This window comes from Actinoplanes sp. NPDC051851 (genome assembly GCF_040681165.1).
Classification (GTDB): domain Bacteria; phylum Actinomycetota; class Actinomycetes; order Mycobacteriales; family Micromonosporaceae; genus Actinoplanes.
The window spans coordinates 57,672-114,871 of sequence record NZ_JBFAYF010000024.1 but is presented as its reverse complement, the minus strand read 5'-3'; the positions used below and the strand labels follow the sequence as shown (position 1 = coordinate 114,871).

The 57,200-nt window shown below is 71.0% G+C and carries 51 protein-coding genes and 1 pseudogene (2 of these 52 cut by a window edge); 28 read left to right on the top strand and 24 right to left on the bottom strand.

The window, feature by feature from the left end; translation table 11 throughout:
- The 3 genes in view from AB0M08_RS23215 to AB0M08_RS23205 are tightly spaced (each overlapping or abutting the next) and all read right to left on the bottom strand, a layout consistent with a single transcriptional unit that may run on beyond the window.
- Positions 1–1,741 carry the 5' portion of an aerobic carbon-monoxide dehydrogenase large subunit gene (locus AB0M08_RS23215; protein WP_364496749.1) on the bottom strand. 617 nt of this gene lie to the left of the window's left edge, so only the first 1,741 of its 2,358 coding nucleotides appear in the window; its start codon is at positions 1,739–1,741; its stop codon lies off the left edge, out of view.
- On the bottom strand, positions 1,738–2,208 hold the full coding sequence (locus AB0M08_RS23210) for a (2Fe-2S)-binding protein (RefSeq protein ID WP_364496746.1): 471 nt from the start codon (positions 2,206–2,208) through the stop codon (positions 1,738–1,740). The genes AB0M08_RS23215 and AB0M08_RS23210 overlap by 4 nt, the downstream gene beginning before the upstream one ends.
- Positions 2,208–3,080 (bottom strand): xanthine dehydrogenase family protein subunit M, encoded by an 873-nt coding sequence (locus AB0M08_RS23205; protein ID WP_364496743.1) that lies wholly within the window; start codon positions 3,078–3,080, stop codon positions 2,208–2,210. Before AB0M08_RS23205 ends, AB0M08_RS23210 begins: the two co-directional genes overlap by 1 nt.
- Positions 3,081–3,171: 91 nt before the next feature.
- Here AB0M08_RS23205 and AB0M08_RS23200 point away from each other — a divergent pair, with 91 nt between their 5' ends.
- The 4 genes from AB0M08_RS23200 (at position 3,172) to AB0M08_RS23185 (ending at position 7,803) form a co-directional block, all read left to right on the top strand.
- Positions 3,172–4,251 carry an XdhC/CoxI family protein gene (locus AB0M08_RS23200; RefSeq protein ID WP_364496740.1) on the top strand — a complete coding sequence of 360 codons (1,080 nt, stop codon included), beginning with the start codon at positions 3,172–3,174 and terminating at the stop codon, positions 4,249–4,251.
- A 123-nt stretch (positions 4,252–4,374) separates the two neighbouring features.
- Positions 4,375–4,587: a heavy-metal-associated domain-containing protein gene (locus AB0M08_RS23195; RefSeq protein ID WP_364496813.1), complete on the top strand. Its 213-nt coding sequence runs from the start codon at positions 4,375–4,377 to the stop codon at positions 4,585–4,587.
- Positions 4,584–5,453, top strand: coding sequence for a hypothetical protein (locus AB0M08_RS23190; protein ID WP_364496738.1), 870 nt, complete (start codon positions 4,584–4,586; stop codon positions 5,451–5,453). Before AB0M08_RS23195 ends, AB0M08_RS23190 begins: the two co-directional genes overlap by 4 nt.
- A 13-nt stretch (positions 5,454–5,466) precedes the next feature.
- A complete protein-coding gene (locus AB0M08_RS23185; protein WP_364496735.1) occupies positions 5,467–7,803 on the top strand; it encodes a heavy metal translocating P-type ATPase in 2,337 nt (778 codons plus the stop codon).
- Between the two features lie 240 nt (positions 7,804–8,043).
- Here the strand turns inward: AB0M08_RS23185 and AB0M08_RS23180 are convergent, their stop codons facing one another.
- The gene (locus AB0M08_RS23180; RefSeq protein ID WP_364496732.1) at positions 8,044–10,842 is read right to left on the bottom strand and encodes a M36 family metallopeptidase; all 2,799 of its coding nucleotides are present in this window, start codon (positions 10,840–10,842) and stop codon (positions 8,044–8,046) included.
- A gap of 169 nt (positions 10,843–11,011) precedes the next feature.
- Between AB0M08_RS23180 and AB0M08_RS23175 the strand changes: the two genes are divergently transcribed.
- Positions 11,012–12,175, top strand: coding sequence for a beta-1,3-glucanase family protein (locus AB0M08_RS23175; RefSeq protein ID WP_364496729.1), 1,164 nt, complete (start codon positions 11,012–11,014; stop codon positions 12,173–12,175).
- 27 nt (positions 12,176–12,202) lie between these two features.
- Here AB0M08_RS23175 and AB0M08_RS23170 read toward each other — a convergent pair whose 3' ends face one another.
- The 3 genes from AB0M08_RS23170 to AB0M08_RS23160 all read right to left on the bottom strand — a co-directional run bounded on the left by AB0M08_RS23170 (position 12,203) and on the right by AB0M08_RS23160 (position 14,765).
- Positions 12,203–12,775 carry an exonuclease gene (locus AB0M08_RS23170; RefSeq protein WP_364496726.1) on the bottom strand — a complete coding sequence of 191 codons (573 nt, stop codon included), beginning with the start codon at positions 12,773–12,775 and terminating at the stop codon, positions 12,203–12,205.
- 10 nt (positions 12,776–12,785) lie between these two features.
- Positions 12,786–13,772: an NAD-dependent epimerase/dehydratase family protein gene (locus AB0M08_RS23165; protein ID WP_364496723.1), complete on the bottom strand. Its 987-nt coding sequence runs from the start codon at positions 13,770–13,772 to the stop codon at positions 12,786–12,788.
- Between the two features lie 78 nt (positions 13,773–13,850).
- Positions 13,851–14,765 carry a hypothetical protein gene (locus tag AB0M08_RS23160; protein ID WP_364496721.1) on the bottom strand — a complete coding sequence of 305 codons (915 nt, stop codon included), beginning with the start codon at positions 14,763–14,765 and terminating at the stop codon, positions 13,851–13,853.
- A gap of 102 nt (positions 14,766–14,867) precedes the next feature.
- Between AB0M08_RS23160 and AB0M08_RS23155 the strand changes: the two are divergent.
- Positions 14,868–15,209: pseudogene (locus AB0M08_RS23155) on the top strand (transposase); the annotation flags it as partial.
- Positions 15,210–15,457: 248 nt separating this feature from the next.
- Here the strand turns inward: AB0M08_RS23155 and tuf are convergent.
- Entirely contained in the window at positions 15,458–16,648 is a 1,191-nt protein-coding gene (gene tuf / locus AB0M08_RS23150; RefSeq protein ID WP_364496718.1) for an elongation factor Tu, read from the bottom strand.
- 759 nt (positions 16,649–17,407) lie between these two features.
- On the opposite strand from tuf, the gene AB0M08_RS23145 reads away from it, so the two are divergent.
- Positions 17,408–17,542, top strand: a complete 135-nt coding sequence (locus AB0M08_RS23145; protein WP_364496715.1) for a hypothetical protein — start codon at positions 17,408–17,410, stop codon at positions 17,540–17,542.
- 76 nt (positions 17,543–17,618) lie between these two features.
- Positions 17,619–17,792 (top strand): hypothetical protein, encoded by a 174-nt coding sequence (locus tag AB0M08_RS23140; protein WP_364496712.1) that lies wholly within the window; start codon positions 17,619–17,621, stop codon positions 17,790–17,792.
- Positions 17,793–18,003: 211 nt separating this feature from the next.
- On the opposite strand, the gene AB0M08_RS23135 is transcribed toward AB0M08_RS23140, so the two are convergent.
- The 8 genes from AB0M08_RS23135 to AB0M08_RS23100 form a co-directional block, all read right to left on the bottom strand.
- Positions 18,004–18,309, bottom strand: a complete 306-nt coding sequence (locus tag AB0M08_RS23135; RefSeq protein WP_364496709.1) for a hypothetical protein — start codon at positions 18,307–18,309, stop codon at positions 18,004–18,006.
- Positions 18,310–18,326: 17 nt separating this feature from the next.
- A complete protein-coding gene (locus AB0M08_RS23130; RefSeq protein WP_364496707.1) occupies positions 18,327–18,449 on the bottom strand; it encodes a hypothetical protein in 123 nt (40 codons plus the stop codon).
- Between the two features lie 71 nt (positions 18,450–18,520).
- Positions 18,521–20,122: an ABC transporter ATP-binding protein gene (locus tag AB0M08_RS23125; RefSeq protein ID WP_364496704.1), complete on the bottom strand. Its 1,602-nt coding sequence runs from the start codon at positions 20,120–20,122 to the stop codon at positions 18,521–18,523.
- Positions 20,119–21,108: an ABC transporter permease gene (locus tag AB0M08_RS23120; RefSeq protein WP_364496701.1), complete on the bottom strand. Its 990-nt coding sequence runs from the start codon at positions 21,106–21,108 to the stop codon at positions 20,119–20,121. Before AB0M08_RS23120 ends, AB0M08_RS23125 begins: the two co-directional genes overlap by 4 nt.
- A complete protein-coding gene (locus AB0M08_RS23115) occupies positions 21,105–21,968 on the bottom strand; it encodes an ABC transporter permease (RefSeq protein ID WP_364496698.1) in 864 nt (287 codons plus the stop codon). Before AB0M08_RS23115 ends, AB0M08_RS23120 begins: the two co-directional genes overlap by 4 nt.
- Positions 21,965–23,620: an ABC transporter substrate-binding protein gene (locus AB0M08_RS23110; protein WP_364496695.1), complete on the bottom strand. Its 1,656-nt coding sequence runs from the start codon at positions 23,618–23,620 to the stop codon at positions 21,965–21,967. The genes AB0M08_RS23115 and AB0M08_RS23110 overlap by 4 nt, the downstream gene beginning before the upstream one ends.
- 98 nt (positions 23,621–23,718) lie before the next feature.
- Entirely contained in the window at positions 23,719–26,016 is a 2,298-nt protein-coding gene (locus AB0M08_RS23105; RefSeq protein WP_364496693.1) for a family 43 glycosylhydrolase, read from the bottom strand.
- Between the two features lie 58 nt (positions 26,017–26,074).
- A complete protein-coding gene (locus tag AB0M08_RS23100) occupies positions 26,075–26,419 on the bottom strand; it encodes a nuclear transport factor 2 family protein (protein WP_364496691.1) in 345 nt (114 codons plus the stop codon).
- A 262-nt stretch (positions 26,420–26,681) separates the two neighbouring features.
- On the opposite strand from AB0M08_RS23100, the gene AB0M08_RS23095 reads away from it, so the two are divergent.
- The 6 genes from AB0M08_RS23095 to AB0M08_RS23070 all read left to right on the top strand — a co-directional run bounded on the left by AB0M08_RS23095 (position 26,682) and on the right by AB0M08_RS23070 (position 33,657).
- Positions 26,682–27,326, top strand: coding sequence for a DUF4360 domain-containing protein (locus AB0M08_RS23095; protein ID WP_364496688.1), 645 nt, complete (start codon positions 26,682–26,684; stop codon positions 27,324–27,326).
- Positions 27,327–27,628: 302 nt separating this feature from the next.
- Positions 27,629–28,702 carry an endoglucanase gene (locus AB0M08_RS23090; RefSeq protein ID WP_364496686.1) on the top strand — a complete coding sequence of 358 codons (1,074 nt, stop codon included), beginning with the start codon at positions 27,629–27,631 and terminating at the stop codon, positions 28,700–28,702.
- Between the two features lie 110 nt (positions 28,703–28,812).
- A complete protein-coding gene (locus AB0M08_RS23085; protein WP_364496683.1) occupies positions 28,813–29,382 on the top strand; it encodes a copper resistance CopC family protein in 570 nt (189 codons plus the stop codon).
- Between the two features lie 46 nt (positions 29,383–29,428).
- Positions 29,429–30,169 (top strand): GntR family transcriptional regulator, encoded by a 741-nt coding sequence (locus AB0M08_RS23080; protein ID WP_364496680.1) that lies wholly within the window; start codon positions 29,429–29,431, stop codon positions 30,167–30,169.
- Positions 30,170–30,581: 412 nt separating this feature from the next.
- A complete protein-coding gene (locus tag AB0M08_RS23075) occupies positions 30,582–32,816 on the top strand; it encodes a carbohydrate-binding module family 20 domain-containing protein (RefSeq protein WP_364496677.1) in 2,235 nt (744 codons plus the stop codon).
- A 241-nt stretch (positions 32,817–33,057) separates the two neighbouring features.
- Positions 33,058–33,657: a helix-turn-helix domain-containing protein gene (locus AB0M08_RS23070; RefSeq protein WP_364496675.1), complete on the top strand. Its 600-nt coding sequence runs from the start codon at positions 33,058–33,060 to the stop codon at positions 33,655–33,657.
- Between the two features lie 65 nt (positions 33,658–33,722).
- On the opposite strand, the gene AB0M08_RS23065 is transcribed toward AB0M08_RS23070, so the two are convergent.
- Genes AB0M08_RS23065 through AB0M08_RS23055 form a run of 3 tightly spaced genes read right to left on the bottom strand, consistent with a single transcriptional unit; the run spans position 33,723 to position 37,754 of the window.
- Positions 33,723–35,420, bottom strand: a complete 1,698-nt coding sequence (locus tag AB0M08_RS23065) for a glycerol-3-phosphate dehydrogenase/oxidase (protein ID WP_364496673.1) — start codon at positions 35,418–35,420, stop codon at positions 33,723–33,725.
- Complete coding sequence (gene glpK, locus AB0M08_RS23060; protein WP_364496670.1) at positions 35,420–36,925, bottom strand: glycerol kinase GlpK; 1,506 nt, start codon at positions 36,923–36,925, stop codon at positions 35,420–35,422. The genes AB0M08_RS23065 and glpK (AB0M08_RS23060) overlap by 1 nt, the downstream gene beginning before the upstream one ends.
- On the bottom strand, positions 36,918–37,754 hold the full coding sequence (locus tag AB0M08_RS23055) for an MIP/aquaporin family protein (RefSeq protein WP_364496667.1): 837 nt from the start codon (positions 37,752–37,754) through the stop codon (positions 36,918–36,920). Before AB0M08_RS23055 ends, glpK (AB0M08_RS23060) begins: the two co-directional genes overlap by 8 nt.
- A 105-nt stretch (positions 37,755–37,859) precedes the next feature.
- On the opposite strand from AB0M08_RS23055, the gene AB0M08_RS23050 reads away from it, so the two are divergent.
- The 5 genes from AB0M08_RS23050 (at position 37,860) to AB0M08_RS23030 (ending at position 43,485) form a co-directional block, all read left to right on the top strand.
- A complete protein-coding gene (locus AB0M08_RS23050) occupies positions 37,860–38,618 on the top strand; it encodes an IclR family transcriptional regulator (protein ID WP_364496664.1) in 759 nt (252 codons plus the stop codon).
- The gene (gene glpK / locus AB0M08_RS23045) at positions 38,615–40,105 is read left to right on the top strand and encodes a glycerol kinase GlpK (RefSeq protein WP_364496661.1); all 1,491 of its coding nucleotides are present in this window, start codon (positions 38,615–38,617) and stop codon (positions 40,103–40,105) included. The genes AB0M08_RS23050 and glpK (AB0M08_RS23045) overlap by 4 nt, the downstream gene beginning before the upstream one ends.
- 141 nt (positions 40,106–40,246) lie before the next feature.
- The gene (locus AB0M08_RS23040) at positions 40,247–41,779 is read left to right on the top strand and encodes a Re/Si-specific NAD(P)(+) transhydrogenase subunit alpha (protein WP_364496658.1); all 1,533 of its coding nucleotides are present in this window, start codon (positions 40,247–40,249) and stop codon (positions 41,777–41,779) included.
- 2 nt (positions 41,780–41,781) lie between these two features.
- Positions 41,782–43,218: a Re/Si-specific NAD(P)(+) transhydrogenase subunit beta gene (pntB, locus tag AB0M08_RS23035; RefSeq protein WP_364496655.1), complete on the top strand. Its 1,437-nt coding sequence runs from the start codon at positions 41,782–41,784 to the stop codon at positions 43,216–43,218.
- 60 nt (positions 43,219–43,278) lie between these two features.
- Positions 43,279–43,485 carry a ribbon-helix-helix domain-containing protein gene (locus AB0M08_RS23030; protein WP_364496652.1) on the top strand — a complete coding sequence of 69 codons (207 nt, stop codon included), beginning with the start codon at positions 43,279–43,281 and terminating at the stop codon, positions 43,483–43,485.
- 76 nt (positions 43,486–43,561) lie between these two features.
- On the opposite strand, the gene AB0M08_RS23025 is transcribed toward AB0M08_RS23030, so the two are convergent.
- The 4 genes from AB0M08_RS23025 to AB0M08_RS23010 all read right to left on the bottom strand — a co-directional run bounded on the left by AB0M08_RS23025 (position 43,562) and on the right by AB0M08_RS23010 (position 46,074).
- Positions 43,562–44,107, bottom strand: coding sequence for a DUF998 domain-containing protein (locus AB0M08_RS23025; RefSeq protein WP_364496649.1), 546 nt, complete (start codon positions 44,105–44,107; stop codon positions 43,562–43,564).
- 48 nt (positions 44,108–44,155) lie between these two features.
- Complete coding sequence (locus tag AB0M08_RS23020; RefSeq protein WP_364496646.1) at positions 44,156–44,782, bottom strand: NACHT domain-containing protein; 627 nt, start codon at positions 44,780–44,782, stop codon at positions 44,156–44,158.
- 215 nt (positions 44,783–44,997) lie between these two features.
- Entirely contained in the window at positions 44,998–45,483 is a 486-nt protein-coding gene (locus AB0M08_RS23015; protein ID WP_364496643.1) for a hypothetical protein, read from the bottom strand.
- A gap of 87 nt (positions 45,484–45,570) precedes the next feature.
- Positions 45,571–46,074: a hypothetical protein gene (locus AB0M08_RS23010; protein WP_364496641.1), complete on the bottom strand. Its 504-nt coding sequence runs from the start codon at positions 46,072–46,074 to the stop codon at positions 45,571–45,573.
- A 65-nt stretch (positions 46,075–46,139) separates the two neighbouring features.
- On the opposite strand from AB0M08_RS23010, the gene AB0M08_RS23005 reads away from it, so the two are divergent.
- Positions 46,140–46,724, top strand: a complete 585-nt coding sequence (locus AB0M08_RS23005) for a lipoprotein (RefSeq protein WP_364496638.1) — start codon at positions 46,140–46,142, stop codon at positions 46,722–46,724.
- On the opposite strand, the gene AB0M08_RS23000 is transcribed toward AB0M08_RS23005, so the two are convergent.
- Positions 46,714–47,724, bottom strand: a complete 1,011-nt coding sequence (locus AB0M08_RS23000; RefSeq protein WP_364496635.1) for a GNAT family N-acetyltransferase — start codon at positions 47,722–47,724, stop codon at positions 46,714–46,716. The genes AB0M08_RS23005 and AB0M08_RS23000 overlap by 11 nt on opposite strands.
- A 162-nt stretch (positions 47,725–47,886) precedes the next feature.
- Between AB0M08_RS23000 and AB0M08_RS22995 the strand changes: the two genes are divergently transcribed.
- The 8 genes from AB0M08_RS22995 to AB0M08_RS22960 form a co-directional block, all read left to right on the top strand.
- Positions 47,887–48,657 carry a polysaccharide deacetylase family protein gene (locus tag AB0M08_RS22995; RefSeq protein WP_364496633.1) on the top strand — a complete coding sequence of 257 codons (771 nt, stop codon included), beginning with the start codon at positions 47,887–47,889 and terminating at the stop codon, positions 48,655–48,657.
- A complete protein-coding gene (locus AB0M08_RS22990) occupies positions 48,650–49,792 on the top strand; it encodes an aminotransferase class I/II-fold pyridoxal phosphate-dependent enzyme (RefSeq protein WP_364496630.1) in 1,143 nt (380 codons plus the stop codon). Before AB0M08_RS22995 ends, AB0M08_RS22990 begins: the two co-directional genes overlap by 8 nt.
- Before the next feature lie 6 nt (positions 49,793–49,798).
- Positions 49,799–51,034 carry a glycosyltransferase family 4 protein gene (locus tag AB0M08_RS22985; RefSeq protein ID WP_364496627.1) on the top strand — a complete coding sequence of 412 codons (1,236 nt, stop codon included), beginning with the start codon at positions 49,799–49,801 and terminating at the stop codon, positions 51,032–51,034.
- 74 nt (positions 51,035–51,108) lie between these two features.
- Positions 51,109–52,530, top strand: a complete 1,422-nt coding sequence (locus AB0M08_RS22980) for a protein kinase (RefSeq protein WP_364496624.1) — start codon at positions 51,109–51,111, stop codon at positions 52,528–52,530.
- Positions 52,523–53,815 carry an NAD(P)H-quinone oxidoreductase gene (locus tag AB0M08_RS22975; RefSeq protein WP_364496621.1) on the top strand — a complete coding sequence of 431 codons (1,293 nt, stop codon included), beginning with the start codon at positions 52,523–52,525 and terminating at the stop codon, positions 53,813–53,815. The genes AB0M08_RS22980 and AB0M08_RS22975 overlap by 8 nt, the downstream gene beginning before the upstream one ends.
- Positions 53,812–55,083: an O-antigen ligase family protein gene (locus tag AB0M08_RS22970; protein ID WP_364496618.1), complete on the top strand. Its 1,272-nt coding sequence runs from the start codon at positions 53,812–53,814 to the stop codon at positions 55,081–55,083. Before AB0M08_RS22975 ends, AB0M08_RS22970 begins: the two co-directional genes overlap by 4 nt.
- Entirely contained in the window at positions 55,080–56,255 is a 1,176-nt protein-coding gene (locus AB0M08_RS22965; protein WP_364496615.1) for a hypothetical protein, read from the top strand. The genes AB0M08_RS22970 and AB0M08_RS22965 overlap by 4 nt, the downstream gene beginning before the upstream one ends.
- A 108-nt stretch (positions 56,256–56,363) precedes the next feature.
- A protein-coding gene (locus tag AB0M08_RS22960) for a GNAT family N-acetyltransferase (protein ID WP_364496613.1) crosses the window boundary here: on the top strand, positions 56,364–57,200 show its 5' portion. The gene runs 186 nt beyond the window's last position; 837 of the gene's 1,023 nt are visible here — the first part of the coding sequence; the start codon lies at positions 56,364–56,366; the stop codon falls past the right edge of the window.

Sequence of the window (57,200 nt, the reverse complement as noted above, 5' to 3'; positions counted from 1 at the left end):
ACTCCAGGTCCGCGACGGTGACCTCGAGCATCGCCGAGGCGATCAGCTGCGCCTTGTCCCGGACCTTGCGGGCCACCAGCGCGGCGGCCGCGCCGGAGACCGGGGTGGAGCGGCTGCCGTACGTCCCCAGCCCGAACGGCGTGTTGTCGGTGTCGCCGTGCACCACGTCGATGTCGTCCGGCGGGATGCCCAGCTCCTCGGCGACGATCTGCGCGAACGTCGTCTCGTGCCCCTGGCCCTGGGTCTGCACCGAGAGCCGGACCACGGCCTTACCGGTCGGGTGGACGCGCAGCTCGCAGCCGTCGGCCATGCCCAGCCCGAGGATGTCCATGTCCTTGCGCGGACCGGCGCCGACCGCCTCGGTGAAGAACGAGATGCCGATGCCCATCAGCTCGCCGCGGGCCCGCTTCTCCGCCTGCTCGCGGCGCAGTTCGTCGTACCCGGCCATCTCCATGGCGAGGCGCATGGTGGGCTCGTAGTCGCCGGAGTCGTACACCCAGCCGGTCTTGGTCTCGTACGGGAACTGCTCGGGTTTGATGAAGTTCTTCAGCCGCAGCTCGGCCGGGTCCATCTCCAGCTGGTAGGCGAGCACGTCGACGATCCGCTCGACCAGGTAGACCGCCTCGGTGATCCGGAACGAGCAGGCGTACGCCACCCCGCCCGGCGCCTTGTTGGTGTAGACCGCAGTCATCTTGCAGTACGCGGCCTCCAGGTCGTAGCTCCCGGTGAAGACGCCGAAGAACCCGGCCGGGTACTTCACCGGCGCCGCGGTCCCGTTGAACGCACCGTGGTCGGCGAGCACGTTGGTACGGATCGCCAGGATCCTGCCCTCGCGGGTCGCCGCGATCTCCGCGCGCATGATGTAGTCCCGGGCGAAGCCGGTGCTGATCAGGTTCTCCGAGCGGTCCTCCATCCACTTCACCGGCTTCCCGGTGACGATGGAGCCGACGATGCTGAGCACGTAGCCCGGGTAGATCGGCACCTTGTTGCCGAAGCCGCCGCCGATGTCCGGCGAGATCACCTGGATCTTGTGCTCCGGGATGCCGGCCACGATCGCGTAGAGCGTCCGGTGCGCGTGCGGCGCCTGGGTGGTCGACCAGAGCTTGAGCTTCCCCTCGACCGGGTCGAAGTCGGCGACCGAGCCGCAGGTCTCCATCGGCGCCGGGTGCACGCGCGGGTAGACGATGTCCTCGGAGACGACCACGTCGGCCGCGGCGAAGACCCGCTCGGTCTCGGCCTCGTCGCCGGTCTCCCAGTCGAAGACGTGGTTGTTCGTCTTGCCCTGCAGGTCGTCGCGGATCAGCGGGGCGTCCGGGGCGAGCGCCTGACGGACGTCGATCACCGGGTCGAGGACGTCGTACTCCACGTCGATCAGTTCGAGCGCGTCGCGGGCCTGGTAGCGGTCCTCGGCGACGACGAACGCGACCTCCTGGCCCTGGAAGCGGACCTTGTCGGTGGCGAGCACGGCCTGGACGTCGTTGGAGAGCGTGGGCATCCAGGCGAGGCCGAGGCCCTTCAGCGCCTCGCCGGTGACGACCGCCTTGACGCCGGGCGAGGCCTCGGCCGCGCTGGTGTCGATGCTGACGATCCTCGCGTGCGCGAACGGCGACCGGAGGATCGCGAGGTGGAGCATGCCCGGGAGCTGGACGTCGTCGGTGTACCTCCCCCGGCCGCGGAGGAACCGTGGGTCCTCTTTGCGCAGCATGCGGCCGTAGCCGACGGGCTTCAGGTCGTTGGTCATGACTTCACCGCCTGATTCTCAGCCGCCCACTTCACCGAACGGACGATGCTGGAGTAACCGGTGCATCGACAGATTTGCCCGGAGATAGCCTCACGAATCTCTGCGTCGCTCGGGTCCGGGTTGCGGTCGAGCAGCGCGCGGCAGGTCATCAGCATGCCGGGGGTGCAGAAGCCGCACTGCAGGCCGTGGCACTGCCGGAAACCCTCCTGGATCGGGTCCAGCTCGGCGCCCTTGGCCAGGCCTTCCACGGTACGCACCTCGTGGCCGCCGGCCATCGCGGCGAGCACGGTGCACGACTTGACGGGCTCGCCGTCCAGCCAGACCACGCAGGTCCCGCAGTTGGACGTGTCGCAGCCCCAGTGGGTGCCGGTCAGCGCGAGCGTGTCGCGCAGGAAGTGCACGAGGAGCGTCCGGCCCTCGATCTCCCGGGTGACCTCGTCACCATTGACGATCATCGTGACCCGCATCAGCCCTGTGCCCTCTCCACCGCGCGCCGCAGCGTCCGCTTGGTCAGCTCGTTCGCCAGGTGGCGCTTGTACTCGGCGGTCCCCCGCTGGTCGGTCGCCGGGTCGCAGCTGTTCGCGGCGATGACACCGGCCGCGGCGTACAGCTCCTCCGACGGCGCGTGACCATGCAGCGCGGCGGAGATCTCCGGGATGCCGGTGGTGTTCGGGCCGACCGCGGCCAGCCCCACCCGGGCGTCGGCGATGGTGCCGTCCTCGGCGATCCAGACCGCGGAACCGGCCGAGACCACCGCCCAGTCACCGGCGCGGCGCTCGACCTTCGCGTACGCGCTGCCGCACTTCTCCGGCTTGAACGGGAAGCGGATCTCGGTGAGGATCTCGTTCTCGGCGACCGCGGTCTCGTACGGCCCGACGTGGAACTCCTCCATCGAGACGACCCGCTCGGCACCGCCCGGCCCGCGGATCACGCAGCTCGCGTCGAGCGTGGTGCAGACCGCGGAGAGGTCCTCGGACGGGTCGGCCTGGCAGAGCGAACCGCCGAGCGTGCCCCGGTTGCGGACCACCGGATCGGCGATCACCCGCTCCGCGTCCCGGAAGATCGGGAAGACCGCGGCGAGTTCGTCGGACTCCAGCAGCTCACGGTGCCGGGTCATCGCGCCGATCCGCACCTCGTCGCCGGTGAACCGGATGTAGCCCAGTTCGTCGTGCAGATCGTTGATGTCGATCAGATACTCGAAGTTCGCCAGCCGCAGCTTCATCATCGGCAGCAGGCTGTGCCCGCCCGCCACGAGCCGGGCCGATCCACCCAGTCGTTCCAGCAGACCGATGGCCTGTTCCACGCTGGTCGCTCGTTCGTACTCAAACGGAGCCGGCACCTGCACCCTCACACCTCCTGGATTAGCCGGTGACCCTCCGCCCCCTCAGATCCAATGTCAACAGCTACCTAAGCGATCTATTAATCTGCCGTTGACGAGCAGCAAGGTCATCGCCGATCGTGCTCGGATGCGGGAGATCGCCGGTCAACTGGCCGCCTGGCGTGCCGAGGGCACGGCCTTCGCGGTGGCCACCGTGGTGCACACGTGGCGGTCCGCTCCGCGACCGCCGGGCGCCGCGATGGCGGTCAGCGAGCACGGCGAGGTGGTCGGCAGCATCTCCGGCGGGTGCGTGGAGGGCGCCGTCTACGCCGCCTGCGAGGAGGTCATCGAGACCGGAAAACCTCAGCAGCTCACGTACGGCGTCAGCGACGGCGACGCGCTCTCGGTCGGCCTGACCTGCGGCGGCACCATCGAGGTGCTGGTGCAGCCGGCCCTGGAGGGCATCGACGCGGTACTCGATCTCGTGGAGACCGGCCGCCCGGTCGCCACCGCCTCGATACCCGGCGCGTTCCTCGCGGTCGCCGGGGACCGGGTCACCGGCACCCTCGGCGACCCGGAACTGGACCGGTCCGCCGCCCAGCAGGCCGCCGGTCACCTGGCGCACGGCACCACCGCGATGGTCCAGGCCTGCGACCGCGAGGTCTTCGTGCAGTCGTACGCTCCCCCGCCCCGGATGCTGGTCTTCGGCGCGATCGACTTCGCCGCCGCGGTGGCCCGGATCGGCCGGTTCCTCGGGTACCGGGTGACCGTCTGCGACGCGCGCCCGGTCTTCGCCACCGCGGCCCGCTTCCCGGAGGCGGACGAGGTGGTCGTCGCCTGGCCGCACCGGTACCTCGCCGCCACCGAGGTCGACGAGCGCACCGTCATCTGCGTACTCACCCATGACCCGAAGTTCGACGTGCCGCTGCTGGAGGTGGCCCTGCGTACCCCCGCGGGGTACATCGGCGCGATGGGCAGCCGCCGTACCTGCGCCGACCGCGTCACCCGGCTCCGCGCCGCCGGGCTCGCCGAGACCGAACTGTCCCGGCTGCGCGCCCCGATCGGCCTCGACCTGGGCGCCCGCACCCCGGAGGAGACCGCCGTCGCGGTCGCCGCCGAGATCACCGCCCTGCGCTGGAACGGCTCGGGCGCCGCCCTGAGCGACCTCTCCACCCCCATCCACGGCTCCTGACCGCTCCCGCCGGGCCGCCGTCGCCGTGCCGCGGCCCGGCGACACGCCTCACCCGGTGCCTCGGGTACCCCTAGGGGGTATGGGTGTAGGGTGGTGGTGACGATCCGACGAGAGGACTTCACCATGGCGACCACGACCTACTCCGTCACCGGCATGACCTGCTCGCACTGTGCGAACGCGGTCACCACCGAGGTCAGCGCGCTGCCCGGCGTCACCGCGGTCGAGGTCGACGTCCCGGCCGGCGCGGTCACCGTCACCAGCGACACCCCGCTCGACGAGTCCGCCGTCCGGGCCGCCGTCGACGAGGCCGGATACGAGCTGGCCGGCGTCAGATGAGGACCTGGGCGAAGCTCACGGCGTACGCCGGAAGCTTGGTCTTGATCTTCGGTGTCGCGATCGGGGCGGGTCGCCTGCTGGATCCGGACGAGACGCCCACGGTCGCGCACCCCAGTCACTCCGCCGAGGCCGGCGAGCACGCCGGGCACACCGGTGCGGCGGTCCAGGCGGGCGGGCTCCAGGTCACCGACGACGGATACACGCTGTCACCGGTGACCGCCGAGCTGACCCCGGGTAGGGCGCAGACGGTGCGCTTCCGGATCATCGGCCCGGATGGCAAGCCGGTCACCCAGTTCACCGGCGACCTGCACTTCATCGTGGTGCGGCGCGATCTCGCGGACTATCACCATCTCCACCCCACGATGGCCGCCGACGGCACATGGTCGGCACAGGTCACCGTGGGTGAGGCCGGTCAGTACCGCGCCTTCGCCGACTTCCAGCCGCGCGCCCGCGCCGAGGGGTACGTGCTCGGCGTCGACCTGCCCGCCCCCGGCGACTACCGGCCGCGGACGCTGCCCGCCGCCGGCTACTCGGCCACCGTGGACGGCTACACGGTCACGCGGGCGGGCGACCCCTCCGCGACCGGGGCGGGCTGGCTGGCGATCTCGGTCAGCAGGGACGGGACGCCGGTCACGCTGGAACCGTACCTGGGGTCGTACGGCCATCTGGTCGCGCTGCGCGAGGGTGACCTCGCCTACCAGCACATGCATCCGCAGGAGGGCACGGTCGCCGGGCCGGACCTGGCCTTCGCGGCATCGGTCCCGTCGGCCGGGACCTATCGGCTCTACCTGGAGTTCCGGCACGGCGGGAAGGTGCACCTGGCCGAGTTCACCGCCACCACGTCCGCCGGCCACGCGCACAGCTGAGAAGGAGGCTGCGATGATCACCTCTCCGCAGCTCATCGAGCTCGAGATCGGCGGCATGACCTGCGCGTCCTGCGCCTCCCGGATCGAGAAGAAGTTGAACCGGATGGACGGGGTCACCGCCACCGTCAACTACGCCACCGAGAAGGCGTCGGTCACTGTTCAGGGTGAGGCGACGGCCGCCGACCTGATCGCTACGGTCGAGAAAACCGGATATACGGCGAAACTTCCTACTGAAGTTGAAGTGCCAGAAACATCGGATCCGCTTCGGGACCGGCTGCTGATCTCGGCCGTGCTCAGCGTCCCGGTCGTCCTGCTCGCCATGGTGCCGGGCTGGCAGTTCGACTACTGGCAGTGGCTCTCGCTGACCCTCGCCGCGCCGGTCGTCACGTACGGTGGCTGGCCGTTCCACCGGGCCGCGTTCACCAACCTGCGGCACGGCGCCGCGACCATGGACACCCTGGTCTCACTCGGCACGCTGGCCGCGTTCGGCTGGTCACTCTGGGCGCTCTTCTTCGGCACCGCCGGGATGACCGGAATGGTCCACCCGTTCGAGCTGACCATCGCGCGCAGCGACGGCGCCGGCAACATCTACCTGGAAGCCGCCGCCGGGGTCACCACGTTCCTGCTGGCCGGGCGGTACTTCGAGGCCCGCGCCAAGCGCCGCGCCGGTTCCGCCCTGCGCGCGCTGCTCGAACTCGGCGCCAAGGACGTCACCCTGATCGAAAACGGCACCGAGACCCGCGTGCCGATCGACCGGCTCGCCCCCGGCCACCGTTTCGTGGTCCGCCCCGGCGAGAAGATCGCCACCGACGGCGTGATCGAGGACGGCGCCTCGGCGGTCGACCGCTCCCTGCTCACCGGCGAGAGCGTCCCGGTCGAGGTCTCCCCCGGCGACCCGGTCACCGGCGGCACGGTCAACGCCGGCGGCCGCCTGATCGTCCGGGCCACCCGGGTCGGCGCCGACACCCAGCTCGCGCAGATGGCCAGGCTGGTCGAGCAGGCCCAGGCCGGGAAGGCCGAGGTCCAGCGCCTCGCCGACCGCATCTCCGGCGTCTTCGTCCCGATCGTGATCGCCCTGGCCGTCGCCACCCTCGGCTGGTGGGTGGGCACCGGCGCGGGCTGGTCCGCCGCCCTCACCGCCGCGGTCGCCGTCCTGATCATCGCCTGCCCGTGCGCCCTGGGCCTGGCCACGCCGACCGCCCTGCTGGTCGGAACCGGTCGCGGCGCCCAGCTCGGCCTCCTGATCAAGGGCCCCGAGGCGCTGGAGCAGACCCGCCGCGTCGACACCATCCTCCTCGACAAGACCGGCACGGTGACGACCGGAACGATGACGCTCGCCGCCGTCCACCCCGCTCCCGGCGTCGACCGGGACGAGCTGCTGCTCTACGCCGCCGTCGCCGAGTCCGGTTCCGAACACCCGATCGCCCGCGCCGTCACCACCGCCGCCCCCGTGCCCGCCGCCCCCTCCGTGCCCGCCGCCCCTTCCGTGCCCGCCGCTTCGTCCGCGCCCGCCGCTTCGTCCGCGCCCGCGTCCTCTCCTTCCGCAGCCGTGACCGCGGCTTCCGTGCCTGCCGGGCTCCAGCCGGGCGATTCGCTCACGCTGAGTGATTTCGTCAGTTTCGCGGGCTTGGGGGTACGCGGAAAGGTCGGCGCCCGCTCGGTCCTCGTCGGGCGACCCGCCCTGCTGGAGCGCGAGGGCTGGACCGTTCCCGATCAGATCGCGGCCACCGCCGCCGCGGAGGAGGCCGCCGGCCGCACCGCGATCGTCGCCGGCTGGGACGGCGAGGCCCGCGGGGTGCTCTCGGTCGCCGACGCGATCAAGCCGTCCAGCGCCGCCGCCGTCGCCGGGCTCCGCCGCCTCGGCCTGACCCCGATCCTGCTCACCGGCGACAACGAGCGGGTGGCCCGCGCCGTGGCCGCCGAGACCGGCATCGACGAGGTGATCGCCGAGGTCCTCCCCGCCGACAAGGTCGCCGTGGTGGAACGCCTGCAGAAGTCCGGCAAGGTCGTCGCCATGGTCGGCGACGGGGTGAACGACGCCGCCGCCCTGGCCCGGTCCGACCTGGGCCTGGCCATGGGCACCGGCACCGACGTCGCCATCGAGGCCTCCGACCTCACCCTGGTCCGCGCCGACCTGACCGCCGCGGTGGACGCCATCCGCCTCGCCCGCCGAACCCTGCGCATCATCAAGAGCAACCTGTTCTGGGCTTTCGCCTACAACCTGGCCGCCCTCCCGCTGGCCGCCGCGGGCCTGCTCAACCCGATGATCGCCGGCGCCGCGATGGCCTTCTCCTCGGTCTTCGTGGTCGCCAACAGCCTCCGCCTCCGCCGCTTCACCCCGTCCACCTGAGGTCATGGCTGCCGGCCAGCCCCTGCCCAGCCCTTGCCGGTCAGACCCTGCCGGTCAGACCCACCGGACGGCGGTGGGCTGGCGGTCCGGGGTGCCTCGGCCGGTCCGGCTGGCGCTCCGAGGTGTCTCAGCCCGGCCGGCTGGCGGTCCGGGGTGCCTCAGGCGCTCCGAGAGACCCCTGAACGCCAGCCACAAAGATCAAACCCGCAGTTGATCATGAAAAGTCGATCACGCCCGGTGTCAGGAGGCGAAGGCCTGGAACTCGCCGACGTAGGTCCAGGCGTCGTAGGAGGAGTTGGCGGCGCAGTCGGTGGCGGTGCGCGGGTCGCTGTCCTTCTCGCCCATGTAGCGGGGGTTGGCCGTGCACTGGTTGGTCAGGGCGACCATCCGCAGGTGGGTGGCGAGCGTCGGGCGGATCGTGAAGGACTTCAGGAGCAGGTCCGGCGGCTTGGGGCGGAAGTTCCCGCTGTCGAAGGCGTCGTCCGGGCTGGTGTAGACGGTGGTGTAGGCCTCGTCGGTGGTGCAGTCCGCGCCCGTCGCCGCGTTGCAGGCCTGGATCTCGAAGCTGCGGACGCCGGCGAACATCCCGCCCGGTGTGTAGTACTGGTAGGGGAACGCACTCAGCTGGACCCGGGAGATCAGCGTGGGATCGTCGCCGGCCAGGTCGATGTTCGCGTCGCGGACGGGGCGGTCCCAGACCCAGGTGGTCGACTCGGTGTCGTCGCCGAGCGCGCCGGAGAAGCCGCCGCCGTCGACGACCGCGCCGTTCGCCGTCGACGCGAGGTTGCGGGGCATCACGACCGCGATCGTGCTGGTGACGCCGCCGCCGTACACGGTCTGGGTGAACCGCTTCGCGCCGAGACCCGGGCCGACGGCCAGGAAGCGGTAGGTGCCGGGCGTGACGATGAAGGTGTCCGGCAGGTCGGTGTCCGGGTCGGTGTCGGCCACCGGGGTCGCGCCCGCCTCGTAGTCGCCGATGTAGAGGCGCACCGGCCTGCCGGAGGCGTCACCGCCCGGTTTGAAGGTCAACTGCAGGTTCTCACCGTACGGCGAGGCGAAGGAGGCGGTCGGGTCCGCGCTCCACGCGTCGCTGGTCGCCCCGGCGCCGAGTCCACGCCGGGCGAAGGCGTTCCAGAGCAGGTCCGCGTTCGCGCCGTCGAAGCGCAGCAGGTCCGCGGTGATCATGTTGTCCCGCATGTCGACCATGCTGGGTTCGCCGGTGCCCTGCAGCAGGAACGAGTCGAAGACCAGCTGGATCCAGCGACGGTTGCCGGGGCAGGAGTCGAGCGTCTGGCAGTCGCCGTACGAGTACCGGTTCAGCATCGCCTCGCGGACGTCCCAGTTGGCCGCGCTCCAGATCTCCCCGTCGGCGTGCTCCTCGGTGTAGCCGTTGTAGCCGTAGTCGGTGTAGTTGAGCGGGCTGGCGCTCATGTCGTAGTTCCGGATCCCGGTCTGCGTGTCACCGGACACGTAGGCGCCGAGCACGTACGGCGTGACCCCGGAGGGCCGGGCGTAGCTCTCCCAGAGGTACTCCATGGCGATCAGGTCGGACCAGCTCTCGCCCATCGCCCCGCCCTCCTGTGACGAGATGCCCTCCTCCGGCCCGGCGATCATGCGGTTCGAGATGGCGTGGCCGTACTCGTGGGCGATCACGGTCATGTCGAAGTCGCCGTCCACGCAGGGTGCGTAGCCGCGGCCGGCGACCGGCTGCCAGAGGTACATGTTGGTGATGCCGGGTATCCCGTCCGGCGCGGTGATCTGGTTCGCGTTGTTGCGGACGTCGGTGGTCGCCGCCCCGGACTGGGCCAGGCCTAGTTCGGCGTCGCCGCCCTCGCCGTACCCGCTGGTGTTGACGTACTGCAGGTTCCAGGTGGCCTCGGTGAAGCCCAGGCCGTAGGACCAGTCGTGCATCCGGTTGTGCATCGCGAAGAGGTTCGCCATCGCCGCGTCACTGTCGGCGGCGGCCTCCGAGGTCAGCGCGGCCGGGTCGCAGCCGCTCGCGTTCCACTGGTTGGTGAACGGGTACGTGTAGTCCCGGGTGGCGCTCGGCTCGGACGTGGCCAGCGAGCCGTCCCGCCAGTAGCGGACCGTCTGGGCGCTGTTGCCGATCGTGGTACGCGTCGGCGTGCCCTCGACCGCGGTCTGGTCCCAGGCGTGCCCGGTCACCGGGTCGACGGCGGTCTCGGCGCAGCCCGCGGCGGCCGTGCCGCACCAGAGTTCCCTGGTGTCCGCGCCGGTCAGGCCCGGTGCGTTGCGGAAGACCGACCACGTCGGGTTCTCCTCGTCGAAGTCCACCAGGTTCACCCGGACCAGCACCGAGCCGTCCCGCGCGTCGACGTACGTGGTGTACCCGAGCGGGTGACCGGGGTCGTCGCCGACCGCGACGACCTCCCAGGCGGCGCGCGGGTCCTCGCCCGGCATCGGCACGGCGACCTCGCGGACCCGGGACTCCCGCACGTGATCCGGCGCGATGCCCGCGTCGGCGAGCGCGATCGCGGTCGCGTCGTCCGCGCCGATGACGGCCGGTGCCGGCGCGCCGGTGTCCGGGGAGAGCGACGCGCTGACCCGGAGCACGTCGCCGTCCTTCACCGTGACGGCGACCTGGCCCTCGAAGGCGGCGGGGAGGCCGCCGAACCGCTGCCGCAGCAGGACGACCGCACCGCTGCCGACCGGCGTGACGGCGATCGTCTCCAGGTCGCCGACGTCGTCCGCGGCGAGCGAGAAGGTGGCGCGGCGATCGGTCAGGAAGGCGCGGGCGACGGTCTCCGGCGTGCCGGCCGGGCCCTCGGCCAGCACGCCGCCCGTGGTGCGGAAGAGCGACGCCGGGGTGCCCAGGTCGTTCCAGCGGGTGACGTCGGCGTCGCCGGCGAGCGCGCGGCGGGCGGCGACGGCGGGTGGCCGGTTGTCGACCAGGGAGTACTCGTCGCCGGAGGCCGGAACGGGGGTGGGAGTCGGCGCCGCGGGGGCCGCGGGGGCCGGAGCCGGGACGGCGACCAGAGCCGGGACGAGGGCGAGAGCGGCGAGCGCTGATGTCCGCACCCGAGCACTCTTTCATAGATGCTTGTCGATTGCTATGGCGCGGGGCCACACTCCGGCGCTCCGATCGTACGAAATAAGAAAGAAACCTATCTTGACCGGCCCCACGGAGATCGGCCACGCTGTGAGAGCGCTCTCCCGTCTCATCCCCCCTCGTGAAGGGAGCTCCCCCGTGCGACGAAGAACAGCTGTCCTCGCAGCGATCGTGCTCGCTCTCCTCGGTACCCTCGCGGCGCCCGCGCAGGCGGTCGGGCCGGCCCTGCTGCCGCTCACCGTCAGCAACAACACCGGCCGGAGCGACGCGGTCTACCTCTACGTGCTCGGCACCGACCTGAGCACCGGCAAGCTCGGGTACGTCAACGCGGCCGGGACGTTCACCGCCTGGTCGGGCGGGTCGGTGCCGCCGGTCGCCGCGCCCGACGTCTCCATCCCGGGTCCGGCGTACGGGAGCAGTGTCAGTCTGAAGATCCCCCGGGGCATCTCCGGACGGGTCTACTTCTCGCTCGCCAAGAAACTGAACTTCTACCTGGTCACCGGCGGTGCGCTGGTGCAGCCGGCGCCCTGGTCGGCGAGCGACACGAACCGGGACACGCTCTTCGACTGGAGCGAGTTCACCTACAACGACGCGGGGCTGTGGCTGAACAGCTCGCAGGTGGACATGCTCGGGCTGATCCACAAGGTCCAGGTCACCGACGGCAGCGGCGTCACCGCCACCACGGGTACGCCCGTCTCCGGCGGCCGGCAGAACATCATCGACGGGATCAAGGGGCTGTCGAACTTCGCGAGCCTGGTCTACACCCGCTCGGACGGGACCGTGCTGCGGGTGCTCGCGCCGGGCAAGGGGCTGAGCAGTTCGACGTTCTTCGAGTCGTACATCACCAGCGCGTGGAACGCGTACACCACCAAGACGCTGACCGTGGTGCCGTTCGCGGACCAGCCGAGCGTGAAGTACTACGGGAAGACCTCGGGCTCCGTGATGACCTTCACCAACACCTCGGGTACGACCGTCGCCAGCTTCACCAAGCCGACGCCGGTCGACGTCTGGGAGTGCGCGGGTAACCTCGCGGCGCCCAACGACACCGTGGTCGGGCCGATCGCGCGCACCCTCTGCGCCGCGATGAACCGGACCACGCTCGGCACCGTCGACACCCAGCCGAGCACCGACGCCTCGACGTTCTACGTGACCACGCCGACCAACCAGTACGCCCGGCTGATCCACCAGAACATGGTCGACGGTAAGGCCTACGCGTTCGCCTTCGACGACGTCGGCGGCTTCGAGTCGCTGGTGAGCAGCAGCAACCCGGCGTCCGCGGCGATCACGCTGAGCCCGGTGTAGCCCGCCGCTCGTTCCGCTCCGCCAGCATCACGCTGAGCCCGGTGTAGCCCGCCGCTCGTTCCGCTCCGCCAGCATCGCGCAGAACAGCGCACCCTGCTCGATCGCGTCGTCCAGCGCGACGTGGCTGTGCGGGAAATCGCCGAACCAGCGCTTCGGCATGCTCCGCTTGACGGTCTTGCGGAACTCGGTGCCGAGCAGCGACATCGCGTACGACTTGATGTCCAGCGCGGAGTGCGAGAACGGGCTCGTCCCGGTGAACCTGATCAGGTACCAGTACACGAACGTGAAGTCGAACCCGGCGGGATAGGCGACGAAGACCGGCTTCCCCGGAAGCCGGTCCAGCCAGTTCCGGTACGCGTGCATCGCCTCGGCGGGATTCCGCGGGTCCTCGCGGCACGCCTTCCACGCCTCGGGCTGCGTCTCCCACCAGGCCGTCGTGCGCGGATCACCGGCGGCCTCCGGCAGCGTCTCCAGGTTGGCGGCGAACGTGGAGATCAGCGAGCCGTCCGCCCGGTACGCCGCCGACCCGAAACTCAGCATCGAATGGGGCCCGGGAATCGGCCCGTCGGTCTCGACATCCGTACTGACATAGATCTCCACGGGCCGCAGTCTAGGCTTTGATGTGCCGCAGGAGTCCCTCGCGGAACGGGACCTCCGCGCGGAAGCCGAGCACCGCGGCGGTGCGGCTCACGTCCGCCCGGGTGAAGCCGACGTCGCCGGGGCGCGGTGCCTCGTACCGCACCACGGGCTCCCGGCCGATCAGCTCGCCGGCCAGGGCGATGACGTCGTTCACCGAGATCTCCCGGCCGGTGCCGACGTTGCAGACCCCGCTGCCGGCCGGCGCCCGCGTCGCCGCGACGACCGCCCGCACCACGTCGTCGACGTAGATGTAGTCACGGCGCTGGGAACCGTCGCCGTAGACGCGGATCGGCGCGCCGTCCCGCACCGCGCCGATGATGCGGGAGATCAGCATGTCGGGTCGCTGGCCGGGGCCGTACACGGTGAAGAAGCGCAGCGCGACCACGGTGAGATCGTTGTCCGGGCGGGCCGCGTAGGCCAGGGCGAGGTGCTCGGCGGCGAGCTTGGTGACCGCGTACGGCGAGACCGGGGCGGGCGGCTGATCCTCGGCCATCGCCCCGGACTCCCGGTCGCCGTAGACGCTGGACGAGGAGGCGACCACCAGGCGGGTGACGCCACGTGCGGTGCAGGCCTCCAGGAGCCGCCGGGTGACCAGGACGTTCGACTCCACGTACTCCTCGAAGCGGGCCCAGGACGGGCGCACTCCCGGCAGCCCGGCCAGGTGCACCACGGTGGAGATCCCGTCGAGCAGGGCCGCGATCTCCATCGACCGCAGGTCACCGACGACGTGCCGGACACCCTGCCGGACGTCGTGCCGGACGTCGTGCTGGACGCCTTGCTGGACGTCATGCTGGACGCCTTGCTGGAAACGGTCGCCGGCCGGGCGCAGGTCGACGCCGACGACCGGCCTTCCGTCCCGGGCGAGACGGTCGACCAGATGGCTGCCGATGAAGCCGCTCGCACCGGTCACGAGCACCGGCCCGGCCGCCCCGTCGACGCCCCCGTGATCACCCGGCATGGTTCAGCGTTCTCCGTTCCCGTCGGAAATCCGGTTCCGACCCCGTCCACGCGACGCAGATCGCCCACCACGGCGAATCTATCGGGACACCGGGACGAAACAGCCGACCAGGCTGACCAGGAACGGCGAACCGACCAGGAGGATCCCGCCGAGAACGCCGGGAACGCCCTTGTCCAGCAGGAGCAGGACGGAGAGGCGTTGACGGCCATCGGACCAGTCGGCGTCCGGCCGTCCGGTCGGCGGGATCGGGAACAGGGACTCGCGCAACGCTTCGGCTCCGGCTCGCCATCGGGCGTGAACGGGTAGATAGAGGAAGGCCAGCAGGGCCGCGAAGAACGCACCGTACAGAATCACTCCGGTGACCGGCACATCGGCGGGTGATGCCCCCGCGGCGAGATACGTGTTCCGCAGTTGACCGGTGTTGACCACGGTGAGCGAGATGATCGCCGCAAGGACTCCGACGGCGTCACCGGCAGTCCGGCGAAGCGCCAGCAACTCCCCGATCAGCACGCCGGGACTGCGGTCGGCGGGTTGATCGCCGTCGCCGGGACTCAACCGGCCGAGCCGTTCCCGCACCATCCAGAGGATGGCGAGTGACGGCCCCGCCGCGACGGTGACGACGACCGCGACGACCGCCATGCGGACGCTGAGCATGTTCCAGGTCATGGCCGGGGTCCGCTGGCTCAGCCACGGCAACGCCGCTGTGACCAGAATGCCGAGCGGAAGGGCCGTCAGGAACGGCGTGAGAGTGGCCGCCGGGTAGCGGCGCCGCAGGACGGTCAGCCGCGCCCAGCCGGCCGCGCCGGTGGTCAGCGACATCAGCACCAGCAGGACGACCAGGAGCCGCCAGATCACGTAGTTCTCCGAGGCGATGAACGCCGCGGTACGCGGACCGCCGGGCTCGACCGTGGCCAGGGCGAACGTCAGCACGCCCGCGATCGCCAAGCCGGCCAGCGCCACGGCCGGGCCGAGAGCGGACACCAGCTGCCGCATCGATCCGGCGGAATCGGTTGGGAGACCGGTTCTGCCCACCGGCGACTCCCTCGGGTACCACTCGGCCCGAGCGGTCCCGGGAGCCGACTTACGAGTCACCCTATGACGGCCCCGGAGCCACAAGCCGCCGGTCATCATCCGACACGCGCGCACTCACCCGGTCGCGTCACCGGCCGGCAGCGAAGGATTCATGCGAACGCCGATCATTCTCGGCCTTACCAGATGATGTTGAAACGGCCGTGCTCTCATCGCCGGTCCGTCGCCCGTGCCGCTGTCCGGGGACGTCTCGTTCACGCCTTCGTGTCACGGTCTGCTCGACCTGCTGCTCGCCGTCGGCGACGGCAAACAGTCCGCCGCATCGTTACGCAACTGACCATGATCCGGCTGCCATCGTACGCACCCGACCTCAACCCGACCGAAGGCGTCTGGCGGTGGATGAAACGCGGCCTGACCAACATCGCCGCCCGCGGCGTCGACCACCTCGCCGACCTGGTCAAACACCGCCTACGCGCCTGCCAGCAACAGACCGGCCTCCTCGCCGGGTTCCTCGCCAGCACCGGCATGACCCTCGACCCCGAACTACCAAGATCAGGCGGACCTCAACCTTTCAACCTCTGTATCAACCTCTGTAGTAGAACCCGAAAAAATCGCCGCGGCCCGGCAGAGAGCCAGACCACGGCGATCAGGGTCGGTCAGGAGATGATCGTGGTGACCGTGCCGGCGGCGACCGTGCGGTTGCCCTCGCGGACCGCGAAGCCCATGCCGGGCTCGAGGGCGACCTCCTTGCCGAGCGTGACCGTCACCGACTCCAGCGTGTCACCGGGCATGACCACGTCGCGGTCGCCGAAGCTCATCCCTCCCGAGACGTCGGTGGTGTGGAAGTAGAACTGCGGGCGATAGTTCGCCTCGAACGGCGTGTGGCGGCCGCCCTCGCCGGACGTCAGCGCGTACATCCGGGCCCGGAAGATCCGGGCCGGGCGGACGCTGCCGACGGCGGAGAGGACCTGGCCACGCTGGACCTGGTCGCGCTTCACGCCGCGCAGCAGGATCGCCGCGTTGTCGCCGGCGACCGCCGCGTCGAGGACCTTGCCGAAGCTCTCCAGGCCGATCGCGACGCTGGAGATCGTCGGGCCGAGACCCACCACCTCGACGGGCTCGCCGGCCCGCAGCGAACCCCGGTCGACACGGCCGGTGACGACGGTGCCCCGCCCGCTGATCGACAGAACGTTCTCGATCGGCATCAGGAACGGCTCCACCGTCGACCGCTCGGGGACCGGCACGTAGGCGTCGACCGCGTCGAGCAGCTCGACGACCGACGCCGTCCAGCGTGGGTCGCCCTCCAGGGCACGCAGGCCGCTGACCCGGATCACCGGCACCTCGTCGCCGGGGAAGCCATAAACGGACAGCAGCTCACGGACCTCCAGCTCGACCAGGTCGAGCAGCTCCGGGTCGTCGACGGTGTCGGCCTTGTTCAGCGCGACGACCAGGTACGGCACCCCGACCCGCTGGGCGAGCAGCACGTGCTCCCGCGTCTGCGGCATCGAACCGTCCTGCGCCGACACGACGAGGATCGCGCCGTCCACCTGCGCCGCGCCCGTGATCATGTTCTTCACGTAGTCGGCGTGGCCGGGCATGTCGACGTGGGCGTAGTGGCGGGTGGCGGTCTCGTACTCGACGTGCGCGATCGTGATGGTGATCCCGCGCAGCGCCTCCTCGGGCGCCCTGTCGATCCCCTCGAACGCGACGTACCGGTTGGCGGCCGGGTCGCGGTCGGCGAGAACCTTGGTGATCGCGGCGGTCAGGGTCGTCTTCCCGTGGTCGACGTGCCCCATCGTGCCGATGTTGACGTGCGGCTTGGTGCGCATGAACTGGCTCTTGGCCATGATTTCCTCACTGGAGGCAAGGTCGAGAAGATTTCCTCGGTACGCGACACGAGAACGGTCGCGCCAGAACCCACGCAGGATGCAGCCACCCTTCCCCGGGGTTCCGCTGCCGGTGGGGAAGGGTCAGAGTCGCGTATCGGCGCCGATAAACACGCACACGGGAGCCACCGCGAGGGGTAGCTGCAGACCGGGCGTGAACATGCACAGCACGGTAGCCCCCGACGCCGACTGTCGCGATCGAATTTCCCGTCGCAACCGCGCACGCCCATAGGGCAGCCCGAATGTCACTCAAAGTAGCGAATGTCCACTAAGGCGCATGTCGAGGTGAGCGCCGGATCGCCTAGATGCCATCAAAGCCGCAACAGCGCCTTGATCAGCCAATTCGCACTCTCATCAACGCGGAGGCGACGGCAAAAGTGTCGTACGGCCGCGCCAGAATTCATCGTCATCCTTCACTTATTGATCACGGAGAGTGGATCAATGCCGCACGTCTCCGGGCACTACCGCAACGGCCGGTGGGTCCGACCGCACTACCGACGAAGCACCCCCAGGGCCGTCCGCGACACGGGAAGCGTTCGCGTCCGCGCCCACCGCCGCGAGGACGGTACGTATGTCCGGTCCCACTACCGGAACGTCGACCGAACGCCCACCTCGGCGCCCTCCGGATCGGGCGAGGGCTTTCCCGGGGCCCTGCTGGGGTTCCTGATCCTCATCGTGGTCATCGGCCTCATCAGCAGTCAGGTGTAAAGGAGTCGCACCGTGCCCTTCGTCAAGTCGCACACCCGTCGGGGGAAGCCCGTCCGGGCCTACTACCGGCTCAACTCGATCTGGAACTTCTGGTTCGGCTTCCTACTCATGCTGCTGATGTTCGCCTTCGCCAGAGGGGGACGTTGATCGGGATCTGCACGTCCGCGCCGAGGGGCGCGATCAATGGTCCTGGTGCGTTGTGTGGCCGACCTGGACTCCGGCCGTGGAGATCTATGTCAACACCGATGTCGAGACCGATGGGCCCATACCCGGGCCGCATCCGCTGCTGAGCTTCGGGTCGGCGGCCTACACCGCCGAGGGGAAGCTGATCGGGACGTTCAGCGCGAACCTGGTCGAGCTCGAAGGGGCGGTCGGGCACCCGAAGACGATGGAGTGATGGGGCACGCAACCGGAGGCGTGGAAAGCCTGCCGGGAGGATCAGCGGGAGCCGGCCGAGTTCCGCAAGACGGTCAAGCGGAGCATGCCGAAGCGCTGGTTCGGGGACTTCCCGCACAGCCACATCGCCCTGGATGACGCGATCGAGCAGGGCGCGCTGTTCTGCGCAATGCTGGCGGAAAGGACGGAAAGGAAAGAGGGAGGAGGCGGGGCTAAACGGGACTCTGTTCCGCCAGCGCTTCGGCGACCTGCCCGCCGCGTTCGAGGGCCAGGCCGCGGTCACCGTCAAGGACGGCGAGGTCCTGCGCGTGACCTCCTCGCTCTCCCCGGAGATCGGCACGCCCGCACCGGCCACGATCGGCACCGACGACGCGCTGGCCACCGCGCTCGCCGACGCAGGCATCACGCCGGATCACGTCCGGGAGAAGCGGGTCGGTGCTGGTCCGGGTCGACCTGGTGGACCGGGACGCGGAGAACCCGAAGTGGTCGGTCTTCCCGGGCACGGTTGCATCGAGCATGCCGGCCTCCCCTCCCATCAGAGCAGTTCGCGCATGCGGGCGGCCGCCGCCCTCGCACGCCTCTCGATCACTTCAGGCATCTCGCGCCGACCGGAGACGACCCCGGCCCAGCTCGACTCGCTCGGAAGCTCGTTCGCCATACCTTCATGCTGCCATTTCCGCCAGAGGGCTGGTCACACAGAATGGGTGTCCTGACCTAGACGAACATTGATCATGTCGCCCGTGCGGGAGACTCCTTGCGGCGCAGGATGCGCAGGCGGCGGGCCTCGGCCGGGTCGGTGACCGGGACCGCGGCCAGCAGCTCCTTCGTATAGGGGTGCGTCGGGGTGTCGTAGACCTGGGCGGTGGGGCCCAACTCGACCACGCGGCCGTCCTTCATGACGGCGATGCGGTCGGCGATCTGGCGGAGGACGGCCAGGTCGTGGGAGACGAAGATCAGGGCGAAGCCGAGCTCCTCGCGGAGGTCCTCGATCAAGGTCAGGACCTGGGCCTGCGTGGTGACGTCCAGGGAGGAGACCGGCTCGTCGCAGACGATCAGGCGCGGGGACGGGGCCAGCGCGCGGGCGATGCCGACCCGCTGGCGCATGCCGCCGGAGAGCTGGTGGGGGTAGCGATCGTATGCGGACGCGGCCAGGCCGACGCGGGAGAGCAGGGCGGTCACCCGGGGACGGGGGTCGCGGATGCCCTGGAGGCGGAGGGGGTCGGCGATGCTCTCGCCGACCGTGCGGCGCGGGTTCAGCGAGGAGAGCGGGTCCTGGAAGACCATCTGGATCGACGAGTGGGTGCGGCGGCGGGCGATGTCGGTGCCGTCGAAGGTGATCCGGCCCGCCGTGAGCGGGACCAGGCCGACCATCATCCGGGCCAGGGTGGTCTTGCCGGTTCCGGACTCGCCGACGATGCCGAGCGTCTCGCCCGCGGCCACCTCGAGGGTGACGCCGTCGACCGCGACCACCGGTGAGGGCTTGCGCAGAGCGCCACGCCTGGGCTGCGGGAACTCCTTGCGTACGCCGTCCAGCCGCAGCAGGGGACGGCGCTCGCCGAGGTCGCGGGGCGGGCGGGGGCGCGGCACCGCGTCGAGCAGGGCTTTCGTGTAGTCGGACCGCGGGTGGACCAAGACCTCGGCGGTCGGGCCGGATTCGACGGCGCGGCCGTGGCGCATCACCGCCACCGCGTCGGTGGAGCCGGCGACCACACCCAGGTCGTGACTGATCAGCAGGAGGGCGGCGCCGGTGGACTCGCGTACCTCGTCGAGCAGGTCGAGGATCTGGGCCTGAACGGTCACGTCGAGCGCGGTGGTCGGCTCGTCGGCGACGATCAGGCGGGGGCGGCAGGCGATCGCCATCGCGATCAGCGCGCGCTGCCGCATCCCGCCGGAGAACTGGTGCGGGTAGGCGGCGGCCCGGCGCGCCGGATCGGGGATGTGCACCTGGCCGAGCACCTCGACGGCCCGTTCCCGGGCGGCGCGGCGGGAGGCCCCGGTGTGCAGCCGGTACACCTCGGCGATCTGCGCACCGATGGTCTGGAACGGGTTCAGCGCGGTCAGCGGCTCCTGGAACACCATGGCGATCTGCGCACCCCGGATGCCCCGCCAGTCCGGATCCCGCAGCAGGTCGGTCCCGTCGAAGTCGATCCTGCCAGAGGAGAGGGAGGCCGACTGCAGGCCGAGCAGGGCGAGGGCCGTCGCGCTCTTGCCGGAGCCGGACTCACCCACGATCCCCAGCGAACCACCGGCCTCCAGGGAGAACGAGAGGCCGTCGACCGCGTGGACGTCGCCGAAGTGGATATGCAGGTCCTCGACCTGGAGAAGTGTCATCGGATCTGCACCCGGGGGTCGGCGGCGGCGTAGAGCAGGTCGGCCGCCGCGTTGGCGACCACGATGATCAGACCGGTCAGCAGCATCACGCCGACCACCACCGGCAGGTCGATCTGGCGGACCGCGCCGACCAGCAGCTGGCCCACGCCGGGCAGGCCGAACATGGTCTCGGTGAGCACCGCGCTGGTCATGATGCCCGCCACGTCGATGGCGGTGACCGTGATCAGCGGGAGCATCGCGCCGCGTAGCGCACGGCGCCAGAGGATGCGCCGCTCCGGGACGCCGTACGCCCGGGCGGTCCGGATGTGGTCCTCGGCGAGCGTCTCCTGGATGCCGGCGCGGGTGAGGCGCGCGTAGACGGCGGCCTGGATGGCGGCGAGCGAGGTCCAGGGCAGCAGCAGGTTCTGGGCCCAGAGCAGCGGGTCCGTGGTGAACGGGACGTACTGCGGGAACGGCAGCCACTGCAGGTGCACGCAGAAGAGCAGGAGCAGCAGCAGGCCGACCAGGAAGACCGGGGTGGCGTACCCGGCGAGGATCAGCCCGTTGACGAGCCGGTCGACGAGGCGGAAGCGCTTCAGGCCGGCGAGCATCCCGGCGCCGATCCCGATGACCAGCGAGAGGACCTCGGCGCCGAGCGCGAGCGAGAACGAGACCGGGAAGCGGTCCAGCAGCAGTGCGGTGACCGGCTGGTCGGTCTCGAACGAGTACCCGAGGCAGGGCGCCGGGCAGTGCCGCACGTCCGCTCCGGCCGGATAGTCCCGGCCCGCGACCAGCCCCTCCAGGAAGTGCGCGTACTGGGCCGGTACCGGGTCGTCGACGCCCATCGCGACGCGTACGTCCGCAAGCCTTTCCGGGGTGCAGCCCTTGCCGCAGGTGAGCAGGGCCGGGTCGGACGGGGCCAGGTAGAAGAGCCCGTAGATCAGCGCGGAGAGGACGAGCATCACGACGGCGGCGCCGAGGACCCGCCGGATCAGGTAGCCGGTCACCGCGGCGCCTGCCGGGGGTCGAGGTGACGGCGCAGACCGTCGGCGACCAGCACGAACGAGAGCAGCGTGGTGAAGAGCAGCGCGCCGGGGAGGAAGACGTAGAGCGGGTCGGCGCGGAACCAGGTGGTCGCCGAGGAGAGCATCTGGCCCCAGGACGGCGTCGGCGGGCGGACACCGATGCCGAGGAAGGAGAGCGCGGCCTCGACGATCATGTTGTAGGGGACGAGGAGGGCGGCGTACGTGAGGATCGGGGTGGTGAGGCCGGGCAGGATCTCCCGGCGTGCCACCCGCCACCGGCGGGCCCCGGAGAGCCGCGCGGCGGCGACGTAGTCGCGGGTCCGGAGGGTGAGCGTCTCGCCGCGGGTGATCCGCGCGGTGCCGCCCCAGCCGAGCAGGGCGATCACCGTGGCCAGCAGCAGCGGGCGCGGCCAGTCCTGCGGCACGATGGCGAGCAGCGAGACGGCCAGGACCAGGATCGGTACGGAGAGGACCAGGTCGATGACCCGGCTCAGACCGGCGTCCAGCCAGCGCCCGCCGAGCCCGGCGGCGACCCCGGCGGTGAGGCCGAACAGCACCTCCAGGACGGTGGCGGCGAGCGCGACGCCGACCGAGATCTGCGCGCCGTAGACGAGGCGCGCGAAGAGGTCCCGCCCGGTGCCCGGTTCGACGCCGAGCCAGTGCTCGCCGCTGAACCCGGCGATCGGCACCCCGCCGCGCGCCGAGTCGAGCAGGTCGTCGTGGTACGTGGTGTAGTCCTGCCCGGCGAGGGCGGCCAGCAGCGGCGCGGTGATCGCGACCAGGACCATCAGGCCCGCGATCACCGCACCCACCAGGAAGCCACGGTCCCTGAGGAGACTCACGTGACCGAGATCCGGGCCAGGTCGTAGGTGCCGCGCCAGCCGTCCGGTACGGCGTTCTTGACGTTCTTGCCGAAGAGGTAGACGTCCTTCTCGTAGGTGAGCGGGATGACCAGCGCCGACTTGCCGATCCTGGCGTCCAGGGCGCCCCAGCGCGCGGCCGCCTCGGTGGGGTCGGTGAGCGCGTTGATCGCGTCGATCTCGGCGTTGACGGCGGCGTCGTCGTACTGGGCGAGGTTGAAGTTGCCGCCGGCGGTGATGATCTGGCGGCCGTCGAAGATCGGGATCAGGAACGGGCCGCCGGAGGGCCAGTCGGCACCCCAGGTCTGCAGCGAGAGGCCGGGCTGGGTGGACGGCTTGCCGATGACGTCACGGTACGTGGCGCTGTCGATGGCGATCAGGTCGACGGTGATCCCGGCCTGCTTGAACGCCTCCTGCAGCGCGGCCGCGGTCTTCGGGCCGATGCCGTTGCTGTCGTCGTTCTCGTGGGCGAGCTCGATGGTCAGGCCGGTGACCCCGGCCTCGGCGAGCACCCGCTTCGCCGTCGCCGGGTCGCCGCCGTCGCCGGCCGGGAAGTAGTCGTACGGCTGGTAGCCGAGGGCCTTCTGCGGGGGCAGGAACGTGGTGGAGGCGCCGGCCACCGCGGAGCCGCCGAGGGCGTTCACCACCGAGGTGCGGTTGACCGCGTACGACAGGGCCTCGCGCACCTTCTGGTTGTCGAACGGCGCCTTCTTCGTGTTGAAGGCGAGGTACAGGGTCGATGGGAACACCCCGCGGGCGACCCGATCGTCGAGTTCACCGCCGGTGCCGAGCTGGGCCAGCTGCTCCGGGCCGACGACCGCGTCGGTGGTGACCGCGTTGGCGTCCTGGCCCGCCCCGGCGACGATCCGCTGGTTGATCACGGCGGCGTCCAGGCCGGAGGTGACCTCGATCCGGTCCGGGCACGCGTACCGGAGCTCGTCGATCTTCGTCGACCAGTGCGTGTTGCGGACCAGGACCAGGGACTTCTTCGGCTCGTACGACTCGACCTGGTACGGGCCGGAGGAGATGGGGTGCTTCTCGTACTCGATGCCGGTGTCCTTCGCCGCGGGTACCGGGGCGAACTGGGTGGCGGTCGCGAGATACGGGAAGTCGCCCTCGGGCTTGCGCAGCTTGAAGACGATCGTCGTGTCGTCCGGCGTCTCGATCGCCGCGATGCCGTCGGGCTGCTGGTAGGGGCCCTGGTAGTCCGCCGCGCCGACCAGCCAGTCCCGCAGGTACGGCGCACCACCGGGCAGGTCCGGCGCGAACGAGCGCTCGATGCCGTACTTCACGTCGGCCGCGGTGATCGGCGTGCCGTCCTCGAAGTAGATGTCGTCGCGCAGGTGGTACGTCCAGGTCTTCGCCCCGTCCGAGGGCGTGCCCAGGTCGGTGGCGAGGTCCGGGGCGGGTTTGGTACCCGCGTCGCCCTCGAGCCGGTTGCGCGTGGTCAGCGTCCGGAACAGCAGCGACGGGATGTTGCCGCCGCCCGAGGTGTAGAGCCGGGCCGGGTCGAGGTGGGTGATGCCGCTCTGGTTGAGAACGGTCAGCGTGCCGCCCTGGCAGGTCGCCGGGTCGAACGCCGCGGAGGAGGTGGACGAGCCACCCCCGCCGCCCTGGCATCCGGCCAACAGCACGGTCGCAACGACAACGATGGGAACCGATCTCCGCATGTGCGGAACCTATCGGATCAATAGGCTTAGTGCACTATCCGCCGATGAATCGATACAGTTCGTTAAAAACAAGCCGCTGAGCCGCCACTGTTCGCGTAGGTCCGCACATAATCGACGACGGCCGTGGCCCCGGTGGCGTTCATCGAGACCAGACCGATCCGGTACGTCCCATCTTTCCGATAAGTCTCATCTTTCCGGTAAGTCTCATCGTGTGGAAGCGTCCAGACGCCGCCCCACGTCCAGTGCACGCCGTCCACGCTGGTCGCCGCGCGCACCTCGTCCTCACCGTTCGCCTCGTCGAGGTGGTACCGCAGCCGCAGCCACGTGGTCGCCGCCGCCGGACCACCGAACATCGGCGCGTTCGCCACCGCGATCGGCGGATCGTAGGTGGGCCGCTCCCCCTCCTTGCCGAATTCGGTCTGGTGGGTGACCAGGCTCGTCCCGCTCAGCGGCAGCACCGCGTGCGCCAGCTTGAACCACCGGTCGTCGTCCCGGTACAGCAGCAACCCCGCCTGCTGGTTGCCCCTCGTGCCGTCGAAGGTCAGCTTCGACTCGACCGTGAAGTCGCCCGGCGGCGCGTCGCGGACCAGCACCGAGGCGGTGTTCGTGGTGGTGTACAGCTCCGCGGCCTGGGTCGGCCAGACCAGCGAGCCGTCGCTCAGCGTCGTGTCGTTCCTCGGGCGGATCCAGCTCCACGCCGGGTCCGCGCCGGTGAACTCGTCGGAGTAGGCGGGCAGCAGCTCCCCCGGCGACGGGTCGGCGACACGCCGGGTGACCGGGGTGGAGAGCGGCGCCGCGCTGATCGTGTCCGCGGCCGCGCCCGCCGCCGAGGCCGCGGCGCCGATCCGGCCGGTGGTCGGTACGCTCGCCGGCAGGGTCACCGCGAGGGTGGCGACGGCGTCGTGGAGGCGGTCGGCGGAGACCTCCACGGTCAGGTTCCGGCCTCGCCGCCCGGCGGCCACGACATGCCACACCCCGTGGTCGAAATCGGCCGGGAGACGCACGGTTTGATCGGAGCGACGTCCGCGTACGGTGACCGCCACGTCGAGTGCGTTCGTGGCCCGGTCGAGCCAGGCGACGACGTTGTTCCGGGCGTCGGTCCAGTTCACCACCAGTCCGGCCCCGTCGCGCAGCGCGGCCTCCACCCGTACCGGAGAGGCGACGGCCTGATCCGAGACGGAGACGGAGGCGGACGGCGCACGCAGGAACCCACCGGAGTCGGGATCCGTGGCCGTGGGCCACGACGACGACCAGCCCGCCGGCGAGTCGAAGGTGCTGCCGACCGTCGGCGTGGTGACCGGAGCGGTCTGGGCGGTGTCGGACGGGCCCGCGCCGGCCCGGACCACCGGCCAGCCGTCGATCCAGTCCAGGCGGTCGATCATCAGCGGGCGCTTCGTGAGGTTCAGGGTCGCGCCGTTCGCCCCGGTGACCTTCGGGAAGTCCGGATCGCCGGACGGGATCGCGTGGTAGACCAGCCAGTCCTGCCCGGCCAGGTCGGTGGCGATCGCGTTGTGCCCGGGCCCGATCCAGCGGTTGCCGTTCGCGGTCAGCACGATGCCGTCCTTGCTGGTGGTCGCCATCAGGTCGAGGCCGCTCGGGGTCAGGAACGGGCCGCGCGGGCTGGTCGACCGGCCGACCTTGACGGTGTAGCCGCTGAACGCCCCGTCGCAGCACCCCGCGTCCGAGAAGAACAGGTAGTAGAACCCGTCGCGGTGTACCACGAACGAGCCCTCGGCCCGCCTCCCACGCCCGACCTGGGTGACCTCGCCGACCCGCTGCCGGCCGTCGGCGCTGAGCTGCTGCACGCAGAGCGTGTCGTAGCTGCCCCAGTAGAGGTAGTTCGTCCCGTCGGTGTCGGTGAAGAGCGCCTGGTCGATGGTGCCGGACGGGCAGCCACTGTCGGCGGGCGTCATGATCAGCCCGTGGTCGGTCCAGGGACCGAGCGGGGTGACGCCGGTGAGCAGCGCGATCCCGCCGTTGGAGAGCGCGTACGTGAGGAGGTATGCGCCGCCGAGGTAGCGGATGTCCGGCGCCCAGGCGCGGGTGCTCGCCGCCCAGTAGGACGGTGTGGCGCCGATCTCGATCACGTCGCCGCGGTAGGTCCAGTGGACCAGGTCCGGCGAGGAGAGGATCGGCAGGATGTGCTCGCCGGTCTCGCCCGCGCTGTTGAAGATCGGGTTGGTGGTGCCGTAGGCGTACCAGGTCCCGTCGTTGCCCCGGATGACCGCGGGGTCCGGGAAGGTGTCGACGGTGCCCGCGCTGACCGGATTCGTATAGGTGGCGGTGGCTCGTGCCTCGGCCGGGGCCGCGAACCCGGCGAGAAGCAGCGTCGCCACCGCCGTCCACGTGCGGAGCTTCATGCCGGGGACGCTAGGTCTGCCCCATTCCTCAGGCAACGGCCCGACGTATTGACAGGTGTTAAACCTGATCGGGAGCGGTCACCGGCTCGGAGACGTCCCAGTGCTCGACGATCAGGTCGCCCTCGAAGCGCCAGACGTCGACGACGGCCTCGCCGAGACCGCCCTCCTGCGGGATCAGCTGGTAGTGGATCACCACGAACTCGTCGTCGGCGATGGTGCGCTTCAGGTCCAGGGTCGAGGTGGCGATCGGGCCGTTGATGGTGGCCTCGATCCACCCGTCCTTGTCGCGCGGGGTCTCGGGGTCGTGGTTGACGAAGTCGTCGCGGATGACCTCGCGCAGCACGTCGAAGTCGCCGGCAGCGAACCGGCCGAAGGCCTCCAGGAAGATGTCCTTGATGCTCATGTCCGCACCATGGCATCGCCGGGTGACCCGCGTCGATTACCCCCGCGGTAAGCATGCCCGCATAGCAGCAGAACGAGCCGATCGTCCCGTGATCGGGCTTTTTCTGCCCGGACGGCCGGGCGCACGGTGCGCCTATCGGCCAATTGTCCGCCCGCACGGGCCTCCGGGGAGCGGTTCGCTCGCCGATCCGGCCCGATGCCCACCTGCGGAAACGTACGTTGGCCGCGATCGAGCGTGTCACAACACAAGCAGGAGGACATCGATGCTGAGCGCTTTCACCGCGGGGGCCCTGTTCGTCTCGTCGCTGGGTTCGTCGCTGACCGGGGCGCCCGCGACCGGGTGGCGGGCCACCCCTCCGCCGCGGCAGGAGATGACGATCAAGGTGGTCACCGCGAACGGCAGCGGCTGTCCCGGCAAGAGCGCGATCATCGACGTCGCCCCGGACAACAGGGCGTTCACCGTCTCCTACAGCGAGTTCACCGCGCAGGTCGGGCCGCAGGCCAAGCCCACCGACTACCGGAAGAACTGCCAGCTCATGCTGAACGTCCTGGTCCCCTCCGGTTTCACGTACGCCATCGCGGGCGCCGACTACCGCGGCTTCGGCCACCTGGAGGAGGGCGCGTACGGCTCGCAGACCGCGTTCTACTACTTCCAGGGCTGGCCGCAGACGGGTAAGAGCCGGACCGACTTCAACGGCTGGTTCGACGACGACTGGCAGCACTCCGACAAGATCGAGATCGGGGCGCTCAACTACCTGCCGTGCGGCTCGCTGCGGAACCTGAACGTCAACACCGAGCTGCGCGTCAACGCCGGAACCTCGGACCGCAAGTCCACCAGCTTCCTCACCATGGACTCCTCCGACGGCAGCCTGGAGACCACCTACCACGTCGCCTGGCAGAAGTGCTGAGGTAGCGCTTGCTGAGCGGTTCTGGCTGGTGCTCAGGGGTGTCTCGCGGTCCTTGAGACACCCCTGAGCACCAGCCAGAACCGTGACAGGCCCGCTCGGCTCCCCCGCCGGCGGGCTTTTCTCATGTACGGGTCCGACACGCCGACGTTAGGCGTCGACCGCACCCCCGAGCGGTGGCGGCCGCTCGGGTTTGACGGCAACCGACGGGCACCGGAACGGGCACCGTCGTAGCTCCTGCGCTCCTGGAATCTCTTTCACATGCCCGGCGGGCAACACCGCCGGACAGAGCGAAGGAGAACTTCTTGAAGCGTTCGACGCTGCGTAAGACCGTACTGACGCTGGCCGCTCTCGTCGCCGGCGGTGCCGGTGCCCTGGCGACCGCGCCCGTCACGGCCCAGGCCGCGCCGCAGGCTGCTGAGAAGTGCGTGACCGGCGCCAAGCTGGTCCCGACCTGCGGGGTGCTGTGGGGCACCGCCGCCGGCGGGTTCACCGGCAAGCCGCGGGACATGGAGCACAAGAACTGGGAGAAGATCTCCGGCCGCACCGCGAGCATCATGCACACGTACCACAAGGGCGACGAGAAGTTCCCGACCGACGCCGAGATCGCGATGACCCAGGACCCGGCCCACCCCCGGGTGCTGATGATGAACTGGCGTGTCGAGCTCGGCAGCAGCTGGGCCGACGTCGCCGCCGGCAAGCTCGACGCCCGGATCGACGCGTTCGCCGCGCGGGTCAAGGCCAAGTACGCCACCAAGCAGTTCTTCCTCGTGATCAACCACGAGCCGGAGGACGACGTCCGCACCGACGCGAAGCTGGGCATGACCGCGAAGGACTTCGCCGCGTCGTACCGGCACGTCTGGAAGCGCCTGCGTGCCGACGGCGTCACCAACGCGGTCAGCGTGCTCGCGTACATGGGCAACGAGAAGTGGATGGCCAAGTCGTGGTGGGGCGACCTCTACCCCGGTGACGCGGTCGTCGACTGGATCGGCACCGACTCGTACGTGAGCGCGATCAAGCCGACCAAGGCCGCCCCGCGCCCGTACCACTACGGCATGTTCGCCGACCTGCTGGACCGCAAGGCCCCGGGCGGCATGGGCTGGTACGACTGGGCCACCACCGCGCACCCGTCGAAGCCGATCATGGTCGCCGAGTGGGGCGCCTACCACAAGATCGGTCACCCGGTCGACAAGTCGGCGCAGTTCAACAGCGTGCTGCCCGAGCTGGCGAAGCGCCCGGCGATCAAGGCGATCGTGTACTTCGACACCAAGGCCGACGCGTTCGGCGACCGTGACATCAGCATCGACAGCATGCCGTCGAGCCTGGCCTCCTTCAAGAAGCTGGCCGCCAACCCGCTGTTCAAGGTCACCGTCAAGTGACTCCGCGAGCCGCCCGGCCCTGTGCCGGGCGGCTCGTTCCTTTTCGTGGGAACTCTTCCCGGGGCAGGGGCGACTAACCGGCAACCCGAAGAGAGGGATCTACTACCACCATGACGAAACGCCTGCTGCTCGCCCTCGCCGCCATGGTCGCGGTTCTGGTCCCGGCCGCTCCGGCCTGGGCGCACAACGCGCTCGCCGACGCCTCCCCCGCCAAGAACGCGACGCTGAAGAAGGCGCCGGCCGAGGTCGAGCTCCGGTTCCTGGAGTCACTCGACGCGGACTCGACGAAGCTGACGGTGAAGGGCGCGTCGGTCTCCGAGCCGACGGTCAAGGGCGCCACGGTCAGCGTCACGTTCACCGAGCCGCCGGCGAACGGCGAGTACACCGTCGAGTACCAGGTGAAGTCGACCGACGGCCACACCACCAAGGGCTCCTACACGTTCACCGTCGCCGCGCCCGTCCCCCGCACCTCGCCGTCCCCTTCCTCGGAGGCGTCCTCTCCCGCACCGGTGGCGACATCGACCGCCGAGACACTGCTCGCCGACGACTCCGGCCCGTCCGACCGGTCCAACGCCGGCGGCTCCGGCCTGGGTCTCGGGCTCGCCGCGGGCATCGGGATCCTCGCGCTCGCCGGTGCCGCGGGCTTCGTGCTCTATCGGCGGCGCGCCGCGAGCAAGTGACGCGAGGGGGCCGGTCCGCGTGGACGCGGCCCCCTATCATCGCCCGGTGACGGTCGATACGGTTCGTGGCGGGGTGCCCGAGAACGGGCGGATCCCGAAGCACTACGTGATCAAGAACCGGTTGATCGAGCTGCTGGCCGAGCTCGGTGAGGGCGGACTGCTGCCCGCCGAGCGCGACCTGGCCGCGGCGTACGGGGTGGCCCGCTCCACGCTGCGGCAGGCGATCAGCGAGCTGACCATGGAGGGGCGGCTCCAGGCGTACCGCGGCCGGGGCACCTTCGTGGCGCCGCCGAAGCTGATCCAGCCGCTGGCGCTGCACAGCTACACCGAGGCGCTGCGCGAGATGGGCCGCCGCCCGAGCCGCCGGGTGATCACCGTGGAGACCGTCGCGGCCGGGGAGCGGCACTCGGCGGATCTCGCGATCGACCCGTCCGCCGAGGTGCTGCACCTGGAGCGGGTGCTGCTCGTGGACGGCGAGCCGCTCGGACTGGAGAGCACGTACATGCCGGCCGCGCGGTTCCCCGGCCTGATGGACGGCTTCGACGCCACCGGATCGCTCTACCAGCACGTCGTCGAGCGGTACGGCCCGGTCTACGCCACCGCCACCGAGCATATCGAGACCGTCCTGGCCACCCCGCGCGAGGCGATGCTGCTGAGCGCCAACCCGGCCCAGCCGATGATCCTGATGCGCCGCGTCTCCGCCGACCCGCACGGCGCCCCGGTCGAGCGGGCCCGCTCCCTCTACCGCGGCGACCGCATCGGTTTCGTCACCCGCCTCACCGCCTGACACGTCCCGGTTCTGGCTGGTGCTCCGGGGTGTCTCAAGCGGAGCGAGACACCCCGGAGCACCAGCCAGAAGCGCGACCGGCACGCCCCCGCAACCCCGCGGGGGCTTCTTTCTTCGGCCACAGCAGATCTTCGGTGACAGCAGATCTTCGGACACTGTGGATCTTCGGACACTGTGAGATTCGTAAACAGGTGTCGATCCCCTTTACGAGGCTGACACTGCTTGGTAACTTCCTGAAACAAGTTGCAAGGACTTGCAGCAAGAAGTGAGCGGCATCGACGCGCCCACCAGGCCCGCGACGCCGCCGATCGCGCGATCCAGGGATGAAACCCCCATCATCACCCTGGTTGAGGCCCCTGAAAGAACTTTCAGCGCTACCCGTCCTCCCTCTCCTGAACCAGATAGGCGTCCGATGAGAAAACGCACCCGCAGCCTGGTGCTCGGGTCGGTGACCAGCCTCGCGCTGACCGCCGCCACCCTCGCCGGCATCAGCATGGCGACCACGGCCAACGCGGCCGTGACCCTCAACAGCAGCGACGTGACCGCGAACCTCTGGGAGTGGAACTTCGACTCCGTCTCCGCGGCCTGCACCAACCAGCTCGGCCCGGCCGGGTACGGCGCGGTCCAGGTGGCCCCGCCCGCCGAGTCGGTCAGCCTCGCCTCCAGCAGCGACGGCGCCCACCCGTGGTGGGAGGTGTACCAGCCGGTGTCGTACAACATCAGCGGGCGACTGGGCACCGAGTCCGAGTTCACCAGCATGGTCACCGCCTGCCACAACGCCGGTGTCCGGGTCTACGTGGACGCGGTCGTCAACCACATGGCGGGCGCGAACAACACGCTGACCACCACGTACGGCGGGTCGACGTACAGCCCGACCGGGTACACCTACCCGTCGGTGCCCTACGTCTACGACGACTTCCACCACGCGAACGACGGATACTGCTCGGACGACGACGCGGTGATCGACGACTGGAACAACGCGTCCGAAGTCCAGAACTGCATGCTGCTGTCGCTTTCGGACCTCAAGACCCAGAGCTCCACGGTACGGGCGAAGATCGCCGCCTACCTGAACAAGCTGATCGGCTTCGGGGTCGACGGTTTCCGGGTGGACGCCGCCAAGCACATCGCGCAGGACGACTTCACCTCGCTGCGCGCCCTGCTCAACACCACCACGGCCGAGGGCAAGGCGCCGTACATCGCCCAGGAGGTCTTCCCGGGCTCGTCGAACAGCTCGCTGATCCCGTCGGCGTTCACCTCCAACGGTGACGTGCTCGGGTTCTCGTACGCGTACGGGCTGAAGACGCAGTTCAACAACGGCACGCTGTCGAACCTCTCCGGCATCCCGTCGTGGAGCCTGGACGCGTCGAGCGACCTGACCGCCGCCATGGTCACCAACCACGACCTGGAGCGCGACGGCAGCACGCTGCGCTACCAGGACGGCGCCCCGTACGTGCTGGCCAACTACTTCATCCTGGCCTACCCGTACGGCCAGCCGTTCATCTACGACGGCTTCGCCTTCTCCACCTCGGCGGTCGGCGCGTCCCCGCCCGCCGACTCCAGCGGCTACGTCACCGACAGCAGCTGCTCGGACGGCAAGTGGCAGTGCATCACCCAGTCCACCGGCGTCAAGGGCATGGTCGGCTGGCACAACGCCACCCAGTCGGTCACCACGGTCTCGAACTGGACGAACACCGCCAGCAATGTGATCGGTTTCAGCCGCGGCTCGCTCGGCTGGTTCGGCCTCAACCGCTCCGGCAGCGCCTCCACCGCGACGTACACCACCGGCCTGGCCGACGGCACCTACTGCGACCGGATCACCGGCGGTGCCAGCAGCGGCGGCTGCACCGGCACCTCGATCACCGTCTCCGGTGGCACCGCGTCGGTCACCATCCCGGCCAACGGCGCGGTGGCGATCGACGTGAACGCCAAGTCCGGCTCCGGCTCGACCACCAGCGCGACCCCGACCACCAGCGCCAGCACGTCCACGTCGGCCAGCCCGAGCGCGTCGGTCAGCACCAGCGCCAGCACCTCGGCGAGCCCCACCAGCACCACCGGCACCGTCCAGGCGACCTTCAACGTGTACGCCACCACCACGACCGGCACCAGCGTCTACGTGGTCGGGTCCAACACCGCCCTGGGGAGCTGGGACACCTCGAAGGCGGTCGCGCTCTCGTCCAGCGGATACCCGATCTGGTCCTCCACGATCGCGGTGCCGTCCGGGTCGAGCTTCGAGTACAAGTACCTCAAGAAGGACTCCTCCGGGAACGTCACCTGGGAGAGCAACGCCAACCGCGCGGTGACCACCGGCACCTCGGCGGTCACGTACAACAACAGCTTCAACGTCGCGAACGCCGGCGCCACCTCGGTGACCTTCAACGAGTACGCGACCACCACGACCGGCACCAACGTCTACGTGGTCGGCTCGATCGCCTCGCTGGGCGCCTGGAACACCGCGGACGCCATCCCGCTCTCCTCGGCGGCGTACCCGACCTGGAGCAAGGCCGTGATCGTCCCGCAGAGCACCAGCTTCGAGTACAAGTACCTCAAGAAGGACTCCGCCGGGACCGTGACCTGGGAGTCCGGCAGCAACCGGACGTACACGACGGGCACCGCGACGTCGTACACCACCAGCGACACCTGGAAATGACCTGCTGAACCGGAGGGCCCGCACATCGGTGCGGGCCCTCCGTCGTTGATCACGGGCCACCCTGCGGCGGTGCCCGCACGGCGAGACCGTGGATCCACGGATCGGTGGCGGCGGATCTCGCGGAGTCCTTCCAGCCGACTCCGGCAGGCCACGGCGCGTACACGAAAAGGTTGAGGAAATCGACCGGCTGACGCCGCCCCCACAAGATCGAGTAACAGGAACCTGCGTCAAGATTGTTCACGTGAGTGACAGTGACACCCCGCCACGGCGGCGCGACGCGGCGCGAACCCGGCAACTCCTCCTCGACGTGGCCTCCCGGCGGTTCGCGACCATCGGTTACTCGGCCACCACCGTGCGGGAGATAGCCGACGAGGCCGGGGTCAACGTCGCGCTGATCAACCGGTACTTCGTCTCGAAGGAGGGGCTCTACGAGGCCGCGCTGCAGGCCGGTTTCGCGGGCCTGCGCGAGGCTGCCGGGGAGGATGTCACGCCGCGGACGGTGCCGGAGACGATAGCCGGGATGATCGCCTGGCAGACCACGGTGGAGGGACCGGACCGCGGGCTGCTGCTGCTCCTGCGGCCGGCCGGCGACGAGAAGACCGACCGGATCCGGCTGCGCTATCTGGGCCTCTTCGGTCAGAAGCTCGGCACCGCGGCGGAGCGGCTGGGCAGCCGGCCGGACGTGCTGCGGGCGCAGATCGCGCTCGCCGTCTCGATCGGCATCACGCTGCTGCGCACCAGCGCCCTGGAGCCGCTCGCCTCGGCGACCGCGGAGGACCTGGCCGGGCCGGTCCGCGACATCCTCTCCGCCCTGATGCGCCCGCCGGCGGCGCCCGCCTGAACCGCCGCGGCCCGGGAGGCCGCACGAGGCCGCGAGGCCGGCGCGGTGGGACCGCCGGCACGGCGTCACGTCAGCCGGACCGGCACCACCTCCGGGGCACCCAGCCGGGCCGCGTCGGCGGTCTCGTCGTCCTGCTGCTCCTGGGAGGCGCGCTCGGCCTCGACGCGCAGGCGGTAGTGCTCCACCTCGCGGTCGCGCTGCTCGGGTGTCCACCCGAGCACGCGGCCCATCAGCGCGGCGGCCTCGGGCGCGGCGACCGTGCCGCGGTCGAAGGTCTCGATCGAGATCCGGGTACGGCGGGTGAGCACGTCCTCCAGGTGGCGGGCGCCCTCGGCCGCCGCCGCGTAGACGACCTCGGCACGCAGGTAGTCGTCGGCGCCGTCCAGGGGCTCCTTCAGCGAGGGATCGTCGTGGATCAGGGTCAGCAGCTCGTGGATCAGTGATCCGTATCGGCCGAGAAGGTGCTCGATGCGGGCCACGTGCAGGCCGGACCCGCGCGCGATGAGGCCGCGGCGGTTCCAGAGCGCGGGGTAGCCCTCGGCACCGGCCAGTGGGATCCGGTCGGTCACCGACGGCGGCACCGCTCGCGCCAGGTTGAAGGCACAGGCGTCGACCGCGTCCTTCGCCATCACGCGATAGGTCGTGTATTTTCCGCCGGCCACCACGACCAGACCCGGCACCGGGCTGCCGACCGAGTGCTCGCGGGAGAGCTTCGAGGTGGACTCGGACTCGCCGGAGAGCAGCGGCCGCAGCCCGGCGTAGACGCCCTCCACGTCGGCCCGGACCAGCGGTGTGGAGAGCACCCTGTTCACCGCGGTGAGCAGGTAGTCGATGTCCTTGCTGGACGCCGCGGGATGCGCCTTGTCCAGCGCCCAGTCGGTGTCGGTGGTGCCGACGATCCAGTGGCGGCCCCACGGGATCACGAAGAGCACGCTGGTCGCGGTCCGCAGGATCAGCCCGGTCGAGGACTGGATCCGGTCCCGCGGCACCACCAGGTGGATGCCCTTGGAGGCGCGGACGTGGAACTGGCCCCGCGACCCGGCGAGCGCCTGGGTGTCGTCGGTCCAGACCCCGGTCGCGTTGATCACCTGCTGGGCGCGGACCTCGATCGTCCGGTCGTGCTCCAGGTCGTGCGCGCGGACGCCGGTGACCCGCTCGCCCTCGCGGAGCAGGCCGACCACCCGGACCCGGTTGGCGACGTGCGCGCCGTACGACGCGGCGGTGCGGGCCAGGAACATCGTGTGCCGGGCGTCGTCCACCTGGGCGTCGTAGTACTGCAGGGCCCCGACCAGGGCGTCGCCGCGCAGCGCGGGGCAGGCCCGCAGCGCGCCCCGGCGGGTCAGGTGCCGGTGGTGGGGCAGGGTGCCCGGCCAGGACATCGCGTCGTAGAGGGTGACCCCGGCACCGGCGTACAGGCGCTCCCAGCCGCGGTGCTGCAGCGGATAGAGGAACCGGACCGGGCGGGCCAGGTGCGGGGCGAGGCGGGAGAGGATCAGGCCCCGTTCCCGCAGCGCCTCCCGGACCAGCCCGAAGTCGAGCATCTCCAGGTAACGCAGCCCGCCGTGGATCAGCTTGCTGGACCGGCTGGACGTGCCCGAGGCGAAGTCGCGCGCTTCCAGCAGCCCCACGGAGAGACCCCGTGTGACCGCGTCGAGCGCGCAACCCGCCCCGACCACGCCCCCACCGATCACCAGCACGTCGACCTCGGCCCCGTCCAGGGCGGTCAGCGCGGCGTGCCGGGCCTGCGGTGAGAGCACCGTCATCAGTCCACGTCCACCCAGTCGAGGGTTCGCTGCACCGCCTTCTTCCAGCGGCCGTAGCCCTGATCCCGCTGCCCGCCCGACCAGGTCGGCTGCCAGCGCTGCGACTCGTTCCAGTTCTCCCGGAGCTCGTCGGTGGACTTCCAGAAGCCGACCGCGAGGCCGGCCGCGTACGCCGCACCGAGCGCCGTGGTCTCGGCGACCACCGGGCGGCTGACCGGGACGCCGAGCACGTCCGCCTGGATCTGCATGCAGAGGTTGTTGACGGTGATACCGCCGTCCACCTTGAGCACGTCCAGGGTGACCCCGGAGTCCTGCGCCATCGCGTCGACCACGTCCCGGGTCTGGTAGCAGATCGCCTCGAGGGTGGCCCGGGCGATGTGCGCGTCGGTGTTGAACCGGGAGAGCCCGACGATCGCCCCGCGCGCGTCGGAACGCCAGTACGGCGCGAAGAGCCCGGAGAACGCCGGCACGAAGTAGACACCGCCGCTGTCCGGCACCGAGGCGGCCAGGGTCTCGCTCTCCCCGGCCGACTTGATGACGTGCAGCTGGTCGCGGAGCCACTGCACGGCCGAGCCGGTGACCGCGATCGAGCCCTCCAGGGCGTAGACCGGGGCCGCGTCGCCGAACTGGTAGCAGACCGTGGTGAGCAGGCCGTTCTCCGAGCGCACCAGGTTGGTCCCGGTGTTCAGCAGCATGAAGTTGCCGGTGCCGTACGTGTTCTTGGCCTCGCCCGGGCTGAAGCAGACCTGGCCGACGGTGGCCGCCTGCTGGTCGCCGAGGTCACCGGTGAGCGGCACGATCCCGCCGAGCGGCCCGTTGACGCGCGCCTCGCCGTAGCCGTTCGGGTCGGACGAGGGCCGGATCTCCGGGAGCATCTGCCGCGGGATGCCGAAGTAGGACAACAGCTCGTCGTCCCAGTCGAGCGTCTCCAGGTTCATCAGCATGGTGCGGCTCGCGTTGGTCACGTCGGTGACGTGGTTGCCGCGGGTGATGTTCCAGAGCAGCCAGCTGTCGGTGTTGCCGAAGAGCGCGTCGCCGCGCTCGGCGGCCTCCCGGACCCCGTCGACGTTCTCCAGGATCCACTGGATCTTGCCACCGGAGAAGTAGGTCGCCGGTGGCAGCCCGGCCTTGCGGCGGATCACCTGGCCGCGCTCGTCCCGGTCCAGCGCCGAGGCGATCCGGTCGGTCCGGGTGTCCTGCCAGACGATCGCGTTGTAGTACGGCCGCCCGGTGCGCCGGTCCCACACCACCGTGGTCTCGCGCTGGTTGGTGATACCCACCGCCGCGAGATCAGAAGCGGACAGGTTCGCCTTCTGCATCGCGGTGCGGACCACCGCGACGGTGCGTTCCCAGATCTCGATCGGGTTGTGCTCGACCCAGCCCGCCTGCGGCAGGATCTGCTCGTGTTCGAGCTGGTGGCGGGCGACCTCGTTGCCGCCGTGGTCGAAGATCATGAAACGCGTGCTGGTGGTGCCCTGGTCCACGGCACCCACGAAGTCAGCCACGGTTCGCCTCCAAGCTCTCACGCGCCGCCGGAACCTCGCCCACCTCTTGGGGCTCGTCCGTCGGCAGGAATCGTCCGATCAGAGTCTGGTACAGACCGGCGCCCAGGACACCACCGATGAGGGGTCCGACGATGGGTATCCAGAAGTAGAGGTACCCGTTCTGGTCCCGGAACGCGGTGTCGTACCCGGTCAGGAAGCTCGCCAGCCGGGGCCCGAAGTCGCGGGCCGGGTTGATCGCGTAGCCCGCGTCGGTGCCCCAGGCCATCCCGATCCCGACGATCAGCAGGCCGACCACGACCGGGCCGAGGTTGGCGGCGGGCGCGTTGTTGGCCACGTCGGTGAGCGCCAGGATCACGAAGAGCAGGATCGCGGTACCGATGATCTGATCGCGGAACGCACCCCACTCGCCGACCGGCAGGCTCCCGTTGCCGGGCAGCGTGGAGAAGACGCCCTGGGTCTTGATGGTCAGCCCGGGGTCCGCCGCGTTCAGGACCTCGGAGTAGTTCCAGCGCACCAGCAGCGCGGCGACGAACGCGCCGAGGAACTGGGCGATCGAGTAGGGCAGGACCTTGCGCCATGAGAAGCCCTTGAAGACCGCGAGCGCGACGGTCACCGCCGGATTGAGGTGGGCGCCACTGATGCGCGCCGCGACGTAGACGCCGAGGGTGACGCCCAGGCCCCAGGCCCAGGCGATGCTGTCGTGGTCGCCGATGCCACCGGCCACGACCTGCGCAACAACCCCAACGCCGAACAGAATGAGGATCAACGTGCCGGCGAACTCGGCCGCGAGCTCACCGACCAAACCCGGAACCTTCAGTCGTGCAGCCATGCCCCGGACGCTATGAACGTCGATGGGCCGGAGCAACGAACGGCGGTCGACATTGTCGAACATCAATCACGGCGGGTCGTCGCACAGTCGCATAGAGTCCGAAACATGCCGGGAACAGTGCAGTCCATCGAGCGAGCGGCCGCGATCCTGCGGATGCTGGCCGGCGGACCGGGCCGCCTCGGGCTCAGCGAGATCGCGCGCGCCCTGGATCTGGCCAAGGGCACCACCCACGGGATCCTGCGCACGCTGCAGGGCGTCGGCTTCGTCGAACAGGACCGGACCTCCGGGCAGTACCAGCTCGGCGCGGCCCTGCTGCACCTGGGCACCAGCTACCTGGACATCAACGAGCTGCGGTCCCGCTCGATCAACTGGGCCGATCCACTCGCGGCGAACAGCGGTGAGGCGGTCCGGATCGGCACCGTGCTGGAGGGCGAGGTCCTGGTCGTGCACCACGTGTTCCGGCCGGACGACACGTTCCAGACACTCGACGTGGGAACCCTGTTACCCCTGCACGCCACGGCGCTGGGCAAGGTCCTGCTGGCGTACCGGGCGGGTGGCGCGACGGTGCGGAGCGAGCTCACGGCGTACACGAGGAAGACGTTGATCGGAAGACGGGAGCTGACCGCCGGACTGGAGCAGGTCCGGGAGCAGGGATTCGCGGCCGACATCGAGGAGCTGACGCTCGGGCAGGCGGCGGTGGCGGCGCCGATCCGCAGCTACGGCGGGCTGGTGATCGGCGCGATCGGGGTGTCCGGGCCGGTGGAACGCCTCTGCGACAGCCACTACCGGCCACGACCGCACCTGATCACCTGCGTGCGGGACGCCGCACGCGCCATCTCCAGGGACTTGGGGGCCACCCGATGACCGAGAAGTACGTGGTCGCGATCGATCAGGGCACCACCTCGACCCGATGCATCGTCTTCGACCGCCGGGGACAGCTGGTCTCGATGGCGCAACAGGAGCACCGGCAGTACTTCCCGAGACCGGGCTGGGCCGAGCACGACGCCATGGAGATCTGGCGGAACGTCGAGCGCCTCGCGCCCCGGGCCCTGCGGCAGGCCGGGGTCACGCTGGACCAGGTGGCGGCGGTCGGGATCGCGAACCAGCGCGAGACGACGGTGATCTGGGACAAGCACACCGGTGTGCCGGCCGGACGCGCGATCACCTGGCAGGACACCCGGACGTCGTCGCTGGTGCACGCCCTGTCGGAGAACTCCGCCGACGTCTCGGAGATCTCCGGCCTGCCGCTCATGACCTACTTCTCCGGTCCGCGCCTGCGCTGGATGCTGGACCAGACACCCGGGCTGCACCAGCGGGCGGCGCGCGGCGAACTGCTCTGCGGAACCATGGAGACCTGGCTGATCTGGAACCTCACCGGCGGCCGGCGGCACGTCACCGACGTGACCAACGCGAGCCGGACCATGCTGCTCGACATCCACTCCCTGGACTGGTCCTCGAAGGCGATCGACTTCTTCGGGATACCCCACGCGATGCTGCCGGAGGTGCGGCCGTCGATCGGCGACTTCGGCACCGCTTCCCACGCCTTTCCCGGGGTACGCATCGGAGCCGCCCTCGGCGACCAGCAGGCGGCCCTGTTCGGGCAGACCTGCTTCACGGCGGGCGAGGCGAAGTGCACCTACGGGACCGGGAGCTTCCTGCTGCTGAACACCGGCCCGGAGCTCGTCGCGTCGAACAACGGGCTGCTCAGCACCGTGGCGTACCAGATCGCCGGGTCACCCGCCGCCTATGCGCTCGAGGGCTCGATCGCGATCACCGGGTCGCTGGTCCAGTGGTTCCGCGACCAGCTGGAGCTGATCTCCAGCGCGCCGGAGATCGAGACGCTCGCCCGGACCGTGACCGACAACGGCGGGTGCTACATCGTGCCGGCGTTCTCCGGGCTGTACGCCCCGCACTGGCGGTCCGAGGCCCGTGGCGTGATCGTAGGGCTGACGTCGTACATCACCAAGGGGCACCTGGCCCGCGCCGTGCTGGAGGCGACCGCCTGGCAGACCCGCGAGGTGGTGGACGCGATGAACGCGAACTCCGGCCTGGGGCTGAGCACACTCAAGGTGGACGGCGGGATGACGGCGGACAACCTGCTGATGCAGATGATCGCGGACGTGCTGGACGTGCCGCTGGTCCGGCCGCTCGCCGTCGAGACGGTGTCGCTGGGCGCGGCGTACGCGGCGGGGCTGGCCGTCGGGTACTGGCCCGACCTGGACGGGCTACGGCGCAACTGGCACATCGCCGGCCAGTGGATGCCGGCCATGGACCCGGGCATCCGGGCAGCCGAGTACGCCAACTGGCGACGCGCCGTCGAGCGGACCTTCGACTGGATCCAGCCCGCCTGATCTTTTCGCTCGTGGATAACTTGCCGCGTTCTTCCGGCCGCAACACTCTGGAAATCGGCGCCGCCGCACCCTAACCTCGCTCTACCTGCGAGTAACCGACCCGTGCCGCAGTGAACCGGTAACGCCCTGCCCCACGTTGTCATGGTCAACTTCAACCGGGAGTCAACGATGATCATCGGTATACCGCGAGACCCGCAACCGGGTGAGCGGCGAGTGGCGGCGACACCCGCCACTGTGGCGGAGTTGGTCAAGCTCGGGTACGGCGTGGTGGTGGAGTCCGGAGCGGGCGCCGAGTCCGCGTTCTCCGACGAGTCCTACGCCGGCGCCGGGGCGACGATCGGCGACCCGTACACCGCCGACATCCTCTTCGCCATCAACCCGCCGCCGCTGGAGCGGCTCGCCGACGGCGCCACCCTGATCGGCATGCTCAACCCGAGGCTCGACCCGGAGCTGGTCGAGGAGCTCGCCAAACGGCCGATCACCGCGCTCTCGATGGACGCGGTGCCGCGGATCTCCCGGGCGCAGTCGCTCGACGTGCTCTCCTCGATGGCGAACATCGCCGGGTACCGCGCGGTGGTCGAGGCGGCGCACGCCTTCGGCCGGTTCTTCACCGGCCAGGTGACCGCGGCGGGCAAGGTGCCACCGGCCAAGGTGCTGGTCGCCGGTGCCGGGGTGGCCGGGCTCGCGGCGATCGGCGCGGCGGGCAGCCTCGGCGCGATCGTACGGGCCACCGACCCGCGCCCCGAGGTGGCCGACCAGGTCCGCTCGCTCGGCGGCGAGTACCTGTCGATCGAGGCGGCCGACGTGGAGGTCTCCGCCACCGGGTACGCCAAGGAGATGTCCGACGACTACAACGACCGGGCGGCCCGGCTCTACGCCGCGCAGGCCACCGAGGTCGACATCGTCATCACCACCGCGCTGATCCCCGGGAGGCCCGCGCCGACGCTGATCACCGCGCCGATGGTGGCGAGCATGAAGCCGGGCAGCGTGATCGTCGACATGGCCGCCGCGAACGGCGGGAACGTCGAGGGCACCGTCCCCGGCGAGGTGGTGGTCACCGCGAACGGGGTGACCGTCATCGGCTACACCGACCTGCCCAGCCGGCTGCCCGCGCAGGCCTCCCAGCTGTACGGCACCAACCTGGTCAACCTGATGAAGCTGATGACGCCGGAGAAGGACGGGCAGCTGGTCCTCGACTTCGAGGACGTGGTGCAGCGCTCGATGACCGTGGTCCGGGACGGCGGGCTGACCTGGCCGCCGCCTCCGGTCGCGGTCTCCGCGGCCCCGGTGGCCGCCGCCGTCGCCGCGCCGGTCGTCACCGTTTCACCCGTCAAGAGAAGCCCGCTCCCCGTCATCGGCGCCGGGGCCGCCGCGCTCTTCCTGCTCGCCGCGCTGGCACCGGCCGCGCTCCGCGGCCACCTCACCGTCTTCGCGCTCGCCATCGTCATCGGCTACTACGTGATCGGGCACGTGCACCACGCGCTGCACACGCCGCTGATGTCGGTCACCAACGCGATCTCCGGGATCATCGTGGTCGGCGCCCTGCTGCAACTCGGCCACGGCGACGCGGCCGTCACCGCGCTGGCCTTCACCGCCGTGCTGCTGGCCAGCATCAACGTCTTCGGCGGCTTCGCGGTGACCCGCCGCATGCTCGCCATGTTCTCGAGGAGCTGACCGTGTCCGTGGAAACCGCCGCGCAGGCGGCCTACCTCGTCGCCGCCCTGCTCTTCATCCTGGCGCTGGCCGGCCTCTCCCGGCACGAGACCGCGAGGGCCGGGAACGCGTTCGGCATCGCCGGCATGACCGTGGCCCTGGTCGCCACGGTGGCGCTCGCCGTCACCCGCGACATGAGCTCCACCGGGCTGATCCTGCTGGTGGTGGCCACCCTGATCGGCGCGGCCGTCGGCCTGTACCGGGCGAGCCGGGTGGAGATGACCGGGATGCCGGAGCTGATCGCGCTGCTGCACAGCTTCGTCGGCCTCGCCGCCGTGCTGGTCGGCTGGAACGGCTACCTGCACGTCGAGGCGGACCTCTCCGGCAGCGAGGCGGCGCTGCTCGACGGGCAGGGCATGCTCGGCATCCACAGCGCCGAGGTGGTGATCGGCGTCTTCATCGGCGCGGTCACCTTCACCGGGTCGATCGTGGCGTTCCTCAAGCTCTCCGCCCGGATCAGGTCGAACCCGCTGATGCTGCCGGGCAAGAACCTCATCAACGTCGGCGTCCTGGTGGCCTTCGTCCTCCTCACGGCGTGGTTCGTGATCAGCCCGCGGCTCTGGCTGCTCGGCGTGGTCACCGGGCTCGCGCTGCTGCTCGGCTGGCACCTGGTCGCGTCGATCGGCGGCGGCGACATGCCGGTCGTGGTGTCGATGCTGAACAGCTACTCCGGGTGGGCGGCCGCCGCGGCGGGCTTCCTCCTCGAGAACGACCTGCTGATCGTGGTCGGGGCACTGGTCGGGTCCTCGGGTGCGTACCTGTCGTACATCATGTGCAAGGCGATGAACCGGTCCTTCCTCTCGGTGATCGCCGGCGGGTTCGGGATCGAGGCCGGGCCCGCGGACGACAGGGACTACGGCGAGCACCGGGAGATCACCGCGGAGGGGGTGGCCGACCTGCTCACCACGGCCTCCTCGGTGATCATCACGCCCGGGTACGGGATGGCGGTGGCACAGGCCCAGCACGGGGTCGCCGAGCTGACCCGGGTGCTGCGCGATCGCGGTGTCGAGGTCCGCTTCGGCATCCACCCGGTCGCCGGCCGCCTGCCGGGGCACATGAACGTGCTGCTCGCGGAGGCGCGGGTGCCCTACGACATCGTCTGCGAGATGGACGAGATCAACGACGACTTCCCCGGTACGTCGGTGGTGCTGGTCATCGGCGCCAACGACACGGTCAACCCGGCGGCGACCGAGGACCCGGCCAGCCCGATCGCGGGCATGCCGGTGCTGAAGGTCTGGGAGGCGGACGACGTGATCGTCTTCAAGCGCTCGATGGCGTCGGGGTACGCGGGGGTGCAGAACCCGCTCTTCTTCCGCGAGAACTGCGCCATGCTCTTCGGCGACGCCAAGGAGCGCGTCGACGACATCCTGCGCGCGGTCACCACCTCCGCCCGCGTCTGACCAGGCGTCTCCCTCCACCGAGCGGTTTTCCCCGGCCATGTCAGCGGTAACGCCGCTGACATGGCCGTCTGCATCTCCATCACACTGGACGACGAACTCGCTGCGGAGCTCGATGTCGCCGCCGCCGAGGGCAGCCGATCCGCCTTCGTGGCCGACGCCGTGCGGGAACATCTCGCCCGGCTCGCGGTGGACGACGCGATCGCCTGGCATGCCTCGCTGACCGGGGCGGACGCGGCCGACTTCGCCGATTTCAACGCGGCACGCTGAACCTCTCGGCCTCAGCGGGTAGCTGTGGCGAGGGTGACGGTGCGGTGGGCGTCGCGCCCCGGGACGTCGCGCTCCGTCACGCCCCGACCGTGGCGCCGCGGCCCTCGACGGCGGGATCGCGGACCGCGCGCAGCGCGTGGACGGCGAGCGCGGTCAGCCACGTCCACCAGGTGAGGAGGGCGGCGGCGGGGAGGGCGAGGGCGGTGCACAGGGCGTACGCGACAAGCGCGAAGAGCGAGAGTCGCCGCCACGCGGGACCACCGGTGTGGCGCAGAGTGATCAGGGCGCCGGCGACCGCGAGGACGGCGGTCAGCGAGAAGAGGATGTTGAGCAGGCCGTTGACGCCGCTGCCGGGGTAGGTGGCGGTGGTGTTCGCCGGGAAGACGCCGGCGCCGATCAGCGACACGCCCCAGAGCGCGATGAACGCCGGACCCGGGCCGCGGCCGAGACCGGCGGCCAGCAGGACACTGAGTGCGCCGCACACCAGGAAGGTCACCGCCTGCATCCAGCTGGACGGGCTCAGGGCCGGTGAACGGCCGTGGTGGAGAGTGGGCACGAGCACGACCAGGACGAACAGCGGTCCCGCCGCGGCGCCGGTAAGGAGCAGCCTGTCGGTCCTCATGAACGGACGGTAATCCGGGGGCGGGCATGAACGCCTCCAGCTTTTCCCCTAGGTGGACGGCTCCAGCTCGACCACGGCGGTACGGGACAGCGGGTGGGCGATCAGCGACGCGTACGCGCCGGTCCGGCAGGTGATCACGATCGGGCGAGGCCCGGTGAGGTACTCGCCGAGCCGGGGCATCGCGGCGGGACCGATTCTGTCCAGGCCGTCCAGGATCGGCAGGATGCGCGCGGCGGCCAGCAGCCCGGCGGCGTCGCGGCAGGACGGGTAGGAGCGGGCGATCCGGGTGGCCAGCCAGACGCCGAGCGGCTGGGTCTCCGGCTGCCAGGTGGCGAGGCTCAGCAGCACCGGTACCGGTGCGCCGGGCAGGTCGAGCAGGTCCCGGACCAGGCGGGTGGCGAGCGCGGACTTGCCGGAGCCCGGTGCGCCGAGCACCACCAGGCGGCGGGACGGCAGGGCCAGCAGCGCGCCGGCGAGGTCGGCGGCGGCGCCGCGCAGCCGGAGCCGGAGGGCGCGGCCCGCCGTCCAGTCCGGGCCGAGCACCTCGGCGGCGGGCGCCGCGACCGGCCGGGCGGTGGACGCCCAGCGCGGCGCGACCGGGGCCGCGCCGCGGATCAGGGCCTCGTGCTCCCACTGCTGGGAGACCTCCCTCGCCAGCTCCGCGTCCGCACCCATGACGCCATCGTGCCGACCGGAATCGATCTTCCGATGGCGGGTGCCGCCCGGAGACGGCCGGGCGTGGAGGGCCCTCGCGGGCGGCAACACGTAGCCGACGTGCGCGGCTGCGATCCCGGTGCTCCCGGCGTGGTCGCGTGCCGGGGACACCTCGACGACGGCGGCGCCGGCCAAGTTCACTCCGGCGGGGCGCTCCGGGCGTACCGGAAAGGGGGTTAGAAGTTGATCTCGACGCCGGCGGACTTGCAGGCGGTCGTCAGGGACTCGCTCAGGGTCTCGAAGTCGGCGTCGGCGGCCGTGGCGATCGGGTCGTCGGCCTTGGCGGCCTTGTCGATCTCGTCGGCGACGGCCCGGGCGGCGTGCGCCACGTCGGTGTCGCCGGTCACCACCAGGGCCCGGGTGACCGCAGTGTGGAACTCGGTGAGCGCGGTCCGGGCCTTCGCCGTGTCGACGTCGCCCTTCGCGTCGATCGCCGACGTGATGTCGCTCTTCATCGTCGAGCCGGCCGTGTTCACCGCGCTGCAGAGCGACTTGTCACCGGTCGCGTTCGCGTCGGCCGGGGCGGCCGACGCGGAGACGGCGGCCGCAGCCGGGGACTGCGGCGCGGCGGCGGTCTCCGTGCCCGAGTCGCTACAGGCGGTGAGGGCGGCCAGGGCGGCACAGACCAGGGCTGCGGTGGGGAGGATCCGGGAACGCGTCACGGACACGGACGGTAGCCGACGATCGGCACCTGATCCAACCCCGAGGGCCCTGCCGCGCGACGGCGGCAGGGCGGCGGAGCGGCGGGATCAGAAGTTGACGGTGACCCCGGCGGCCTTGCACGCCGCGGTGAAGTCGGTGCCGGCCTGTTCGAAGGCCGGGTCCTGGGCGGCGGTGAACGGGTCGGCGGCGGCCGCGGCCTTGCCGGTCTCGGTGGCGAGGGCCGTGAGGGCGGCGCCCACCGCGGAGTCGCCGGCGCTCGCGACCAGCGGGGCCACCGTCGCCTCGAACGTGGCGAGCAGCTCCTTCGCGTCCTCGACGGAGGGCTCGGACTCGCCCTTGGCCGCCGCGTCCTTCATCGCGGCGAGCAGGTCGTTCTTCATCGCCTCGCCGGCCTTGTCCGCCTCGGTGCAGAGCTTCTCGTCGTCCGCGGAATCCGCGGCCGGCGCGGCGGGCGCCTCGGAGGTGACGGCGGAGGTGGTGGCCGCGGGGGCCGCCGCGTCGGTGGACTTGCCGTCCTCGCTACCGCACGCGGTGAGCATGGCCATGCAGAAGGAGAAAAGGACGGTGGAGACAACCCCGTTGCGCTTCATGGCCACGGAAGGTAGTCGATACCTCGCCCTAGATCAACATGCTTCCCATCTATACTCCCCGCCTTGTGATCACACGCACCCGGCTCCGCGCCGCCCTGCTCGCCGTCTCCGCCCTCACCCTCGCCTCCTGCGACGCCGCCGAGGGGAGCCCGGAGGAGCCGGCGGCCTCCGCGGCCGCCACCACCGCGGCGCCGCGTGCGGCGGCCGTGGTCGGCGCGGCCGGCAGCGGGTGTGAACTTCCGGTCACCTTCGGGCTCGAGGAGTCGTGGTCGCCGAAGGCCGTGACGGTGGACGAGGACGACCCGCTGGCGGCGCTCGCCAAGCGCGGACCGTTCACCATGGCCTGCGAGATCGACGCGAAGCCGGCCGGGAACATCGGCTTCCTCCGGGTCTGGACCGCCGCCGCGGGTGAGCCGCGCGCCGCCCTGGAGGAGTTCCTCGGCGAGACCGTCACCGAGGCGGCCTTCACCGACATCGCGTCCGGCGTCGAGGTGAGCTATCAGCAGGACGGCGAGCCGGAGCGGGCGTTCGCGGTCACGACCACCGACGGGCTGGTCGCCGTGTCGCTGGACAGCTTCGACGACGAGGAGTTTCAAGAGATGCTTCCCGCGTACGCGCTGGCCCGGGACACCCTGGCCGTCACGGGGTAGACGACGCGAGCCGCCCGCTGACCCGCTGCTTGAACGCGTACCCCTGTTTGGCGGCGTCCCGGAGCCGGGCCACCAGCGGCGACCGGGACCGCCGCGCCCACGGCACCGGGACCTCGCCGGTCCCGTACTTGGCCTTGTAGGAGTTCCCGCCGACGAAATCGAATTCGGTCACGCCCCGCGCTCTGGCCCAGCGCAGGGCGTACCAGATCAGCGCCTCGTTGGGCCGCAGGTGCTGATGCTCGCGGTAGCTCGCACCGCCCCAGAAGTACATGGTCCGGTGGTGCCACGGCAGAACCGCGGTGGCGATGCACCGGCCGTCGCCGTCGCGGGCCCGCAGAAGCAGAATTCGCCCGGCCGGGGCGAGGTGTCGGATCAACGACCGGACGCGTTCCACGGAATAGGTGGGAACCAGATTCTGCTTGGCGAAGACGTCGCGCAATTGACTGTAGAATTCGTCGGCGAATGATACGTCCGGCGCCGCCTCCTCGATGACCACGCCGGACTTCGCGGCCTTGCGCACATTGCGCCGGCAGGCGCTGGCCATCGCGCCGAAGAGCGCGTCCTCGTCCGGGGTCAGGTCGATCACCGCGGTGGGCGCGGCGTCCCAGTGCAGGTCCAGCCCGGCCAGGTCCGGCTCGGTCAGCCCGCGGTCGCGGATCTCCAGGTGCGCGCAGCCCAGCTCGCCGAGCGCGAAGGGCAGCAACGCCTCCAGCGCGGCCCGGCGTGGCACCCCTTCGCGCAGGTTGAAGCCGAGGTAGGAGGTGGTCCAGCCGGCCATCGGACTGCCCAGGATGCGCAGGCCGTACCGGCGGGTCAGCAGGCCGGTGAAGTGGCCGACGGTGGCACCGCCGTCGGTCACGGTGGCGAGGATCGGCTCGGCACGCTGGCACTCGGCCACGAAGCGGAGCCACTCGGGGGTGTGGAAGACGAGACGGTCCGGGTAGGTCGCGCGGTCGGCCCAGAGCGCGTCGGTCGGCGGCACTGCGCGCAGTCGAAGCATGGGCCGGATGATGCCCGCCCGAATGCTCATTCCACAAGAGTTGTCGGCCATTCCCTAATTGAGGTGAAAATTCCTCGCATTCATTATGACAATTGCTACTGCCGCGCTCCGGTACGCCTTTGCCAAGGTGGATGAGAACGACGAGCGGGAGGGTGCCGACGCATGGAGCCGCCGACGCCGATCAAACGACGCCTGAACGAGTTGGGAATACGCAGACGGCTCCGGGCCCACCCCCGGGTGCAGGGCAGGATCCTCGCCCCGGCCGGACTGTTCCGCCGGCTGCCCAGCGCCGCCGGCCTCTACTTCCCCTTCTACCACGACGTCCTGCCCGAGTACGCCGCCGACCTGCGGCGCCACCTCGGCACCCTGCGCCGGATCGGCCCGATGATCTCCTGGGACTCCGCGCTCGACATCCTCGCCGGCAGCCGCCCGCTGACCGGGCCGGTCTTCTGCCTCTCCTTCGACGACGGCCATCCGAGCTGGCGGGACGTGGTGGTGCCGGCCCTGCTCGACCTGGGCGTGCCGGCCACCTTCTTCGTCACCACCGGGCTGATCGGCCGCCCCGGCAACCTGACCTGGCGGGACTGCCGGGAGATCCGCGACGCCGGATTCGGTTTCGGCTCGCACACGGTCACCCACCACCGGCTCGCCGACCAGTCCGCGTACGACGCCGTCCGGGAGGTCGTCGACTCCAAACGGGAGATCGAGGACGAGCTCGGCGACGAGGTCCGTGACTTCGCCGCGCCGTACGGGCACCCCGCCGTCGACTTCCTCGACCGGGACGTGCAGGCCGCCGCCGAGGCGGGTTATCGCAGTTTCGCCACCACGCTGCGCCCGGCGATGCACACCGGCGACTCGCCGATGTGGATCCGCCGTCAGGGACTCCACCCGGCGTGGCCCGTGCTAGCGATGAGGACCCGGGTTCATGACTGACACGCGGATCTATCTCTCCCCGCCGGACGTGAGCGACATCGAGCGCAAGCTGCTGCTGGAGGCGTTCGACTCGAACTGGGTCGCGCCGGCCGGCCCCGACCTCGACGCCTTCGAGGCACGGCTGGCCGAGACGGTGGGCGTCCGCCACGCCGTCGCACTGAGCAGCGGCACCGCGGCCCTGCACCTGGCCCTGATCGCCGCCGGGGTACGCCGCGGCGACAGCGTCCTGGTCCCCTCGTTCACCTTCGCGGCCAGCGCCAACGCGGTGATGTACCTCGGCGCCCGGCCGATCTTCATCGACAGCACCGAGGAGAGCTGGAACGTCGACCCGGACCTGGTCGCCGAGGAGCTGCGGGTCCGGGCCCAGCTCGGCCAGCTGCCCCGGGCGGTGATCTCGGTCGACCTGTTCGGCCAGTGCGCCGACTACGAGCCGCTGCTGGACGCCTGCGACCGGTACGGCGTACCCCTGATCGAGGACGCCGCCGAGGCGCTCGGCGCGACCTACCGGGACCGGCCGGCCGGCTCGTTCGGCCGGGCCGGCGTGCTCTCCTTCAACGGCAACAAGATCATCACCACCGGCGGCGGCGGGGTGCTGGTCACCGACGACGGCTCGGTGGCCCGGCAGGTCCGGCACCTCGCCACCCAGGCCCGTGAGCCGGTGCCGCACTACGAACACCGCACGGTCGGCTACAACTACCGCCTCTCCAACCTGCTCGCCGCGGTCGGCCGGGGTCAGCTGCAACGGCTGCCGGGCATGATCGCCGCGCGGCGGGCCACCTTCGAGCACTACCGGGACGAGCTCGGCGACCTGCCCGGGCTGACGTTCATGCCGATCGCGGCGTACGGCGAACCGAACTGGTGGCTGACCTGCCTGCTCGTCGACGAGCACCGGTTCGGGGCGAGCCGCGACCGGATCCTCACCGAGCTGGCCCGGCACGACATCGAGGCCCGGCCCACCTGGAAACCGATGCACCTGCAGCCGGCCTTCCGGGACTGCGTCATCCGCGGCGGCTCGGTCTCGGCCGGTCTGTTCCGCCGGGGGCTCTGCCTGCCCAGCGGATCCGCGCTCACCGCACACGACCGGCGGCGCGTCGTGGACGTCGTCCGATCGGTCGCCGCCGGGCAGAAGGGGTAGGCACGGATGCGCATCGTCTACATCCATCAGTACTACTGCAACCCGGGGATGGCGGGCGGGATCCGCTCGTACGAGCAGGCCCGCCGGCTGGTCGCCCGGGGGCACACGGTCGACGTGATCACCACGGACATCACCCCGGGCGCCCGGGAGCTGGGCTGGAAGGTGACCGACGACGACGGGATCACCGTCCACTGGTTCCGGGTTCCGTACGACAACCACATGTCCTACGCCCGCCGGTTGCGCGCGTTCGCCGAGTTCATGCTGCTCGCCACGGTGCGGGCGGCCCGGATCGGCGCCGACCTGGTCTTCGCGACCAGCACGCCGCTCACCGTCGCGGTACCCGGTGTACTCGCCGCCAGGCTGCGCCGGGTGCCGTTCGTCTTCGAGGTCCGCGACCTCTGGCCGGAGATCCCGATCGAGATGGGCGCGCTGCGGAACCCGGTGGCGCGCGGGCTGGCCGGGGCGCTCGCCGACTGGGCGTACCGGAACGCGGCCGCGGTGGTCGCCCTCTCCCCCGGCATGGCGCTCGGGGTCAACAAGCGGCGGCCCTCGGTCCCGGTCACCATCGTGCCGAACGCCGCCGACATCGAGCTCTTCGCCGTCGACCCCTCCTCCGTCGCCGCGTTCAGGAACGAGCATCACTGGCTCGGCGACCGGCCGCTGATCGTCTACACCGGGGCGCTGGGCGCGGTGAACGGGGTGGACTACCTGGTGCACGCGGCGCGGCGGATGCGGGAGATCGACCCGGAGATCCGGGTGCTGATCGTCGGGCACGGGCGGGAGTGGGAGAGCACCGGACGGCTGGCGGCCGAGCACGGACTGCTCGACACGACCGTACGGATGTGGGAGAAGGTCCCGAAGTCCGACCTGCCGGTGATCCTCGGCGCCGCGACCCTGTCGACGAGCATGGTCCGGCCGATCCCCGGGCTCTGGGACAACTCGGCCAACAAGTTCTTCGACGCGCTCGCCGCCTCCCGGCCGATCGCGATCAACTACGGCGGCTGGCAGGCCGACCTGATCGGGGAGACCGGGGCGGGCCTGGTGCTCGACCCGCACGACCCGGCCGGGGCCGGCGAGGTGCTGGCCGCCCACGCCCGCGACGAGGACTGGCTGGCCAAGGCCCGGGACGCCGCACACCGGCTGGCCGTCGAGCGCTTCTCCCGCGATCTGCTCTTCGAACGCTTCGAAGGTGTGCTCCACCGATCCGCCGGGCGTACCCGGTCGTTGTCCGAGCAGTACTGAACCGACGGATCGAGGTCGACGGCGTGGAACTGCGTGCTTATCTTCGTGCCTGCCGCAGGCGTTGGGTGTGGCTCGTGGTTCCGGTGCTGCTGGCGACCGGGGTCACCGCGGCCCTGACGCTGACCGCGGCACCGGCCTACCGCTCCTCGATGACGCTCTACGCGAGCTCCGGGTCCGGCGATCCGGACGCCGCGACACGGCGGCTGAACTCGTACATCGCGCTGCTCACCGGGCCGCGGGTGGCCCAGGGCGTGGTCGCCAGACTGCACGGGAAGGTCACCGCGGACCAGGTACGGGCGAGCCTCTCGGCGCAGCTCCAGGAGGGCACCGACCTGCTGGTCATCTCGGCCGTCGACCGGTCCGCGGCGCGCAGCCGGGAGATCGTCACCACCGCCTCCGCGGTCCTGATCCCGCTCGCCCGGCAGATCTCCCCGCCGGCCGGGGACGGCGAACCGGCCGCCACCGTCTCGGTACTGCAGGAGGCGCAGACCGCCCGGGAGCCCGACGGCCTCGGGCGCAACCTGGGCTTCGCCGCCGTGCTCGGCCTGCTGATCGGCGGGATCGCGGTGGCCGCCCGGGAGGCGACCCGCCGGACCGTGGCCGAGGAGGACGACCTGCGCCGCCTCGGCCTGGAGACGGTCGGCGTGATCTCGCTGGGCGGCCGGACCGGGCACGCCGCCCACCCGGACCAGGCGCTCGCCGAGGCGTTCCGCCGGCTGCGCAGCCTGCTGCCGGGGATCACCGACGGACGGCGGGCCAACCCGCGCGGCCGGTCGCTGCTGCTCACCGGCGCCCACCGCAAGGAGGGGACCACCGCGGTCACCTGCGGGCTGGCCATCGCGATGGCCGAGACCGGGGCACGGGTGGTCCTGGTCGACGCCAACCTGCGGACGCCCGGCGTCGGCCGCTACCTCGCGATGGACCCGGCACCCGGCCTGGCCGAGGTGCTCGGCGGCAGCGCCCGGGTGCCCGACGTGCTGCACAAGTCGCTCGGCGGCCGGCTGACCGTACTGCCCGCCGGCGATCCGGGACCCGACCCGGGCGGGCTGCTCGCCTCGCCGCGGCTCGGTGCCACCCTGCGCACGCTGACCGAGCGCTTCGACGTGGTGCTGGTCGACGCGCCGGCGCTGCACGGGGTGGCCGACGCGACGGTGCTCGGCAAGGCCACCGACAGCACGCTGCTGGTGGTCCGCGCCAACCGCACCCGGACGGCCGACGTGGAGCGCTCGATGGAACTGCTCGGCCGGGTCGGCGCCAAGCTGGGCGGCGCCGTCCTCAACGCGCTGCCCCGCAAGCTGCCCACCGGCCAGGGCTGGGCGGACGGCGCCCCGGTCGACCCCAAACCGGAGCCGCCCGAGCTGATGGTCCCGATCGAGAAGCCGCCGCCCGCCTCCCCGGTCCGCGGCCGGGCCCGGGTCGTCAAGGCAGCCCTCGCCGGGGACGAGACCGTCGCGTGGAACGCCCCCGCCGGCGGGGAGCAGCGGCGCGGTGAGTGAGATCCACGTGGATCAGGCCGCGGCGCTCGTCCCACCACGCCGCCCGCACCCGCTCGCCTGGGTCCGCACGCAGCTCCGCGAGCCGTACGTCCAGCTCCTCGCCTCGCAGGTGCTGACCGGCGTGGTGGCGCTGGCCGCGAACATCCTGATGGTCCGCTCGATGACGCCGACCCACCGCGGCGAGGTCGCGCTGATGCTGCAGGTGGTCTACCTCGCCACCCAGGTGATGCTGCTCGGCACCGAGCGCAGCTTCGTCGCGGTCTACCACAACGTGGCGGCCGGCCCGGCGGTCCGCGCGTACGCGCGACTGCTCGCGGCGCCCGCCGCGGTGGGCCTCACCGGCGCGGTCGTCTACCTGCTGTTCTCGCCGCACACCCACAACCCCGGCCCGGTCATCGTCGGGATGCTGGTCTGGTACACGATCGTCGAGGCGACCGCGCTGGCCACCCGGTCGATCGCGATCGCGGTGGGCCGGGTCCGGGACTTCCTGATCTGCCGGGTGATCGAGGCGCTCCTGCTGCTCGGCATGCTGGTCGGGCTCTACGCCGGGCACGCCGCGATCCCGGAGGTCTGGTTCCTGGCGTACCTCCTCTCCGGTGCCCTGCCCACCTTCGCGTACCTGGTCCTCTGGCTGCGACTGCCGCCCGATCCCGCCGCCGCCCCGGTGCTCCGCGAGCAGAACCGCCAGGTCCGGCGGGAGGGCCTGGAGCTCTTCCCGGCCGCGATCTCCAACATGGCGATGCTCCGGGTGGACCGGCTCGTCCTCCCGGCGCTCGCCTCCACCGCGGCGCTCGGCCTCTACACCAGCGTCTCGACCATGACCGAGCTGCTCGCCTGGCCGTTGCGGGCGTACGCGGACTCCCGCCTCGGACGCTGGCGGGCCACCCACCACGACGGCGGGCTGCAGGCCGGGCCGATCGTGCTGGCCGCCGCGGTCTACTCGCTGGTGGTGGTCCCGCTGGTGGCCGGCGGCCTCTACCTGCTGATCGTCCCCGTCTTCGGCCACCAGTACGCGCCCGCCAAGGCGGTGGTGCTCCCGCTGGTGGTCGCCGCCGGGCTGTACGCGGTCTCCCGGGTCACCCTCGGCCTGCTGATCGCCAAGGGACACGGCACACTCGTCAGCGCCGCCGAGATCACCGGGTTCGCGGTCAGCTTCGCGGTCTACCTGCTGCTCATCCCCCGGTTCGGCATCCTCGGCGCGGCGTACGGCTCGCTCGCCGGGTACGGTGCCTGCCTGCTCTTCGCCCTGGTCGCCAGCCGGATCACCAAGGACCGGGCACCGTGACCCGGCGCGATCCGGCGGTCTTCGTCACCCCCGGTGTCCTGCTGGTGCTGGTCGCCATCGGCGGCCGGTACACCCTGGACCGGGCCGGCCTGGTCGACCTCGCCTGGGTCGACCTGCGGGTGATCGGCCTGCTGGTCGCGCTGATCGCACTGATCGTCGACGTCGCCCGCCGCCCGCGCCTGCCCGCGGGGCCCCGGGAGGGCTGGCTCGTGATGACCCTGCTCTTCCTCCTCTTCCAGGTCGGCTCGGCGCTCTGGGCGCCGCCCGCGGCCCGGATCGGGCCGCAGACCCTGGACCTGGTCCTTCTCGCCGTCCTGACCTGCGCGTTCTACGCGTACGCGCGGGGCGGCCCGGAGCGCGCGATCCACCTGCTCTTCCTGCTCTTCTTCGTCGCGGCGATCGTGTTCGCGATCGCCGCGCTCTTCGTGAACGGCCCCGGCGAGCAGGGCCGGTACTCGGCGTTCGGCGGCGGCCCCAACGTCTTCGTCCGGATCGAACTCCTCGGCGTGATCAGCGCGATCGCCCTCTTCCTCCACTCCCGCCGGGTGCTGCCGCTGCTGGCCGTCCCGCTCTTCCTGCTCGCCGCGGTGCTCTCCGGATCCCGGGCCGGACTGCTGGCCGGCGCCGCGGTGGGCGCCGCCGCGCTCTGGAGGATCCGGCGACGGCTGCGGGCCGGCCCGGTGGTCGCCGCCGGGGTCTTCCTGGTCGCCGCCGCCGCGGTGATCGTCGTGGCGGCACCGCCCGCGTTCACCAGCCTCTTCCAGGAGCGGTTCGTCGAGCAGACCGTTCAGGAGCAGTACCTCTCCGACCGGACCTCGATCTGGGCGGCCGCCTGGGAGATGTTCCTCGGCCACCCGCTCGCCGGGACCGGGCTGGACGGGTTCTACGGCACCATCGGGGTCAACCAGGCGGTCGAGTACCCGCACAACTACGTGCTCGCGGTCGCGGCCGAGGGCGGGCTGATCGGCCTCGGGCTGCTCACCGCCGCGGTCATACTGTGGGCGAGGACCGTACGCGGCGGTGGCGCCCACCCCCGGGCGGCCGGCCTGGCCGTGGCGTCGGCCGTCTTCGTGGCGCTGAGCAGCCTCTTCTCCGGTGACTACTACGACGCCCGGCTCGCCTGGATCTTCGCCGCGGTGGCCGCCGCCGCTGCGGTCACCCCGGCTTCCGGCCCGGCTTCCGGCCCGGCTTCCGGATCGGCTTCCGGATCGGCTTCCGGATCGGTGGACGCGCCGCCCCCGCGCGAGCGAGAGGCGGTGGGACAGTGACGTCCCCGCACCACAGACCCCTGACGAAGCGATCGACCGACAAGAGGACGCTGGGCCGGCGCGGTGCGCTGCTGCTCGGCGTCGGCACGCTGGTCGCGGCCACCGTGGCGCAGAGCGAGGCCCGGCCGTGCAGCGCGCTCCCCGACCCCGGCGACCCAGCGAGCGGACCCTCCCCGGTGAAGCTGAAACCCGTGAGCCACTGGACCGGCGTGTTCCTGCAGAGCTGGGAGTACGCCGGGCAGACCGGACTGCCGATGAGCCGGTCGAAGGACAGTCAGGACCACTACGACCTCGCGTACACGGTGGACGCGAACGTGGCGATGTTCCGGGCCACCGGGTCGCTGCGCTACCTGGACCGGGCGCTCACCTTCACCGAGAACGTGGTGGCCGCCTCCGCGCCCTCCGGCAGCCTGCCGCACAGCCAGTACCGGGACGGGTACCGGGGCTGGGCGTCCAGCAAGAGCGGGCAGCGCGGCGAGGAGGTGCCGCTCTACGAGAGCTATTTCTGGCGGTACGCGACCCAGTTGCTGGTCGCGATGCGGCAGAGCCGGGGCGTCTACGGCAACGCCACGTACCGGGCGCGCTATCAGCGGCTGCTCGACTTCGCCGAGACCGACGTCTTCGCCAAGTGGTACGCCCGGGACCCGGCGAGCACGATCTTCCGGGAGCGTACGCACATGGCCGCGCACTGGGCCCTGATCGCGCTCAACCTGAGCCAGATCACCCCGGACGCCGCCCGCCGTACCCGCTACCAGCAGGTACTCGGCACGATCGGCGCGCAGATCCACAACCAGATGCGGCGGAGCCCGGTGAACGCGGCGGCGTACTTCTGGAGCGACGTCTGGGGGTCGACCCGCCGGCCGGGGCAGGACGTCGGCCACGGCAACGGGGTGGTCGCGTACGTGGTGGAGGCCCGCGACCAGAACCGGGGCTGGACGGCGGCGGACGTGCGCGCGCTCGGGGTCCTGCTCACCCGGGTGATCTGGCCCGGCGGGAAGACCTATCACGCGTACGTGGACGGCACCGGCTCGGACAACGGCTGGATCGCCGACGGCTTCGTCAAGCTCGGCCGGTACGACCCGAACATCCAGCACCGGCTGGAGTCGTACCAGGTGGTCAACGACCAGTTCGCCGCGAACATGGCGCTCAACGCACGGATCCTGCGGTCCTAGGCGACCCCGAGCCCTACGGCGCCGGGCGACGGTGAGCACGGCAACGGTGAGCACGGCAACGGTGAGCACGGCAACGGTGAGCACGGCAACGGTGAGTAAGGAGAACGCATGACGGCATCGCTGCTGGACCCGGCGGCCCGGGAGTGGAAGGAGACGTTGCAGCACGTCGCGCACGACATGTACCACGTGCCGGACTACGTCGTCCTGGACGCCCGGCTGTACGGCGGCACGCCGGCCGCCTTCCACTACGAGCACGCCGGCCGCCGGCTGCTACTCCCGCTGATCATCCGGGAGATACCCGGCTCCGGGCTGCGCGACGCGCTCTCGCCCTACGGATACCCCGGCCCGGTCAGCGACGCCGCGCCCACCGACGTCGCGTTCTGGCGGGGCGCGTGCACCGCGATGACCGGAACGTTGCGCGGGGAGGGCGTCGTCTCGGTCTTCGTCCGGATGCACCCGCTGCTCGGCACGCCGTCGCCGGTGCTGACCGAGTTCGGCGCGCTGGTCCGGCACGGCGAGACGGTCTCGATGGACCTGACCGTCAGCGAGGACGAGATGTGGAAGCAGACCCGCAGCGACCACCGGAACCACATCAACCGGGCTAAACGGGCGGGCACCGAGGTGGTCTTCGACGACTGGGGACGGCTCGCCGAGTGGGTCGAGGTCTACCACGACAACATGCGGCGGGTGGGCGCGGCCGACTACTACTTCTTCACGTACGACCACCTGGCCGCCCTGCACGACGCCGCGGGAGACCGGATGCACCTCGCGGTCGCGCTGGAGGAGGGCGAGGTCGTCGGCGGGAACACCTTCTTCTCCTACGACGGGATCGCCACCGGGTACGTCTCCTCCACCCGCCGGGCGCGCGGGCGGTACGCCGACGAGTTGCTCTACGACTCGGTGCGCCGCTGGTGCAAGCGGCACGGGGACGAGGTGTTCCATCTG

What these genes read in the sequence shown, in the direction of transcription:
- AB0M08_RS23210 (WP_364496746.1), bottom strand. Translation starts at nt 2,208, where the DNA reads ATGCGGGTCACGATGATCGTCAATGGTGACGAGGTCACCCGGGAGATC.
- AB0M08_RS23195 (WP_364496813.1), top strand. Translation starts at nt 4,375, where the DNA reads ATGGCGACCACGACCTACTCCGTCACCGGCATGACCTGCTCGCACTGT.
- AB0M08_RS23190 (WP_364496738.1), top strand. Translation starts at nt 4,584, where the DNA reads ATGAGGACCTGGGCGAAGCTCACGGCGTACGCCGGAAGCTTGGTCTTG.
- AB0M08_RS23185 (WP_364496735.1), top strand. Translation starts at nt 5,467, where the DNA reads ATGATCACCTCTCCGCAGCTCATCGAGCTCGAGATCGGCGGCATGACC.
- AB0M08_RS23165 (WP_364496723.1), bottom strand. Translation starts at nt 13,772, where the DNA reads ATGCCGGGTGATCACGGGGGCGTCGACGGGGCGGCCGGGCCGGTGCTC.
- AB0M08_RS23160 (WP_364496721.1), bottom strand. Translation starts at nt 14,765, where the DNA reads ATGCGGCAGCTGGTGTCCGCTCTCGGCCCGGCCGTGGCGCTGGCCGGC.
- tuf (WP_364496718.1), bottom strand. Translation starts at nt 16,648, where the DNA reads ATGGCCAAGAGCCAGTTCATGCGCACCAAGCCGCACGTCAACATCGGC.
- AB0M08_RS23135 (WP_364496709.1), bottom strand. Translation starts at nt 18,309, where the DNA reads ATGCTCGATGCAACCGTGCCCGGGAAGACCGACCACTTCGGGTTCTCC.
- AB0M08_RS23130 (WP_364496707.1), bottom strand. Translation starts at nt 18,449, where the DNA reads ATGGCGAACGAGCTTCCGAGCGAGTCGAGCTGGGCCGGGGTCGTCTCC.
- AB0M08_RS23125 (WP_364496704.1), bottom strand. Translation starts at nt 20,122, where the DNA reads ATGACACTTCTCCAGGTCGAGGACCTGCATATCCACTTCGGCGACGTC.
- AB0M08_RS23105 (WP_364496693.1), bottom strand. Translation starts at nt 26,016, where the DNA reads ATGAAGCTCCGCACGTGGACGGCGGTGGCGACGCTGCTTCTCGCCGGG.
- AB0M08_RS23100 (WP_364496691.1), bottom strand. Translation starts at nt 26,419, where the DNA reads ATGAGCATCAAGGACATCTTCCTGGAGGCCTTCGGCCGGTTCGCTGCC.
- AB0M08_RS23095 (WP_364496688.1), top strand. Translation starts at nt 26,682, where the DNA reads ATGCTGAGCGCTTTCACCGCGGGGGCCCTGTTCGTCTCGTCGCTGGGT.
- AB0M08_RS23085 (WP_364496683.1), top strand. Translation starts at nt 28,813, where the DNA reads ATGACGAAACGCCTGCTGCTCGCCCTCGCCGCCATGGTCGCGGTTCTG.
- AB0M08_RS23075 (WP_364496677.1), top strand. Translation starts at nt 30,582, where the DNA reads ATGAGAAAACGCACCCGCAGCCTGGTGCTCGGGTCGGTGACCAGCCTC.
- AB0M08_RS23065 (WP_364496673.1), bottom strand. Translation starts at nt 35,420, where the DNA reads ATGACGGTGCTCTCACCGCAGGCCCGGCACGCCGCGCTGACCGCCCTG.
- AB0M08_RS23055 (WP_364496667.1), bottom strand. Translation starts at nt 37,754, where the DNA reads ATGGCTGCACGACTGAAGGTTCCGGGTTTGGTCGGTGAGCTCGCGGCC.
- AB0M08_RS23050 (WP_364496664.1), top strand. Translation starts at nt 37,860, where the DNA reads ATGCCGGGAACAGTGCAGTCCATCGAGCGAGCGGCCGCGATCCTGCGG.
- glpK (WP_364496661.1), top strand. Translation starts at nt 38,615, where the DNA reads ATGACCGAGAAGTACGTGGTCGCGATCGATCAGGGCACCACCTCGACC.
- AB0M08_RS23040 (WP_364496658.1), top strand. Translation starts at nt 40,247, where the DNA reads ATGGTCAACTTCAACCGGGAGTCAACGATGATCATCGGTATACCGCGA.
- AB0M08_RS23030 (WP_364496652.1), top strand. Translation starts at nt 43,279, where the DNA reads ATGGCCGTCTGCATCTCCATCACACTGGACGACGAACTCGCTGCGGAG.
- AB0M08_RS23025 (WP_364496649.1), bottom strand. Translation starts at nt 44,107, where the DNA reads ATGAGGACCGACAGGCTGCTCCTTACCGGCGCCGCGGCGGGACCGCTG.
- AB0M08_RS23020 (WP_364496646.1), bottom strand. Translation starts at nt 44,782, where the DNA reads ATGGGTGCGGACGCGGAGCTGGCGAGGGAGGTCTCCCAGCAGTGGGAG.
- AB0M08_RS23010 (WP_364496641.1), bottom strand. Translation starts at nt 46,074, where the DNA reads ATGAAGCGCAACGGGGTTGTCTCCACCGTCCTTTTCTCCTTCTGCATG.
- AB0M08_RS23000 (WP_364496635.1), bottom strand. Translation starts at nt 47,724, where the DNA reads ATGCTTCGACTGCGCGCAGTGCCGCCGACCGACGCGCTCTGGGCCGAC.
- AB0M08_RS22995 (WP_364496633.1), top strand. Translation starts at nt 47,887, where the DNA reads ATGGAGCCGCCGACGCCGATCAAACGACGCCTGAACGAGTTGGGAATA.
- AB0M08_RS22990 (WP_364496630.1), top strand. Translation starts at nt 48,650, where the DNA reads ATGACTGACACGCGGATCTATCTCTCCCCGCCGGACGTGAGCGACATC.
- AB0M08_RS22985 (WP_364496627.1), top strand. Translation starts at nt 49,799, where the DNA reads ATGCGCATCGTCTACATCCATCAGTACTACTGCAACCCGGGGATGGCG.